Raw genomic sequence first — 53,596 nt, 5'->3', positions numbered from 1 at the left:
TATAGAAAATTACTAATTTAATAACTTTTTATAAAGCTCATTTTTAAGATTTCGATATGCCTCTAAATGTTTCACATATTTTGAACAAAAAGTATCATGTAGATTAACATAATAAATGTCACATTCTAAATTATCACATTCATTGTAGTTTTCAATTGAGCCTCTATATGTGTACAATTCATTGATGATAATTGTATTTTGTTCGGATTTCTCTAACAATTCATCTTTTAACGTTTCATCATTTAGTTTCTTTGAAGCTATTTGAGCTAGCCAATCACTTTCGTCCGTAACATAAGTTAAATGAGAAATCCATACATCAAGCTCTTGTGTTCGCTTGGCAAGAATGATTTCTTCATCCGTATTATGATTAAAAAAAGGTTTTGATTCCATTATAATTGATATTGTTTGTTCGATTTATTTTGTACTACACTAATAATACGTAGCTTTTTGATTCCTCCAGGAAACTCCCAGTCTATTACATCATTTTGGGCATAACCCATAACAGCAGATCCCATTGGAGTTAAAACTGAAACCTTATTGTTTTGATGATTTTTATCATTGGGCATAACCAGTTCAAAAGTGTTTTCCCAACCATCATCCGTTGCTACAGTTATTACAGAGTTGAATCTAATAACATCATGAGGAACAAGTTCTTCATCATCTATTAAAGCTTTCTGCAATTCAGCTTCAAGTCTTTTGACAGAGTATTTACGTGTATCTTCTTTTAAATTTTTAGATAAATTTAAAAGACTCTTTAAAGCAACATACTCTTTTTTTTCAAATATCAAGCTCCCGTATTTCATTTTACATAAATATTTATTTATGGGAAAATTCCACGTTGAATATAAGCTCTTTCAATTCGTTCGATAGCTATAAAGTAAGCAGCCGAACGCATATCTATTTGCTTTTCTTCCGATGTTTTTAAAACTCTTTTAAAAACTTCTTTGATCTTTTTATCTATTTTAGCCATAATTTCGTCTAACTCCCAAAGCTCGCCATTACGGTTTTGTAACCACTCAAAGTAACTACCAATAACACCACCAGAATTACATAAGATATCTGGAATAATATTGATACCTCTCTCTAGTAGTATTTTTTCAGCTTCTACTGTTGTTGGGCCGTTAGCTCCTTCAGCAATTAAAAATGCTTTAATTTTAGAAGCATTTTCTTCAGTAATTTGGTTTCCTAAAGCAGCCGGAATACAGATATCACAATCTAATGCGAAAAAGTCCTCTTTCTCAACTACAGCAGATCCTGCGAATCCGACAACTGAACCATGATTGTTTTTTGCGTATTCGAATAAGTCTGCAACACCTAAACCATCCGCATTGCTAATTGTTCCAAATGCGTCTTGAACACCAACCATTTTAGCTCCTTCTAATTCTAAAAAGTGTGCAGCCCAATAGCCAACATTTCCAAAACCTTGAACAATAAACTTTTTATCTGACAAGTGTATTTCTTTACTTTCAGCCCAATATTTAATGGTTAAATAAACACCAAATCCTGTTGCTCTATCACGACCTTCTAATCCACCAGAACCAACTGGCTTACCTGTCACTACGTGCTGATTTTTAGAACGTTCCGATGGTGCTTTTGTAGACATATAAGTATCTGCAATCCAAGCCATCGTTTGTGCCGTTGTATTGACATCTGGCGCAGGAATATCATGTTCTGGCCCAATGTTATCACCTAAAGCATAAGTAAAACGTCTTGTAATGCGCTCCAATTCAGAATTAGAATATTTTGTAGGATCCATTTGAATACCTCCTTTAGCACCACCATAAGGTAAACCTGCTAATGATGTTTTCCAAGTCATCCACATTGCTAAAGCTTTCACCGAATCAATGTCAATAGTAGGATGGTAACGTAAACCACCTTTGTAAGGACCTAATGCATTATTATGTTGCACTCGGTAACCCTTAAAAATTTCAACTTCTCCGTTGTCCATTCGGACTGGAAAGTGAATAATTAACTCATTATTCGTTACAGCTAATATTTTTTTAATGTTTGGATTTAAGCCAACCATATCTGCTGCAGCGTCGAATTGCTTCATAACATTCTGTAACATCCCCTGTTTAGGCTGCTTTTTCTTTTTTGCTTCTTTTGTTACTGTCATATTTTTTTTGTTTAAATAAGTTCAAAGACACGTTTTTTCGATTTAAAATCGCTTTTCCGTACTTTTCGTTGGGACTCCGTGTTTGCATGGTTTTGCGCAACAATTTCATATTCGCTACACGACCATATAAAATTTTTATCTGCGGTTAAAATACAGGTGTCTATAAACTTGCAATCTTGACACAAACTATTTTCCAAAAATTGACTCATAGATTATTTTCAATTTCATCTATCTATTTAAGCGCAACCTCTATGCCAAGTTAGATAACACAAGTTAAACCGTTGTTAATCACCTCAAATTACGCTATTTGATATTTATTATTTATTAGGATAAGTTTTACATTTGTGGTGTAATTACACAACTGCGTAATAATTACCCACAATAATAAGTTTTACTTTATTTTTTCTCCTAATGTTTTTCTATCAATTTCTAATATTTTTGCTGCTTTAGATTTGTTGTTATTTGTTGCCTTTAATACTTTTAAAATATAGTTTTTTTCCATTTTCTTTAATGGTAAAAGCGATTGATTTTCCTTCGGAAATGTAATGTTGTATTTTAATTGCTCTGGTAAATCAGCTATCGTGACTTGCTTATCGCACATTATTACCGCACGTTGAATAACGTTTTCTAACTCTCTAATATTTCCAGGCCAATCATAGCGTTCTAATACATTAAGAGCTTCATTTGAAATTGTTATTAACCTATCCTTAAATTCTACACCATATTTTAGTAAAAATTTATTAGTTAATAAACCAATATCTTCTTTTCGCTCTTTTAATGCTGGCACCGATACCTCAACAACCGTTAGGCGATAATATAAATCCTCACGAAAACGGCCCTTTGCAATTAAATCTTTTAGGTTCACATTAGTTGCTGCAATAACCCGTAAATCAATAGATTCTACTTTTTGCGATCCGACCCGCATAACCTCCTTTTCTTGAAGTACACGTAATAATCGTGATTGTGTGGCTAAAGAAGCATTACCAATTTCATCTAAAAAAATAGTCCCTTTGTTTGCTGCCTGAAAAAATCCTTCCCGATTATCGTCAGCACCCGTAAAAGCACCTTTAGTATAACCAAATAACTCTGCTTCCAAGAGCGACTCTGGTATGCCGCCACAGTTTACAGCAATAAAAGGTGCCGTAGCATATTTCCCCATATAATGGATGGATCGTGCTACAAGCTCCTTCCCTGTTCCACTTTCGCCAGAAATAAAAACTGTAGCCCTATTGTTTTTAACCCGATCTATAACATCAGTTACTTTTTTTATAGCCTCAGATTGGCCTATTAGTTCCCCATAGGAATCGTCATCTCTTATTTCACTCACCTTTTCCGCTACCCTTTTGGGTCTGCGTTTCAATGATTTTATCACAGCCGTTTTAAGTTCCTCTTTAGTAAAGGGCTTGGTGACATACTCCACAGCTCCCGACTTCATAGCTTCTAAAGCTCCATCAACTGAAGGATAACCTGTTACAACTAATTTTGGAATGGATGGGAAATGTTCAGAAACATATTTCACCAGTTCCAGACCATCAACTCCTGGCATTTTTAAATCGGTTATTAGCAAATCAATCGTTTGATCTTTTAGAATAGAAATAGCCTCTTTAACAGAAACAGCTTTAAATGTATGATAATTTAAACTTTGCAAATGCCGTTGCAACAGTTCTAAAATATGAACATCATCATCAACCAGCAATATATTTTCACGATTAAATACCATAACTTATTTTTTTGGAAAGCGAATAGTAAAAATAGTTCCTTTTGGTGTGTTGGGACTATGTATTATGCTTCCTTTATGACTTTTAACAATACCATGAACAACACTTAAACCCAATCCAGAACCTTCACCAACCGGTTTTGTTGTAAAAAAAGGATTAAAAATATTTTCACCTTTTTCTGGACCAATTCCAGAGCCTTCATCACTAATTTCTATAATAATCTGCGTTTCAGTTTGACTAACTGTAACTTTAATTTCACCTTTTTCTGGTGAAAAATAGATAGCATTAATAACCAAATTAAAAATAACTTGCGTTAGTTGAATAGAATCTACTCGAAATGGTATATACTCATCAGCAATATGAACTTTACACGAAATATGTTTTTTGGAGAAATTTGGTTTTAGTAAACTAATGGCATCTTTTACAATATGAGTAATATTAGTTAATTCCATTTGCTGTGGCATATCACAGGAGAAAAACATTAATTTTTTTACAACTTCGCGTGAGTAAATGGCACTATTCATTATTTTATCTAAATCATTTAAAACGGTTTCATCTGTATCAAATTGTTCTTTTAACAGTTCCGAATACCCCAAAATATTTGCCAACGGCGTATTGAGTTCATGCGCAATACCAGCTGTAATTTCTCCCAAAATAGATAGTCGATCTGCCCGTTCAACTTGTCTACGAGAAATAGCTTCTTTTTCAATAATTTGCTTGCGTTCAAGTAAGTTACCAATTTCTGAAGCGACTTTATGTAGTAACTGTATTTCTTCATCTAAAAAACTCGTAGTCGTAAATTCACCTTGAGGATATCCCACTTTTATCGATCCTATAGGAATATTAAAGGCCTTAATTGCCGAAATAATAAAGACTTTATCTACTGGTTTCTGACCAACTACAAATAATGCATCTTCCACTTTTATTTCAACCGATGCCTCATCCGAATACAAAATAGCACCTTGCAAACTTCTAGCTATGGCCTTTAGTGTCGGATACAGATCTTCCAAATTACTATTAGCTATATAGGAGCTAACGGTATATAAACAGGTGAGTTCTTTTATACGTTCATTTAACTTTTCTTCAGCTGATATTAATAGCGACATATGCGAGATTTTGTCTAACAAAAATACATTAATTTAATAGCAAAACCCCCTAACTTATATCGTTTTAGCGACCATTGATTAATAAATCGACTTAAAAATAGATTATTAATAAAGAATTAACAATCTCTTATAAATTCAAATAGCCTCTACTCTCTTCATTTGGAGTAATTTTGCAGGATGCAAAAAAATACAGCAACAGCAGAAAAAGTCAATATAGAATTTATTGCATTAATGGCGTCTTTAATGGCAATTGTTGCGCTCTCCATTGATGCTTTACTTCCAGCTTTGCCCGACATTGCTAAAGATTTAGGTGTAACAGATGTTTCCAAAAACCAACTACTGATTACCATGATTTTTTTAGGTCTGGGGTTCGGGCAACTAATTTTTGGGCCGCTTTCTGATAGTTTTGGTCGGAAACCTATTATCTATGTGGGTTTTGTACTATTTGTATTGGCAAGTATTTTGTGTGTTTCTACAAGTAGTTTTGAACTTATGATTGTTGGAAGAATCCTTCAAGGTGTAGGTTTAGCAGCACCGCGAACTATTAGCATTGCTATGGTTAGAGATTCCTATAGTGGTGACTATATGGCCAAAGTAATGTCTTTTGTTGTGATGATTTTCATATTGGTTCCGGTCATTGCACCTACTTTAGGTCAGTTTTTGATAACGTTTTACGATTGGCATTCTATTTTTTATGTCAATTTAATCTTTGGTTTAGGGGTCATGTTTTGGTTTTGGAAAAAGCAACCAGAAACCCATTTAAAAGAAAATCGAACAAAATTAACGCCTCAACTTTTTATTGCAGGCGTCAAAGAGTTTTACACACATAAAGATGCCGTTGCTTACACCATTATTTCCGGTTTAATAACGGGTTCATTTATGGTGTATTTAAGTACATCGCAGCAAATCTTTGAATACCAATATAATTTAGCAGATTTATTTCCTTACATCTTTGCTAGTTTGGCAGTTTCTGTTGGTTTTGCTACTTTTTTAAACAGTGCTTTAGTTTTGCGTTTTGGAATGAAGAAAATTGCGTTTACAGCAGCAATTTGCTTTAGTATTGTTTCGGTTTTATATGTGATACTATTTTCCTCTGGTATTAATCCAGATTTATCCGTTTTGGTTATATTTTTCGTTTTACAATTTACAGCCATCGGTTTTCTGTTTGGAAACTTACGCTCGTTAGCCATGGAGCCCGTAGGGCATATTGCTGGTGTTGGCGCCGCGGTAAATGGTTTTTTTAGCACAATAATGGCGGTTCCTATAGCAAGCTTTATTGGTAGTTTTGTAATGGAAAGCGTATTGCCATTATTTATTGGTTTTTCAATATGTGGTATAATATCTGTGATATTATTCCTTTCTGTTCGAAATTACACTAAAACTCAATCGCCTCAATAATGGACACTGCAGATGAAATAATATACTCTACGCCAATTGCTATTACAATAAATCCGATAACACGGGAAAGCGCATTAATCCCTGAAGCGCCTAAAAATTTCACAATAACATGTGATGATTTTAAAATCATATAAATAGCCACTGTTGTTACCAATAAAGATAACAGTATTATGCCTATTTGAAGTGTAGACTGATATTCCTGATTAAAGGTTATAAGTAACGAAATAGTCCCTGGACCAGCCAACATCGGTATAGCCAAAGGCGTTAATGAAATAGCATCACGTGTACGAATATCTTTTTCAATTTTATCACGTTTCATTCCTTTATGCTCTTTAAATTTCCCCGTTAACAATGCAAATCCTGAAGAAGCAATAATTAGACCTCCTGCTATTTTTAAAGCATTTAAACTAATGCCGAAAAATGATAAAATATATTTACCTGCAAAAAAGGAAAGTAATAAAATAATCCACACGTTAAAAGATGTCCAAAAAGCTATTACACCGCGTTCTTTCTTCGTGCTTTCTTGTGTTAAACCTACAAATACTGGAACGGTTCCAAGTGGGTTCATAATGGAGAATAGTGCTCCGAAACTGACTAAAAATAAATCCATAGTTTTTTACTACAAATTCACTACTTTTTTGCAAGTTCAAGGTTACGTAAATCTTAAATAAAGATATAATAAATGTAAAGCTTTACCCTATTTTTTTCTTCGTGATTGTTTTTTAGGTTGCTTCTCATTTATACGCACATAGACCAACTTAAAACGACCGTTTCCACTTTCACGTTTATCAATTTCGAAATCATCAATCGAATTAATTAAAGGTGTCAGTTTGGCGAACCCGTAGTTACGAGAATCGAAGTTTGGTTGTTTCTTTTGTAACAATCCACCAACATCACCCAAAAAAGCCCAACCATCATCATCAGCAATATCTTCAATGGTTTGCGATATAAACTGAATATCCTTTGGCGTAATTTTATCGTAATTATCGTCTTTAGTCGATTTCTTTTTATCTTCAGAATCCAAATCAGCATCTGCTGAAGCTTGTTTTAGAATTTCAATATAAATAAATTTATCACAGGCTACAATAAATGGTTTGGGCGTTTTCTTTTCACCAATACCATACACTTGCATACCTGCTTCACGAAGCCTTGTAGCTAACCTTGTAAAATCACTATCACTAGAAACGAGACAGAAACCGTTTACTTTTTCACTATACAAAATATCCATAGCATCAATAATCATGGCGCTATCCGTGGCATTTTTACCTGTTGTGTAACCGTATTGCTGAATGGGTGTAATGGCATTTTCTAAAAGCAGATTTTTCCATTTAGATAAATGAGGTTTAGTCCAATCGCCATAGATACGTTTAATTGTTGGATTACCATATTTGGCTATTTCTTCCATCATTTCTTTTACATGAGCCGACGGTATATTGTCGCCATCAATTAGAACTGCTAATTTAATTTCCATTGCCTGTTTTTAGTTTTTGGGTAATTTGTAAAGTTAACGAAATGTCTGTGATAATTGGTTTAAATGGCTGATTTTATAAAGTACCATCCCTAAAGACGAACCAAACATACAATTTATAGAGCCTCATCAATAATATCTTGCACACATTCTGGATTTAGCAGCGTACTGATATCCCCTAAATTAGAGGTGTCTCTTTCGGCGATTTTTCGAAGAATACGACGCATAATTTTACCAGATCGCGTTTTAGGAAGACCTTGCGTAAACTGTATTTTATCCAGTTTAGCAATCGGCCCAATACGTTCCGTTATTAGTTGGTTAATTTCCTTTCTTACGTTATCATGAATCCGACCTTCACCGGCATCTTTAAGCGTAACATAACCATATAAAGCAGTTCCTTTAATCTCATGAGGAAAACCTACAATAGCCGACTCCGCAACAGCTGGATGTTCATTAATAGCATCTTCAATTGGAGCGGTTCCTAAATTATGTCCAGAAACAATAATAACATCATCCACACGGCCTGTTATTCGGTAGTAACCAACTTCATCACGCAAAGCACCATCACCTGTGAAATACATATTTTTAACCGTTGAGAAATATGTTTCTTTATAGCGTTTATGATCTCTCCAAATTGTCCTAGCCATACTTGGCCAAGGAAATTTAATACACAAACGCCCTTCTACTTGATTACCTTTTAATTCCTCACCTGCTTCATTAACAATTGCTGGCTGAACGCCAATAAAAGGTAATGTGGCATAAGTGGGTTTGGTTGGTGTAACATACGGAATAGGCGTAATCATGATGGCGCCAGTTTCGGTTTGCCACCAGGTATCAATAATGGGGCTTTTATTTTTACCAATATTATCATTATACCAATGCCAAGCCTCCTCGTTTATAGGTTCACCTACGGAACCTAATACTTTAATTGATGATAAATCAAATTTTTCTACTAGCTCGGAACCTTGTTTTGCCAAGGCACGGATGGCTGTTGGCGCTGTATAAAACTGATTTACTTTATGTTTATCAATTATATCCCAAAAACGTCCAAAATCGGGATAACTCGGTATACCTTCAAATAAAACGGTTGTCGCTCCATTTGCAAGCGGTCCATAAACAATATAGCTATGTCCGGTAATCCAACCAATATCGGCCGTACACCAATAAACATCATTTTCACGATATTGAAAAGCATTTTTAAAAGAATAGGCTGTATAAACCATATATCCAGCTGTAGTATGCACCATGCCTTTGGGTTTTCCTGTAGAGCCTGAAGTGTAGAGAATAAACAAAGGGTCTTCAGCATCCATAATTTCGGCTGGACATTGCGTTGAAGCTTCATCTAACAAAGGTTGCAACCATTTATCGCGACCTTTTTTCATTTTAATATCCGAATTAATTCGTTTTACCATTAAAACGGATTCTACACCTGGGCAACTCTCTAAAGCTTCATCAACAATACCTTTTAAATCGATAGTTTTCGCACCACGGTATGAACCATCTGCAGCAATTACCATTTTGCAATCGGAATCATTAATTCTAGTTGATAATGCTGTTGAAGAAAAACCAGCAAAAACTACTGAATGAATGGCACCAATTCTAGCACAGGCCAGAATAGAAATCGCCAATTCAGGTATCATAGGCACATAAATACAAACACGATCTCCTTTTTTAATTCCGTGATCTTTTAACACATTTGCCATTTGATTTACCCGCTCATGTAACTCATTATAGCTAATATGTTCGGCAGGTTCATCTGGATTATTTGGCTCGAATAAAATTGCTGTTTTATTTCCGCGCGTAACAAGATGTCTATCGATACAATTTTCTGTAATATTTAATTTGGCACCTTCAAACCATTTAATTTCGGGTTTAGAAAAGTCCCAACTTAAAACTTTATCCCATTTTTTTCGCCATACAAAATGCTCTTCAGCCACCTCTTCCCAGAAATTCTCTGGTTCACGAATAGATTTTCTATAAATCTGATAGTATTCTTCTAAATGCTTGATGTGATAATTACTCATATATACAGTTTATTATGCTACTAAATTTAACAATTCTAATTGGGAATTAAAAAATCCTTTGTTAAAACACATCTATATCCTACTATTAAAAATAATAGGACGAATTATTTCTCTTATGGAAACGTGCGTCTTTTGTAAGCTTTAATTTCCTTAATAACTTTAGGCGCCAGCATAAGCGTGGTAAACATGGTTGGAAATGCCATAAGCGCAAAAAAACCATCAATTAAATTAATCATCATACTTAAAGACGTTGTCGCGCCCAAAAGAATACTCACGATATAAACATAATTATAATAATGTTTTTTGTCGGCGCCAATTAAAAATGACAAACATTTACTACCGTAATACGAATAAGAAAACAAGGACGAAATACTAAAAACTGCAATACAAATCAACAGTAAATATTTCCCAAAACCCGGCATAGCACTACCAAATGCAGACGCTGTTAAGCTCACGCCGTTAGCGTCTGTAGTTTGCCAAACACCGGTTACCAAAATAGCTAAAGCAGTTAAGGTACAAACTATTAAAGTATCGATAGCTGGGCCAAGCATGGCAACCAAACCCTCACGAACAGGCTCCGATGTTTTGGCTGCCCCATGAGCCATGGGTGCTGTACCAATTCCGGCTTCATTGGAAAATGCGCCCCGACGAATACCTAATAACATTAAACCTCCCACGACACCACCTAAAAAGGTATCGCCTTTATAAAAACTGGCACTAAATGCATCGGTAAAAATGAGACTCAAATATCTGGGTACCACTTCGTAATTTGATATAAGAATTATAGAAACAGAAACAAAATATAACAACACCATACCTGGAACCAATTTAGAAGCGGTTTTACTAATGCGGTTTAAACCACCTAAAATAACCACAGATGTGATTCCCACTAAAACAATACCGATAGTTAAATTTGAAGTAAAACTAATTTCAACACCATTGGGTACTAATAAAATATCATTAATAGCTTGGGTTAATTGATTTACATTAAAAACTGGCAGAGCACCAACCAATCCGGCAATACTAAAAAAAACGGCTAATGGTTTCCATGATTTACCTAAACCTTCCGTAATAAAATACATGGGACCTCCTTGCAATTCACCAGCACTATCTTTACCACGATACATAATTGCTAATGTAGATGTGAAAAATTTAGTGGACATTCCAATAACGGCACTTACCCACATCCAGAAAACAGCTCCTGGACCACCAATTGAAATAGCTACGGCCACACCTGCAATATTACCCATGCCAATGGTAGAGGACAATGCTGTGGTTAAAGCCTGAAAATGTGTAATTTCTCCAGGATCCTCTGGATTATCATATTTCCCAGTAAGTACGTGAATAGCATGTAAAAAGAACCGAAAAGGCAAAAAACGCGATAAAATAAGCAGGTAAAATCCACCGCCAATCAGTAAAATAAGCAAGGGTAAACCCCAAGCAAGAGAGGCAAAATCGGAAATAAATTTATTGAGTTGTTCCATAAATAATCTAGTCGATATAAATATAACAAAGTAATTTCAACTTATCAGGAAATCTTTAAAAGTTTAAACTATTCAATCTAATTGTTTTTTCGCATTTTATAAATTAAGAGTTAACTTTGATATTCAACAATAGAATTAATTCTGAAAAAACTTATAAAACACAAAAGCCTTGCGCAAGTACCCGACATATTTCGGCATCCATATTTTGAGTAATTCTCAAAAACAAAAAATTCTACTAAATGAAAAAACATCTTGCTTTATTTATACTATATCTTTGTTTCTTAAGTAGCTTTTCACAAACCGGTTATCCCGAACCTAAAAAAACAAAATCACGCCTTTTCTATATTCAACATAGCAACAATCACAATACCTATGTGTATGATGCGAATATAAAGAACGGAACTATTAACGCTTTAGAACCAATTAATGAATATCGCATAGTTTACACGGAAAATGCCGAAAAAGAGCCTTTGAGTAACTTACAGAAAAGACTGGCCTATGGCATGGAATTAGTCGATTCACAAACAAATTTATGGAAGTTTCATCTAGCCGCTACAGAGGATTTGTTCTTTTATCTGAACTACACTAAAATTAAAGGAGCTAGAATTTATGTCACCGTTAATAAACATAAAATGTATTTGGACAAGATGTTTGTTCAGCTTAAAGATGGATTTTTAGGAACCTCCGTAAAACCTGAATTCGTTATTTTTTATGGCACCGATTTTAATTCTGGGATACGGGTAACTGAAAAGGTTTTGATGAATTAATTTCTAATTTTAAAAAATAACCATAAAAAAACCTCACTAAAATCAGTAAGGTTCTTTATTATTTAATGGCCTGAAATCACTATTTACTCAAATAGTTTTCTACATTATTTTTAATTCTATTCTGAATATCCGACAAATCGCCTTTTACAAAAGCTTCTCCAGTAATATTTTCATATAACTCTATATAACGTTCGCTAACCGATTGGATATATTCCTCACTCATATATGGAACCGTTTGCCCCTGTAGACCTTGGAAATCGTTTGCAATTAACCATTGGCGAACAAATTCTTTAGATAGCTGCTTTTGTATTTCACCATTATCTTGACGTGCTTGATAGCCATCGGCATAAAAATATCGCGAGGAATCAGGGGTATGGATTTCATCAATCAACACAATTTTTCCATCCTTTGTTTTTCCAAATTCATACTTAGTATCCACTAAAATTAATCCCCGTGACGCTGCTATTTCAGAACCGCGTTGGAATAGTTTACGCGTATAATCTTCTAAAACTAGATAATCTTCTTCCGTAACAATACTCTTTATTAAAATATCTTCTCGTGAAATATCTTCATCATGATCTCCTATTTCTGCTTTTGTAGCCGGCGTGATAATAGGATTTGGGAATTTGTCATTCTCTTTCATTCCTTCTGGCATGGAAACTCCACAAATTAGTCGCTTTCCAGCTTTGTATTCTCTTGCTGCATGACCCGATAAATAGCCGCGAATTACCATTTCAACTTTATAAGGCTGGCACAAATGACCAACAGCTACGTTTGGATCTGGTGTAGCAATAAGCCAATTTGGAACCAAATCTTCTGTCGCTTTCATCATTTTAGCAGCAATCTGATTCAGAATTTGACCTTTGTATGGAATACCTTTTGGCATAACTACATCAAAAGCGCTTAATCTATCGGTGGCAACCATTACCAGTTGCTCATCATTAATGTTATAAACTTCGCGAACTTTTCCTTTATACAAGCTTTTTTGCTTTGGAAAATTAAAATTGGTATCAGTAATTGTGTTCATGAGCAGTAGTCTGTTGTTTGTTTTGCAAATGTAATTTGTTTGTCAAACAATTCTAAATAAAAAAAGGAGAAATAAAAATTTCTCCTTTTTTGCTGTAATTTATGTGGTGATTTAGTTGAATCTGATGTTGTAAGTAACACCAACCCCTACATTTTGTATGTCCATATCGGTTTCTAAAAACGTGTTTTGGTAATACGCATAGATGTTCCAATCTCTGTTGTGATAACCTATTTGTGGATTAACATATAATCCACCATCGTTATTTTCAACATTGGTAACAAATCCATACCCAATATCAGTTCCTAAAAACAGACCGCTTGGAGTAAAGTAATAACGGAAGAAACCAGCAGCTGGAATAACGCCAAAATCATCAAAACCATCTTTTCCAAAATAGTTCGTATAACCAGAAGCTATACCAATTGCTATATTAGGATTAAACAAATACTGCCCTCTAATATCTGCCCCTAAGGCAAATGACGAAGCATTATTTGCATCACCGACAGGAACACCTCCGGTGATCCCTACTTTTAGCCATGAATTATCTGGTGAAATTTCATCGCGTTCTCTGATCTGATCGCGTTCTTGTGAGAAAATAGGACTGAATCCTATTAATGCTGCTAATAAAAATATTTTTTTCATCTTCTTTTGTTTTATAGTTATACTACAAAGATCCGTAAGATGAGATTCAAAAAGTTACAGGATTTCCTACAAAATTTATACAATTACAGTAAAAAACCAACAACAAGTTGAGTATCAGTGGAAATGATGAAAACATAAAAGCCATTAGTAGGGTTCACTCGCGAGTGACGCCTACGCCAGTGACCCCTACGGGTCTAATTTTAATCAATATTCTCAATACTTTTATATGCTTCAATAACCTTTTTAACCAGTTTATGGCGAATGACATCTTTTTCATCTAAATATATCATGCCAACACCTTCTACATTTTTTAAAACGAGTAAGGCTTCCTTTAAACCGGATACCGTACGTCTGGGTAAATCAATTTGTCCGGGATCGCCAGTCAATAAAAACTTAGCATCTTTACCCATTCGTGTTAAAAACATTTTCATTTGGGCATGAGTTGTATTCTGACCTTCATCTAAAATAACAAACGCATGATCCAAAGTTCTACCGCGCATAAAAGCTAAAGGCGCAATTTGAATGGTGCCATTTTCAATATAGTGTGCTAGTTTTTCGGGAGCAATCATATCGCGCAAGGCATCATAAAGCGGTTGCATATAGGGATCTAACTTTTCCTTTAAGTCGCCCGGAAGAAACCCTAAATTCTCACCAGCTTCCACAGCTGGACGAGTTAAAATAATACGTTTAACTTCTTTGTTTTTTAACGCACGAACAGCTAAAGCTACACCTGTGTAGGTCTTTCCTGTTCCAGCCGGACCAATTGCAAAAACCATATCATTTTTACGCATACTTTCTACCAGCTTGCGTTGGTTTGCAGTTTGCGCTTTAATTAGTCGGCCATTAACACCATGTACAATTACTTCGCCACTTTTATCACTTGTAGTATAATCTTCTTTCCTATCACTAGTTAAAACACGTTCCATGATGTTTTCATCAAGTTTATTATACTTCATATAATGTTCTAAAAGCATATTTAGTCGCCTATCAAATTCTTCCAGCATATCTTCATCACCATAGGCTTTGATTTTATTACCTCGGGCAACAATTTTTAATTTAGGGAAATATTTTTTAAGGAGTTCTATATTAACATTTTGAGCACCAAAAAAGTCCTTTGGTGATACCTCTTCAAGTTCGATTACGATTTCATTCAAAAGCTAGGAGATTTAATTAAGTTTATCTATTAAGTTTTATTAGTTTTGTGCTTAAACAAAAATACGCAATTTTAATTCGTGTTGTGTAAAAAATCATCAACAATTCTAAATGGCAATAATTACATTAACAACTGACTTTGGAGTGAGAGATCACTTTGCTGGTGCGACCAAAGGCGCTATATATAGCGAATTACCAGATGTAACCGTTGTTGATGTCTCGCATTCTATTTCTCCTTTTAGTATTCCCGAAGCCGCATATATTATTTTAAATGCTTACAGTAGTTTTCCCAAAGGCTCTATTCATATCATTGGGGTGGATTCCGAGTTACATGAGGAAAATAAACACATTGCAGTAAAGTTAGATGGTCACTTTTTCATTTGTGCTAATAATGGAATAATGAGTATGATTTGTGCTGAAATAGCACCAGAAAAAATTGTTGAAATAAACATTCACGATAAAATAGAAACAAGTTTCCCCGTTTTAGATGTGTTTGTAAAAGTTGCCTGCCATATAGCTCGTGGTGGTACATTAGAAGTTGTTGGAAAAGTTATTGATGCCATCAAGCCCATACAGAATCTTACACCTTTTGTTAATGATGAACAATCCTATATAATTGGACATGTTATTTACATTGATAATTACGGAAATGTGATTACTAATATAAAACGCACTTTTTTTGAAAAGATACAACGTGGTCGTGCCTTCAAAATTTCAGCAAGAAATAAGACTTTTGATATCATTTTTAATAAATATAGTGATATTTTGTATCACGATATAGTTCCTGAAAAGCGCAATATAGAAGGCCGCGGAATGGTAATTTTTAACTCTGCTGGTTATATTGAAATTGCCGTATATAAAAGTAATCCAGAAACAGTAGGAAGCGCATCATCTCTTTTAGGCTTGGGTCTAATGGATACTATAACTGTTAATTTTATAAAAGAATAATTATGCTTGTACGCATTGTAAAATTAGGTTTTGAAGACCAACATATTAAGACGTTTTTAGAGAATTTTGAAACCAATAAAAAAGCCATTCGGAACTTTGAAGGTTGTGAGTTTTTAGAATTATATCGAGATAAAAATAACATCAACATATTTTTCACCTATAGTTACTGGAAAACAGAGTCAGATTTAGAAAATTACCGTCATTCCGATTTATTTAAAGAAATTTGGTCGGTTACCAAGCCCCTCTTTAATATGAAACCTGAAGCCTGGAGTGTGGATAAATTAGAATCGTTAGAATAGAAAAAATAGCTAGCAGTACGGGATACGCGCGAGTGTCCTGAAAGTTGGCAAGGGCCACTTGCGAGTGTCCATGAAAAAACAAAAAAATATGCTTGCAATCCTCAAGAAAGAAATAAACGCCTTTTTCGCTTCGTCAATTGGCTATTTAGTGATTGCCATTTTCCTTGTGTTAAATGGACTATTTCTTTGGCTCTTTAAAGGAGAATTCAATATTTTGGACAATGGCTTTGCCGATATGTCTAGCTTTTTTTTACTAGCACCTTGGATTCTTTTATTCCTGATTCCAGCGGTTACCATGCGGAGTTTTTCAGATGAAAGAAAACAAGGCACTTTAGAGTTACTGCTTACCAAACCCGTAAGTTTATTTAAAATTGTATTAGGAAAGTATTTAGGTGCTTTTATACTTATTCTATTAGCATTACTACCTACTCTACTCTATGTTTATACGGTTTACAAATTAGGAAATCCTACTGGTAACATCGATTTTGCAAGCACATTAGGTTCCTATTTAGGTTTGCTTTTTTTAGCCGCAGCATATACGGCTATTGGCATTTTTGCTTCTAGTTTAACCGACAATCAAATTGTTGCTTTTATTACCGCTATATTTTTATGTTTTTTCTTTTATATTGGTATGGAAGGTATTGCCGATTTCACATCGAGCAATTTTATCGATCAACTAGGCATGAGTGCCCATTATAAAAGCATTAGTCGAGGCGTCATTGATACACGCGATTTACTTTATTTTATTAGTGTTATTCTAGTTTTTCTAATTTTTACTGTTCGATATATTAGCACGAAACCATTTCATAAAAAGGAGTTAGGAAAATTTTTAGTTATGCCAATAGCATTGTTGTTATTGAATATTCTTACACACGGATTTTATCAACGTTTCGATTTAACCCAAGATAAACGTTACACTTTAAGTGAAGCATCTAGTGGAATTGTAGCATTGGTTAAATCTCCCATTATTGTTGATGTGTTTTTAGATGGTACCAATTTACCTTCAGAATTTAGACGGCTGCAAACAGAAACACGTCAATTGCTAGAAGAATTTAAAGCGGAAAACAGCCAGATTCATTTCAATTTTGTCAATCCTTTGGAAGACTCTGCTTCACGAGAACAAAACATTCAGCAATTAAATGAACGTGGCTTAAAACCTATGCAAGTAACAGTTCAGGAAGCTGGAAAATCGAGTCAGGAAGTTATTTTCCCTTGGGCTTTGGCGAGCTATAATAATGAAACCGTTAAAATTCCATTAATAAAAAACAAAATTGGAGCGAGTGTGCAAGAGCTTGCCAGTAATTCCATTCAGCATTTAGAATATGCATTTGCGGATGGGTTTAGTAAATTGGTGAACCCGAAGCGACGAAAAATAGCCATTTTAAAAGGTAATAATCAGTTGAATGATGGTCAGATTTTCGACTTTGTAAAAACCATAAAAGACTATTACTATATCGCAGCTTTCACTTTAGATAGTGTTCAAAATAATCCACAGAAAACTTTAGAAGATATAAAATCCTACGATTTAGTTATTTCAGCAAAACCAACCGAAGCCTTCAATGAAGCCGAAAAATTGGTGCTGGATCAATTTACCATGTCTGGTGGAAAAAGCTTATGGCTATTGGATAGAGTCGCTATTGAACAAGATAGCTTGTACAATGCATCTGGAAAAAATATTGCCGTAGCCCGCGATTTAAATATGACTGATTTCTTCTTTAAATACGGAGTTAGAGTCAATCCTGTATTGATTAACGACCTCTACTCGGCTCCTATTACTTTAGCGACTGGTGATGGTAGCGAAGCGCAATTTCAACAACTAACTTGGTATTACTCGCCTTTGGTAAATGCTACCTCAAAACACCCGATTGTTAATAATCTGAATTTAATAAAATTCGATTTTGCTAATCAAATCGACACGCTAAAAAACAACGTTAAGAAAACTGTTTTACTGCAAAGTTCATTACTAACTCGAGTTGATGGTACACCACGCGAAATTAGTTTAGAGATGACCAATGAAGAACCAAATCCGAAACAATATGTTAGTGGTCCGCAAAATTTAGCGGTATTATTAGAGGGTGAATTTACATCGGTTTACAATAATCGTGTAAAACCTTTTGAGGTTTCAAACTTTATAAATACGAGTAAACCCACTAAGATGATTGTCATTGCGGACGGTGATGTTATTAAAAATGATATAGGCAGAAATGGTCCATTAGAATTAGGTTTCGACCGTTGGACAGGTCAAAGTTATGGTAACAAAGATTTTCTTCTAAACGCCGTGAATTACCTATTAGACGATAATGGACTTTTAAACATTCGATCTAAAGATATTTCAATAGCTTTTTTAGACTATAAGAAAGTTTCGGAAGAAAAGACAAAGTGGCAAGTGATCAATATTGTCTTACCATTATTCTTTTTAACAGTTTTTGGGTTTTTATTTAACTTTTTCAGGAAGCGCAAATACGCAAAATAAACGCTGTTTTAACTTGAATGCGATTCATTACAAACAGATCGGGATTCCCTGATGATTTTTGATTGAATTAAATATCTTAATCATTTTATTTAGGAGATTCCTGCTTTCGCAGGAATTTAGATAGCAGTTGATCAATATTGTCTTACCATTATTCTTTTTAGCAGTTTTTGGGTTTTTATTTAACTTTTTCAGGAAGCGCAAATACGCAAAATAAACGCTGTTAACTTAAATGCCATTCTTCATCAATAGATCAGAGCTCCCTGGTGTTTTTTTGAAGTAGTTTGATCGAATTAAATATCTTGTTCATTTTGATTAGTGGACTTCTACTTTAGCAGGAATTTAGCGATTAGACGATAATAGACTTATAAACATTCGATCCAAAGATATTTATATAGCTTTTTTAGACTAAAAAAAAGCACTTACAGAATAAACGAAATAACAGGTAATAAATATCGTTCTACCAGTAGTGTTCTAGGTGATTTCTGGTTTTTGTTTAACTTCTTTAGGAAGCGGAAATACGCTAAAGAGCGCCTTAATTTATTAATGATATTCCCTTTTTCAATGGAATGATTTGTTAATAAGTTTGTTTCCTATATTAATCGGATTAGGATATATTTGTATGATTAACTTTTACGAACGCACAAACGCATTTTACATAGATGAAATTTATAGTATCAAGTACCTATTTACTGAAGCAATTACAAGTTCTTGGTGGTGTTATAAACAGTTCGAACACCTTACCTATTTTAGATAACTTCTTATTTGAATTAAACGAAACTGAACTTATTATATCTGCTAGCGATTTAGAAACAACGATGTCTTCTAAACTTCAAGTGGAAAGTGACAATAATGGTAGCGTTGCAGTTCCTGCAAGACTGTTATTAGATACTTTAAAGACGTTCCCAGAGCAACCTTTGACTTTTGTTGTTGAAGAAAATAACACCATTGAAATCAGCTCTAATCACGGTAAATATGCTTTAGCATATGCTGATGGTGCTGAATTCCCAAAACCAGTAACCTTGGAAGACGCATCGGCAACGACTTTAAATGGTGATATTTTAGCAACCGCTATTAACAAAACTATTTTCGCTGCTGGTAATGATGATTTACGTCCTGTAATGAGTGGTGTGTTTTTTCAGTTCTCTACGGAAGGTTTAACTTTTGTAGCAACCGACGCTCATAAACTTGTTAAATATTCTCGAGCTGATGTACAAGCATCTGAAGTAACAGAGTTTATTATGCCTAAAAAACCTTTAAACTTATTGAAAGGTATTTTGGCGTCTAGTGATGATGATGTTAAGATTGAATACAACGACTCTAACGCAAAATTCACTTTTGAAAATGTAGAGCTTATTTGTCGTTTAATTGATGGGAAATATCCGAATTACGAAGCCGTAATTCCTAAAGAGAATCCAAATAAATTAGTTATTAACCGTAATCAGTTTTTAAACTCGGTTCGTCGTGTGAGTATTTTCTCAAATAAAACAACACACCAAATTCGTTTAAAGATTGCTGGTGCTGAATTAAATATTTCTGCTGAAGATATTGATTACTCAAACAAAGCAGAAGAACGTTTAACATGTGATTACCAAGGTGATGATATGCAAATTGGTTTTAACTCGCGTTTCTTAACGGAAATGTTAAACAATCTAACAAGTGATGACGTGCAACTAGAAATGAGCTTACCAAACCGTGCAGGTATTTTAACGCCTGTTGATGGATTGGATGAAGGCGAACACGTAACTATGTTGGTTATGCCTGTAATGCTAAATAGTTAAAATAATTCCTTCGGAAGAAGGAATCTCTTATACTAAAAAACGCTCACCTTTATTGGATGAGCGTTTTTTTATATTGAAAATACAGATCGGCTTTCATGTTGTTTACTTCAAAAACGTAATCGACAGCGGATAATTAGTCGCTTCACCATTACTCGCTTTAATAGCATTCATAATAGGAAAAACTAAAGCTATAATACCAATCACTATGAGCATAAGAACTCCTAAACCAATTAATAAAATAGCTGGAATACTTAAAATAGCATAAATAAATATGCTAATTTGAAAGTTGATTATTTTCTTACCTTCTTCATCCATTGTTATGACTTTATCTTTTTGCATCACCCAAATAATAAGTGGTACAACTAATCCACCAAAACCGGTTACATAAGTTAATAATTGACTTAAATGTGTTAAAACCAATAGTTGTTTATCTTCTCTCATTATCATTATTTAAAATATTTTAATTGATGTATTCATAAGACGCCTATTTGGCGAATTTGTTACAAATAAAAACCTTCAATTAATACTTACGAATTTAAAAATATTTCTATATCCTTAAAATCACTTCCAATAAAATTACAGTTTCACCGTGCGTAATCGTAGAGCATTTGCAATAACGGAAACCGAACTAAAACTCATAGCTAAAGCCGCAATCATAGGCGACAATAACAATCCGAAGATTGGAAATAGCACACCTGCTGCAATTGGAACGCCTAACGTATTATAAATCAATGCAAAAAACAGATTCTGTTTAATGTTTTTCATAACCGCATCACTTAAATGTCGCGCTTTTACAATGCCTTGCAAGTCGCCTTTAACCAAGGTAATCATGGCGCTTTCAATAGCCACATCGGTTCCTGTTCCCATGGCAATTCCTACATCACTTTTCGCTAAAGCTGGCGCATCGTTAATACCATCTCCCGCCATTGCGACTATTCTACCATTATTTTGTAACGTTTCCACTTCTTTCAACTTGTCTTCCGGCAACATACTAGCTTTAAAATCGGCTAAATTAAGTTCGGTTGCAACTGCTTGCGCTGTATCATAATTATCGCCAGTTAGCATAATCACATCAATACCTTTGTCTTGAAGTTCCTTAATTGCTTTGGCACTTGTTGGTTTTATTTTATCGCCAATTACCACATAACCAACAACGATATTGTCTATAGATAAAAATGAAACTGTTTTACCTTGTTTCTGAAATGTTTGTGCTTCGTCATGCATTTCTGAAGTTATTTCAGCTCCAGCATGTTCCATCATTTTAGGGTTTCCTAAAGCGACTTTTTTATTTTCAATTTTAGCTTCGACACCTTTTCCTGTAACCGCATTAAAGTCCTCCGCTTTTATAATTTCTGTATTCTGCTCTTTACCGTATTGAACAGTAGCTTCTGCTAACGGATGTTCACTGTTTTTATTTATAGATGAAATATATTGTAGAATTTTTTCATCACTATAATCAGTACTAAAACTTCCAACTTTTTCTACTGTAGGTTTTCCTTCGGTTATGGTTCCTGTTTTATCAATAATTAAAACATCTACTTTATCCATTTTCTCGAGTGCTTCTGCATTTTTAATCAATACACCATTTTGAGCACCACGACCAACACCAACCATAATGGACATAGGCGTTGCTAATCCTAATGCGCAAGGACATGCAATAATTAGTACTGCAATGGCATTAACCAAAGCATACACATAAGCTGGGTCTGGTCCCCACATAGACCAAACAACAAAGGTTATAACCGCTATAATTACCACAATCGGCACAAAATAACCAGATACAGTATCGGCTAATTTCTGAATTGGCGCGCGACTTCGACTAGCGTCATTAACCATTTGTATAATTTGTGATAATAAGGTGTCGCTCCCCACCTTTTCAGCTTTCATTAAAAAAGATTGATTCCCATTTATGGTTCCGCTGCTTACAGTATCACCTACCGCTTTACTAACAGGAATTGGTTCTCCTGAAATCATAGATTCATCAATTGTACTTTCGCCTTCAGTTAAAGAACCATCTACAGGAATTTTATCACCAGGTTTTACTTTTAGGATATCATTAACTTCAATTTTATCAATACTAACCTCAACTTCTTCACCATCCACTACTTTTATAGCCTTGTTTGGAGCCAATTTTAATAACTCTTTAATAGCTGAATTGGTTTTACCATGTGCTCGTGCTTCCAGAACTTGTCCCATTAACACTAATGTCAGAATTACAGTTGCTGCTTCAAAATATACATGTACAGCACCCGAATCAGTTTTAAATTGAGCAGGAAAAAAATCTGGAAAAAACAGTCCAAAAAGACTAAATAACCACGCCACACCGGATCCGATACCGACTAATGTAAACATATTAAGATTCCAGGTTTTGATACTTTTAAACGCACGCTCAAAAAACATCCAAGTGGCATAAAACACGACTGGAATGGAAAGTATAAACTGAATCCAATTCCAATATTTTTGTTCCAAAACCTGATATAATGGGTTATTTGGAATCATTTCGCTCATCGCGATTATAAATATAGGCAGCGTAAAGCCTACAGCAATCCAAAATTTCTTGAGAAGCTTTTTATAGGTTTTCTCTTCTGCTGATAAATCGGGTTCCATAGGCACCAAATCCATCCCACAAATTGAACAAGCGCCTGCTTCATTCTCAACAATTTCGGGGTGCATTGGACAAGTCCATTGATCAGCTGCTTGAGCTGATAAGTTTTGCTCTTCCACCAAATCCATACCACAAACAGGACAGTCGCCTGGTTTGCTATAGGTTTTATCACCTTCACAATGCATCGGGCAATAAAATGTTCCTGTGCCTTGACCTTTTGGTTTATTTTCTTTTTTTAGTGCGGAAGGATCCGGTTTTTCTCCGAGTTTATAAATACTGTATGAGCCGCCATCATTTTTTAACGCTGCTTGAAATTTTTCGATTGGAATATGGGATACCATTTCAATTGTGGCTTCTTCGTTTTCCAAATTAACATCAGCAGTGGTTACGTCTTCAACTTTTGAAAGTATGTCTTCAACATGAGCGCGACATCCGCCGCAAGTCATGCCATGTACATGATAAGTATGTTTCATTATATTTTGTTACTAAATTGCTATTAATAGTAGGTTCTAGATTGCAACCCAATGTTATAATATAGGAAAATAAATTTAGAATAAAGGTATAAAAATGTATGTCAACTATAAAAGTTTAAGCAACTAAATGAATACGAGAAGAATTGATAGTTTACACTCTTTTTAAACACAAAAGAAGCTGCGAAACATAGTTTCTCGAAATATATATAAGTTTAAATTTAATTTTACCGTTCTAAAAAGGTCTATCCATGAATTAAAGTATCTTTGCCTATTAGATACCATATTTTGAAAAAACACCTGAAAAATATGGAGCTATTTTTAAAAGGCTCCAACTTTTATAAAGGGCTTAAAATTACGTTTGCAGTTTTAACGCCCTTAGTTATCCTATACCTTTTAGGCTTTACAGCGTTAGCACCACCCATTATAATGGGCGCTTTTTTAAATGCAGCTAGTGATATTCCAGGGAGTTTAAAACGAAAAGTTAATGCTATTTTAATTAGTATTGTCTTAACCATGCTTATAACAGCTATCATTTTCTTTTTAAAGCCCTACTTTCCGTTTCTACTGCTTGCCATTGCCATCATAACGTTTTTAGTCTCGCTGCTCTCTGTTTATGGTTTCAGAGCATCATTAGTGTCTTTCTCTGGCTTACTATCCATGGTAATTGCTTTTGCTATTGAAAAAGAAACAGCTCTAGAAATCTTTACGCATATTGGCTTTATGGGTGTTGGTGGACTTTGGTACTTATTAGTTTCTTTCTTATTTCAAAAATTAGCTCCGAAAAAAGAGAAAAATCAATTGCTTTCAGATACGTTACTTCTTATTGGTGATTATTTAAAACTACGCGCCAGACTATTAACGAAAAATAAAAAGCGCGAAGAACTTATGCAGCAAGCATTTTTGTTGCAAACACAGATTAATGAAAAGCATGAAACCTTAAGAGAAATGCTTTTTACCGGTAGAAAACGCTCGGGACGCTCTCATTATGATGAAAAACAATTACTTATTTTCATTTCTACAGTCAATATATTTGAACTCATTGAAGCCAAACACATTAATTATGATGAAGTAGACAAGTTATTTGGCCACAACAAACAATATTTAAAAGCTGCTAAAAAGCTTAATAAGGTCATGGGAAACCATCTGATTACGTTGTCAGAATTATTAATTCAAAATGATAAGCTTCCCAATAAAAATGCCTTAACAAAAGCCTTAAAGAAAGCGGACGAAACTATTTCAACTTATGTTGAAGATGTAAAACTTCCAAAAGCGCGTGAAGGCGCACTTGTATTAAAAAACCTTTACGACTACCAAAAACAACTACTCGAGGAGATTAGATCTATTAGACGTGTGATGACCAATGTTTACGATTCTTCAAAAGTGTCTTTAAAACGCCAGGATGGTAGTCAGTTTTTAACATTACAAGAATATCGCCTGAATGTTATTATCCAAAATTTCAGTTTCAACTCTACCTTATTTAGACATTCGCTACGTTTTACGGTTGCCATGGTTTTCGGATTTGCTTTGGGTACGGCTCTTGATATTCATAATACTTATTGGATTCTTTTAAGTATAATCGTGATTATGAGACCTAATTATGGTTTAACCAAAGAGCGCTCTAAAGATCGTGTTATAGGAACTTTAATTGGAGCAGCTATTGCGATTGGCATTGTGCTTATAACGCAAAACGTTATTGTTTATGGTGTTTTATCCATCATATCCCTAACACTGGCTTTTGCCTTAATTCAGCAGAACTATAAATCGGGAGCAGCATTAATTACCATCAACATCATTTTTGTTTATTCATTAATGCATCCTGATGCTTTTCAAGTTATTCAGTACCGTGTTATAGATACCGTTATTGGCGCCGTTATTGCTGTGGTAGCTAATTATACCATATGGCCAAGTTGGGAAACTAATAATTTAAAAGAAGTATTACTTACTGCTTTAAAGAAGAATAAAAATTATCTATTAGCAACGCAGGAATTATATCATGATAAAAATGAAAATCAATTAACTTATAAAATCGCTAGAAAAGAAGTGTTTTTAGCTGTAAGTAATTTAAATGCAGCATTTCAACGTCTTACCCAAGATCCGAAATCGAAACAAAAAGAATTCCAATTAATTTACAATTTGGTTACTTTAAACCAAACCATGGTTTCGGCAATTGCCGCTATTGGAAGTTTTATTATTAATCATAAAACGACACCAGTTTCAAAAGAATTTGATGCTATAGTTTTGAAAATATCGAATACGCTACAAATGTCCTGCGATTTATTAGAAGGCATTACGCCACTTAAAAACACAGATCCAGAGGCCATTGAAGATGCGCAAGAAAAACTATTAAAAACGTATCATGAGCTATCGCTAACCAGAGATGAAAACATTCAAAAAGGCTATACTAAAATAAGTAAAAAAACGCTTCACCATTTACAGGAGGCCTATTTAATATCCAACCAACTTATTTGGTTGAAATCGCTTTCTGAAAGTTTAGAGAAAGGTACGATGCGCTATGGCGAAATATTAAATGACACCAAAAACTAAATAAACCTTACTTCACAAATAAAAAGAGATTTAGAAACTAGGGTATTATCTTTCTAAAATAAAAATGGCGAATTAATACATTCAAAATTCCTGTTTTTATTAAACCATGTTTACTTTTAAAACAGAAGAGTATTTTATACTGAAAGTTTATCTGACTTATCTGTTTTGGCAAGAGACACCAAAATCCCTACCAAAAGCGCCATACCAATAAATCCTAATGAAATCCATTCTGGGAATTTAAAGTAATGTACAATTAGCATTTTAATACCCACAAAAGATAAAATAGCAATTAAACTGTATTCCAAATAACTGAATCGTTCCAGCATATTTGCTAAAAAGAAATACATAGAACGAAGGCCTAAAATGGCGAAAATATTAGAACTAAATACTAAAAATGGATCGGAGGTAATAGACAAAATAGCTGGTACGCTGTCTATTGCAAATACAACATCCATAACTTCAATAACAACTAAAGCGACAAATAAAGGCGTTGCTGCAGTTATATGTTTCCGTTTTACAAAGAAATGCTCACTATCGATTTCTGTTGTAACCGGCATAATTTTTTTAAGCCATCTAAACACAAAAGAATCCTTGGGATGAAAGTGATGATCATCTTTCTTGAACAACATTTTAAGCGCTGTAAACACTAAGAAAGCACCAAAAATATATGTCATCCATGAAAATTTATTAATCAGCATAACGCCTAAAAAAATCATGAGTCCTCTAAAAACAACAGCACCCAAAATTCCCCAAAACAACACACGATGCTGATACATAGGTGGAATTTTAAAAGCAGCAAAAATAATAGCAATAACAAATATATTATCAATACTTAATGATAGTTCAATTAAATATCCTGTAATGTATTTAATCATGGCGTCATGCGGCAATAATCCATCGGGATTATCAATATGTACACCGCCGCTATATAACCAGTAAACAACACCGGAAAAAGCAAAAGATAGCGACACCCAAACCAAGGTCCAAACACCAGCTTCTTTAGAACTTATAACATGTGGGTTTTTATTAAAAACGCCCAAATCCAAAGCTAAAAAAACAATAATTCCGATAATAAATAGTATCCAAACAGTCATTGCAGTTTTATATAAATTGTTACAAATATACTTTTAAAGTTATCGATTATATTTTATAAAAATAAAGAATAATTCAGTATTATTTTTTAAGGTTTATAACATATAAATTTCGAAGAAACTCACTAATAGAAAGTCGCAAGAATTGAAATAACTATTATATTGTTTCCAGATGGAAAGCTGAAATGAATTTGTAGATTTGTAACAATGACGATTTTAATTATAGAGGATGATTTGCGCGTTGCTGAACTTTTACAAAGAGGTCTGACAGAGCATGGATTTACAGCAACGTTAGCTTATGATGGTGTTTCTGGGAAAAAACTGGCCTTACAAAATGAGTATGACCTCATCATAACCGATATCATTTTACCAAAAATGGATGGAATTGATTTGTGTAAATTAATCAGACAAGCCAAGCCTAATATGCAAATAATTATGCTAACAGCACTCGGCACCACCGATGATAAAGTTGAAGGTTTTGATGCTGGTGCCGATGACTATTTGGTAAAACCCTTTGAAATGCGCGAACTTTTAGCACGTATTAGAGCTTTACTAAATCGACGTTCTGACAGTAATAACAATTCGAGTTTTATTCTCAATTACGCTGATTTGGAAATGAACTTACACAGCAAAATGGTAAAACGCAACAATCAGGACATCAGCCTAACTCCTAAAGAATTTAAACTTTTGGAATATTTGCTTCAAAATAAGGAGCGTGTGTTATCGCGGATTGAAATTGCTGAAAAAGTTTGGGACACACACTTTGACACCGGAACGAACTTTATTGATGTCTATATAAACTATTTACGAAAAAAGATTGATAAAGAGTTTGACAACAAACTTATTCATACAAAATCAGGAATGGGATTTGTATTGAAACGCGAAGACCGTTAAATTCAACACCTAAATTTTTTAGTTAATATCTTGAAAACACGAACACGGCTTGCCATATTATTTACACTAATTACCGCCACTATTCTTTTAATATTTGCGGCTATAATTTACTATTCCACACAAGAAAGTCGCGAACGTGAATTTTATACGCTTCTTAAAACTGAAGCTATTACCAAAGCCAACTTATTTTTTAATGCGAAGGTAAATCTGGAGACCTTGTAAGATATTTATCGCAACAACAGGCAGATTTTAAATGAAGTAGAAGTCGCTATTTATGATAATCAATTTAACTTATTGTACCATGATGCTGTAGATATTGATTTGGTAAAAGAAACTAAACCAATGATTGACGAGATCTATAAAATAGGTGAAATTCAATTTTATCAAGAAGGCTGGCAAGTCATCGGTTTGCGATATGACTTTGAAGGCAAAAACTATATTGTAACAGCAACCTCTTTTGATGAATAGCGAAATAATGTTTCAGTTATTGATCAAGAAAGCGGGAAACAACCAAATTAAATTCCAAAGTATTTACACATTAGTTCTAAATTAAAAAATGTTGAAAGCACGCCAGAAACAATCATTGCACTTATAAATAGTGTGGTAAGAATAAAAATTTTATTTTTTGAATGATAATTAACATAGTTCAATACCACTTGAAAAAGTAAGGCCATTACTTGGGCTACTAAAATACGCTTAACACAATTTATATAGGGTTCTATATAATATAAAAAATAAGTGGCTACTATTAAAATTATATAAAGTCCAGTGATTCCGAACAAAACAGTCTTTGGGAATCTATATCTTTGAGAATTTACCATGACATCGTTTTTATTATAAAGATAATCAATACGAAAATAAGCGCACAAAAGATTTATTACTTTATCTATTTGTAAAAATCACCAAATACTAACTTAAACCCGCTGAATTCTAAACCTCCATAAGAGATTTAAAAATAGAATGGTATTTTAGCTTTAATGATAAAAGCCATTACGCTCTTAATATGTTATTTTTCAATTGGCATAATGTGCCTATCTGGGCAGATTATAGTCGATGCTATTGAAGAAAAGCTCGTGTTAATAGATAATAAAGATGTTAAAGTAATTACAAGTGATGCAGAAACATCGTTTAACACTGTAAGACGAGAAACAAATTGGCGATTTTATGATGCTTCTTATAATGCATCAACAGAAACCGCTATTTGGCTCAAGTTTGAAATTGAAAATCAAACGAAGGATACACTTATAAATTATTTGCATAGTACAGATCATTATACGCTATTATATAAGCAGAACAATAATGGTTTTACAAAATCAAAAAACGGTTCTTTTGTGCCATTTCATGAGCGCGCTAATCAATCGAACGCTTTTTTTACAAAATTAGAAGTTTTACCTTTTCAAAAATCACTGATTTATGTAAAATTAAGTCTCAATAATTTAATCGCATTTTATAATAGTCCAACCATTTATTCAGAAAAAGGATATTGGAAATATGTTAATGAGGAGTCAAAAAATCAAGCAAACTCTATAGGTTTTATTTACTTCTATATTATTTCGCTATTTACTATCTTCATATTTGCACTTGTATTTTGGCTACGACTACGCAAAAAACTTTATCTCTATTACTTGGGTTATTTGTTTTTTCAACTTATTTACGGTTTTTTAGTATTACGAAGTACATTAGCTCCTGTAGGTAATTTCTTTAATTATATTCCAGAGCTAGCTTTTAAATTATTTGAGCCGGTACAATTTATTTTTATCGGGTTTTATGTGTTTTTCATTTTACAGCTTTTACAAATAAACCAGTACGACAAGTTACTTGCAAAAGCCCTTAAATATTTAGGGTTATTCTGTTTTATCTATGCGGTATCCTATTTTGTCACTAACTATTTTATAACGGATACGCAATCCATAGGCACGTTGTTTTTGATTATTCGTTCTATAATTCTTCCCATTAATCTCGTTTTAATTATATGGATTATTTATAAGGTTAAACATCCCTTGTTCAACTATTTTATAATTGGACAGACCTTCTTCTTTATTGGCGCTATTTTAGCTACTTATGTAGGGTATTCGGGTGTAAGATATATTCCTGGACATTTATTTAATTTTAAAGAATCGGCCAATGTAATTTTTCAGATTGGGTTGTTGGCAGAGGTCTATTGCTTTTCTCTTGCTTTAGGAAGAAATGTTTTTATACTTCAAAAAGATAAAGAAAAAGCGAATAGAAAACTGATTGATCAGTTGCAAAAAAATCAGCATTTACAGGAAACTATGAATCGCGAGCTAGACGGAAAAGTACAAAAAAAGACGGATGAACTTATTCAGCTATATTCTGAAATAGAACGCGAACGGGAACAAAAAATAAAAGATGATTTCACCAATAGAATAAAGGAAACAGAAATGGTGGCTTTACGCTCTCAAATGAATCCTCATTTCATTTTCAATAGTATGAGTGCCATTAAAAGTTTAATAATGACTGCTCGGAATGACGATGCCATAAACTATCTAGACGATTTTTCAAGTTTACTTCGTGGCATATTACAAAATAGTAATCACAAAAAAATTACAGTAGAAGAAGAATTAGAGATTTTAGAATTGTATCTTTCTTTAGAACAAAACCGAATGGGTCCCAATTTCAATTATAATATTCAAGTGGATTCAAATGAAGCGCTCTCGCAGTACGAAATTCCACCCCTATTATTACAACCAATAGTTGAAAACGCCATTTGGCATGGACTTCACCCAAGTCTTAAAACGGATAAAAAACTAATAATTATTTTTGATACTACAGAAAATCTAAAAATAATTATTGAAGATAATGGTATAGGAAGAAAAGAAAGTGCCAAAAAGAAAAAGCTCCATGAATCTATGGGTACCACAATTGTTCAGGATCGTCTAACATTATACAATCATTTAAATGACCATAATATTCGGTTTAAAATCACCGATTTAGAAGAGGATGAAACTGCATTAGGAACGCGAATTACACTAATTTATGACCATTAAGCCATGACGAAAATTATAATTATAGACGACGAAAGCCATTGCATAAATGTTCTGGATAGTTTAATCAAAAAAGTCCATGCTGACTATACAGTTATTGGGGTTTTTACAAACCCATTAGATGGATTAGAGTTTATTCAGAAAAACCCACCAGATTTATTATTCCTCGATATAGAAATGCCCAACCTCAACGGTTTTGCTTTATTAGATAATTTACTTCCTATAGATTTCGATGTCATATTTACAACTGCTTACGACCAATATGCTATTAAAGCCTTTCAATATAGTGCCATTAATTACTTATTAAAACCAATAACTGAAAAAAATATTGTTAAAACACTTTCGAATTGGGAAAAACGCCGAAAAAAACAAGCAATAAACAGTGGGCCTTGTTACAGAATCACTTAAAGGGAAACAATGAGGAGTGTTCTCAAATAGCGCTGCCTACAGGTGTCGGTTATCAAATTGTAGAAATTAAAAATATTGTTAGATGTCAATCTGATAGTAATTACACATTTATTTACTGTAAGGATGATAATAGAGTTTTAATCAGTCGGACTTTAAAAGAAATTGAAGAGTTATTAAAAAACCATGGGTTTGTTAGGGTGCACCAATCGCACCTGATAAACCCGAAATTTGTAAAAGGTATTTTAAAACAAGATGGCGGTAGCTTAATTATGCATGATGATACTGAAATTCCAGTGTCCAGACAAAAATCCAAACAAATTAACGAGATTCTGGATACCATGCTTCGTTTTAAATAAATTTTTCTACTACAGTATCAATTTCAAACTCTTCAAATGATTACCAAATTCTAAACCATAGCAGTCAAATACTAAATGAGAGTTGAAATATTTTTGATTTTTAAATATATTTATTGTATTAAAATATTAAAAATCAAGTAATTATGAGAAATATATATTTATTTTCATTAGTAACAATCATTTTACTAGCCTTTACCGCTCCTGTAAATGCACAACGTGGCTTAATTAAACGTAAGATAAAGAATAAAGTACATCAGGACATGAAGGACCAGCACGCCGAACCACAAAGAGAAAAAGGGCGTCAAGCACTGGAAGATATTACGTACGAAAACGATACCCGCTACCCTATTCCAGAAAACCCGGTGAAAGCGACGTTGGTTATGGAAACACGTAATTATAAAAATAATGGAAAGTTAAAAGAAACTATGACCGCAAAAATGGTTTTTGGTGATATGGGCGAATGTATGATTATGAACGAAGGCGATAAAAATGAAACCCGCATGCTTTTTGATTATAAAGGTGCCGCAACTTATATGATTAATCCCGAGCAAAAAACCGCGACAAAAATGCCTATGATAAATTTTCAGAAAATGGCTGAAAGAATGGCAAGAAATCAAGTGGATGTAGAGGATGATAATGGCGAGTGGAAACGAACGGATGAACAAAAAGAAATTAATGGGTATAATTGTCGAAAATATATTTATACCAATGAAAAGGAAAAAATGAAGATGCATGCTTGGGTTTCTCCAGATATCAGCATCGACTTAAGCGGAAACCATCTTTTTGGTGGACAAATTAAGGACTTTTCTAATATATCAACAACTGCGTCTGCTAAAGAGGTTGATGAAAACTTCCCACGAGGTATGATGGTGCGTAGTATTTACTTTGAAAAAAATAACGATACACCAAGCATGCAAATGGATATTACAACCTTCAATAAAACATCAGATCCGAAATATTTCGACTTAAGTGATTATCAAATAAATGATATTTTAGGTAAACTGTAAACATACAGAACAACTCCTGCATTTTATAGAGTACTTGACACAAAATATTGAATATTATTTCAATCATATCTCATATGCTTTAAAGCACGCCAAAAATCAGTTTCAAATTATGTTAGAATAATTACAAAATATTTTAAGTGAAAAGTAATTATCAAGTTTTAACTAATTTTAAAAAAGACTTCATTAAAACGAAGTCTTTTTATATGAGTTTTTCTAGAATATTCTTTTTAGAATTTAAAAATTTAACCTAAAGTTCATGTTAACTATTTTCTTTTTTGAACATTAATTTATGGTTGTTTGGTTTTCACTAAATACTAACTCATATATATTATATACGCTTTAGTATCCGCCAAACTCTGATGGGTACTTATGTAGGAAAATACATAATTTATTTTTGTTAGTGCTATAATTAATAAAAAACAAAACTTGAAAAATAAATTTCAAACCATAAAGACTTGTTCTGCTTTTGTGACTTGCAACTAAAGATATTATGATTTTTATAAACAGCTGTAGTTAATCAGCTTGGCTACTCTAATATTATTTAGAACACATAAGCTGCCCAAGAGGAAGAGCTGTTTTAAGAGAATATATATTAATACCCATTAGTTATTAAAACAGCATTTAATAATCCTTAATTGAACTCTGTTTTTTAAAGTCTTAATAAAATTCGATGAAAAATTTATCTTAAAATGAAATTGGTGTTATGAAAAGTTTAAAAACAAAAAATATAGTTTTATTAATCACTGTATGCACCATGACATTAGGTTGTGTAACACTACAACAACCACTTCCAGGCAGTCTATGGGGCGATTGGGCCTTTGTAAAAACTGGTACGATAACCACAAATGGAAACGAACGTCTTTTCAACTATAGGCACGTTTGTAATAAAGAGAGTGATAGATTGAGCTTTAGATCTGATAAAAAAATGTCCTTGCGCTGGTATGATAATACGTGTATGATAAATTACTATTTCATAGGCCGATACCATGTCGAGAATAATATTTTAATAGTTGACTTGGAAGACAATAAATCATATCAAGATAATCCATTTCCGCCCATTTCGAAATATAGAATCTCTCAAATTAACCAAACTACTTTAAAGCTTGAAGAAATCACTGATTCTAATAGAACTAGAAGAATTAGAACAAATACTGTCCAGGAACCGTTGGTTTTTATATTTATGAGGATCGATTAAGTTTAAGGAAAACAAATAAAAATTTAAAACTATGAAAAAATTAATATTCTTACTCGTCACTATCATAGGCACAATAGCCTGCGGGAATTCTGAAAAAAAGAATAGCACTTCAGGTAAAAGTGCAGCATTGTCTCCTTGTGAAATATTGACTGAGGCCGAAATAAAAAACGCATTATCAATTCCTGCAGAAACGGAAACGACCATGAATGAAAAAAACACGACCTATCCTAGCTGTTATTATAAATGGAAGTCAATTACTTGGGAGTATGAAGTTATGCCAGGCCATATGGCTGACTATTCTGCAGAGTTAAGTATTGTAATGGTAGACCATGTTAATAAAGAAAAGTATGAGACTTCGATTTCGTTTTATAAAGATGGCCAAGCAGAAAACGGGATAGGCGATATGGCAACATGGGGTGAGAAAAAAACGCAACTTACCTTTTTGCACAATGGAACCTTATTTCACGTGCATTGTAGAACTTCCAACGATGCTACTTCCAACAAGGTCAAAACTATAAAAATAGCGAAACTGATTATTAATAAACTATAGCCATAAGTCGCTATTAAAAACAATTTTAAAATGAAAACATTTCAACTAAAATTCAAAACGCTACTGGTTTTATTTATGGTTAGTTTGGTCTTTGCCAGCTGCCGTGATAACAAAGAAAGCGAGGCTACAAAACTTGAAGCAAATCCAGAACAAGTTAACAAGCAACCAAAATTAAAAGCTGATCCAAAAACAGCTAAATCAATACAGAATAAGGATGATGCCGTGTCTAGTCCTAATTCGGAAGATGGTAACAATACGGCAATCACTTTAGATTGCAATTATTTTAAGGAAAATACTAATACAATCTTGAAAGATAATCCAAAAGCATCTATAGATTATATCATTACCTGTGTCACAAGAATTGATGGTAAGTTGACAATTGAACCGGGCGTAGTTATAGCTTTTAAACAAGATGCAGGAATGGAATTTAAAGATGGCTCCTCCTTTAAAATGAAAGGTACCGCTGAAAAACCAATTATTCTAACAGGAAAAGAACAAACAAAAGGATTTTGGCGCGGCATTCATTCCGAGAGCTCGAATGCTAATAACAAAATGAGTTATGTGACAATCGATTTCGCTGGCGGAAAACCACCAAGCGGAGGCGCAAAAGCTGCTCTAGGAATTTATAGAGAAAATAGCATTTTAACGCTAGATCATTGTACGTTTTCAAATAGCAAAAATTATGGAATGGTAGTCAATAATAAAGTAGAGAAAGACGCCTATAACATTGTTATGAAGAACTGCATATTCACCAAAAACAATATCCCATTTAAAACCAATGTCACCCGTTTACGATTGTTTAATAATGCTAATAGTTTTTCTGGAAATGAGAAAGATTATATCGAGTTGAATGGAGGAACTCTTTATGGAAATGCTACTTGGGCCGGATTAGATGTCCCCTATTTTCTTCAAGGTAATTTTAAAAATGAAGAAGGCGTCCTTACTATGGAGCCTGGCACAGAAATTATAATGCCCGCACGAAGCTGGTTTCATATATCTGGAAAAGCGTCATTGGTCATGGTAGGTACTGAAGAAAATCCTATTATAATTCGTGGCGAACACGATGTTCCTGGGTTTTGGGAGCAACTAACTATCGACTCTAGTAGCCCTTTAAACGAAATTGCCCACGTAAATTTTAAAAATGCAGGAAGAACAACAGGTAAACCTAATGGTGCTGTAAAACTTCAGCGTTCAAAATTCCTAAACATACACGATGTGGTCTTTACAGATTGCTTTGAGTATGGCATTAGCCTTAATTACGGTTCAGATCCGTTTTATTTAAAACACAGCAATTTAACATTGAATAATACCCCAAAACTGTTCTCTGATTGGGGAGGAAAGGAGCTTACCGATCCTGATAACCCATAGAAATTGTTTGTTTAAAATCGAAAAGCATATTTATTATTCATCACGACAATTCAAAGATTATTAAATTTTTAAAAAGTATGTGTTAACCATTCCTTTTTTTAAGCATTAAACTATTGGAACAGGTTTTAAATTATGATAAAGCTTTATAAGTATAACTAATTTTTTAAAAAATAATATTACAAAATAATTAGTTCACTGAATTCTAAATCATATGAATCAAATACTCATTCGTATAACCTAAACTCTGATTAGTACTTGTGTAGGAAAACACATAGGTTACTTTTACAAGAGCTATTATTAATTAAAAAATAAAAATAACATGAAAAATTTACAATTGAATTTCAAACCTTTAATGCTTTTACTATTAGTTGGTTTTATCTTTGGTAGTTGCAGCAGTGAAGACGACTCGATTACAGAAGAGCCACCTCAAGGCAATAATCCCGCCATAGTTTTGGACTGTGATTACTTTAGTCAATCAGGTAACATTCATCTCGAAAACGTCCCAGGCGCTCCTGTGGATTATATAATAAGCTGTGATGCTAAAATCAAAGGTGACTTGCTTATAGATGCAGGAGTAATCATAGAATTTGAGAGAAACGCAGGTTTAATATTTACGGATGATGCAAATTATAAAATAGAGATGAATGGAACATCTGCAAAACCAATTATTTTAACAGGAGTAGAAAAAGATAAAGGTTATTGGAGAGGTTTATTAATGACCAGTGACAACCCTTCTAACATCATGAAACATGTAACAGTTGAATTTGCTGGTCAAGTACGCCCAGGTGGTTGGGGCTATAAAGGAGCCGTTATTGGCTCTTGGGGAGCTATCATGACTTTCGATAGCTGTACAATTCAAGATGGACAAGAAATAGGATTGCATTGGGTACATTACGCAGCCGATTTATATATTAATAATTCTGTTTTCACAAGAAATGATGTGCCAATTGTAACAGATGCAAGTCATATTAATTCAATTGACGAAACTAGTACATATCAAGGTAACGTAAATGATTATGTTAGAATTGGAGGCAACGATGTTGATAAAGACATCACATTCCATAATATTGACATACCATTTTATTGTGATGGATTTAAGCCAAATAACGCTGCCAAACGTACATTTACATTTAAACCAGGAGTTACGCTATTAATGGTTGCAGGAAGTCAAATCCGTTTCAATAACGCTTTTTCTTATCAACATGAAACCATTATGGTTGGTACAGCTGAAGATAGAATAACTATTAAAGGAAAAGAAGATGTTCCTGGTTACTGGAAAGGATTAGTTATTGAATCTGATAGTCCACTTAATGAAATTGCTTTCTTAGATATTTCAGATGCAGGTCAAACGGTTGGTGATCCAAATGGAGCTATTAAATTAGAGTCCTCTGCTTTTTTGAAAATCCGCGATGTTAACTTTATCAATTGTTTTGAGTATGCAATGAGCCTTAATTATTATTATCCGTTTCATTTAGAATACAGTAACTTAACTTTAGACAATACGCCTTTGATGTTTTCTGATTGGAATGGCGCAGAAGTTACAACTCCGTAATAATCAAAATTATAAATAAAACGGTTTATGTCTCACCTCGTGGTTAGTCTAATAGAATTTATAAACCGTTCCTAAACAAAAGCACCTTTATGTACTTTCGGGAAACACACGTGTTAAAAAACACAAAGGTGTTATTTTTAGGATTAACAAACAAAATATTATAAAAATGAAAATATTTAAAAACAAATTTAATTTTTTACTTTTCTCATTGCTTCTAGGCTTTGTACTTAATAGTTGTAGTTCTGATGATGACGGTTCAATAGCAAACCAAGCACCAAATAACTTTAATGTCGTGGATGTGGCTAATGATGCCGATTTACAACTTCAATTATCTTGGGAAACAGCAACAGACCCAGAAGGCGATGCAATTAGCTACCAAGTTTATTTGGATACTCAAAATCCACCCCAAATGGCAATTGCTAATAACTTGAATGCAACTACTTATAGCATACAAACGGATTTACAACCAGAAACCACATATTACTGGATGGTTATAGCAAAAGATGCAAATGGAAATACAACCCAAAGTAATATCGATACGTTTACAACCAGAGAGCTCACTACTGGAGAGACCTTAATAGGAAAGTGGTATTTTGAAAGTCAGGCTGGATCACCGCCGTTGTCAGAATGTAAAAAAAATGCCTTTATCAATTTTACAGATGACTTCTTCTTTCAATTAAGTAACTATGACGAAGACATTAACGGCGATTGTACACTATTGAATAGTCTAAATGGTACCTACCAAGTAATTGATAGATTTCAGTTTGAAATATCAGTAAATGGCAACACTGAAGTTTGGAATATTCAGACTATTTCATCAACTGAACTTGTAGTAAATTATAATGGAATCATAATAACATTTATTAAAGAAGAATAAAATTTTAGGCCGTTTCAACTATAAATTTGGGATGGCCTATTTTAATTCAACAATTAATATTAAAATAAATATGAAACGTTTACAAAATAATTTTAAGCCTTTGCTGTTTTTAGTATTAGCTGGATTCGCTTTTACAAGTTGTAGCAGCGATGATGATAATTCGCCTACAATCCCTGAACCAACATCCTATCAGGTTTCCATAAACGCGTCCCCAAGTAATGGCGGAACCGTATCCCCACAAAGCGGTGAATTTGAAAAAGATCAAGTAATAAACATAACCGCAACACCATTGCAAGGCTGGGAATTTAAAGAATGGCAGGGAGATGTTACAGGTATCGATAACCCTATTCAACTTGCGGTAAATGCAACTAAAAATATAACAGCCGTCTTTGAAAGAGACTTATTTTATTTAGCAGATAACGGGGTAACCATCATGGCACCAAACGCACCTGTGGGAGGTACTGGGGTAATAAATGGCATTACATACACAAAACGCACTGTGGACCAAATAACACCCGAAAATGCTGAAACAACCTGCACCAGTGGCATCACAGATATGAGTAACTTATTTAATGCCGCCAATACCTTTAATGGAGATATCAGTCATTGGGATGTGAGTACCGTAACTAATATGAATAATATGTTTCAAAGCACCGATGTCTTCAATGCAGACTTGAGCAATTGGGATGTAAGCAGCGTAACGAATATGGGCACTTTATTTAATAATGCACTGGTTTTTAATTCAGACCTCAGTAATTGGGACGTCTCTAGCGTAACGGTCATGAATGGTATATTTGCTGCAGCTGCGGCTTTTAACGCAGACTTAAGTAATTGGGACGTGAGTAATGTTACAACTATGAGATCTATGTTTAATGGAGCCAGCTCATTTAATTCAGACCTGAATAGTTGGGATATGAGCAGCGTAACAAATACCGGATGGATGTTTTTTAATGCTAGTTCCTTTAATGGCGATATTACTGATTGGAATGTGAGCAACGTCACAGCTATGGATTTTATGTTTCATGAGGCTAGTAACTTCAATAGAGATATTAGTAATTGGAATGTAGGTAATGTTACGAATATGTTACGCATGTTTGCTGATGCGACTTCCTTTAACCAAAATATCAGCGGTTGGTGTGTGACAAATCTAACATCCGAACCCAACGATTTTGCCTCGGGCAGCCCTTTAAGCAGTAGCAATAAACCAATATGGGGTACATGTCCATAAAACACATATCAGTATCCACTACCCATGGCATAGCTACACGTTGTTTAATACATGGAAACGGATAAATTAAGTTCAAAAAAAAAGCGCTTTAAATTAATTAAACAATAAACATGAAAATACTTCAAATCAATTTCAAACCCCTATTTTTTTTACTAACTCTAGGTTTCGCGTTAACCAGCTGCAGCAGTGATAATGATAATGCGCCGACAAGTCCGGAAATCACATCCTTTCAGGTTACTATTACCGCGTCACCAAATGATGGCGGAACCGTGTTACCACTTAGTGGCGAATTTGATAAAGACCAACAAATAGACCTAACTGCCACACCATCTGAAGGTTGGCATTTTAAAGAATGGCAAGGCGATATTACTGGTACCAACAATCCTATACAACTTACAGTAGATGCTGCTAAAAATATAACAGCTGTGTTTGAAAGAGACTTATTTTATCTAGCAGATAACGGTGTAACTATTATGGCGCCTTTAGCAAATGTGGGAGATACCGGTGTGGTAAATGGTATTACATACACCAAACGTACGGTAGACCAAATTACTCCCCAAAATGCTGAATCAACGTGTACAACTGGCATTACTGATATGACACAACTATTTAAAGACGAAGATACGTTTAACGGAGATATCAGTCATTGGGATGTGGAAAGCGTAACTAATATGGAGGGCATGTTTAGAGGAGCCAGCGTATTTAGCTCTGACATTAACCTATGGGATGTGAGTAGCGTAACGAACATGAGATCTATGTTTAGCAATGCTAGAATGTTTAATGGAAATCTTAGCCATTGGAATGTAAGCAACGTATTAGATATGAGTTATATGTTTAGGGATGCTAGTTACTTTAACGGAGATATATCCAGCTGGAATGTGAGTAGTGTAACGAACATGGCGCAAATGTTTTATACGTCTTATATTGGCGGTAATAGTATATTTAATCAAGACCTTAATAATTGGGATGTGAGTAATGTAACGGATATGAGTTACATGTTTTGGTTTGCCAAGGAGTTTAACGGAGACGTTAGCACATGGAACGTAAGTAGCGTAACAAATGCGCATTACATGTTTTCTAGTGCTTATGCCTTTAATGCAAACCTTAGCAACTGGGACGTAAGTAGTGTAACGGATATGGAAGGTATGCTTTCCGATGCAAGTGTATTTAACCAAGACCTCACGGGCTGGTGTGTAGATAATTTTTCCATCGAGCCTAATAATTTTGCTTCAGGAAGTAATTTAACCAATGACAATAAACCTTTATGGGGCATGTGTCCATAAAAAACAACAGCGTTATACAATAAACAGGATTAGAGCAAAAAATTAATATGTATCACCTAAATAACTAGGAAAACAATTAAAAACAATTTTAAAATCTTACTATTTACACTATTCGCTGGGTTTGCCTTAAACAGCTGTAATAGCGATGATGACGCCATAGCAGTTAGCAAAAATCAATTAGACTTTAATTTAATAGACGTATCGGATTGTTCGCAAAACGTAGAATTACAACCAACTTTTTCATGGAGTGCAGCCACAAGTCCAGATGGAAGCACTGTAAGCTATGATTTATACGTTGGCACAAATAATCCTCCAACGAAAAAAGTTGCTTCAGATATAAGTAACACGATTTTTGATTTATCGGATGATTTGTACTTTAATACGATTTATAATTGGAAAGTGGTGGCTAAAAACAGTCAAGGTGGTACTAAAAGTCTAGTGGCCTCTTTTAAAACACGTGCGCAAACAAACCAAGATTTAATAGTAGGGAAATGGTTTTTTGAAAGTAGATTAGGTGAACCAGAAATGTCTGACTTCGAGAAAACAAGTTTCATGCTGTTTTCAAGTAATTCAGGGTTTGAAATACATACTTATCTTGAAGATACAAATGATGAAAGCATTACTTCTCAACACCATAATTATACCTATACAATTTTAGGAAACAATCAAATTGAATTAACCAGTGGTTCAAATGCACAAATTTGGCTAATTCAATCCTTAACCCAAACTGAACTTATTATTCTGGCAGATGGTACGACACTAACATTACTAAAATAATAGTTATAATGCTATACCAGAAATTTAAAACCATTTCAATAATTAATTTGGAATGGCTTTAAATCTTTGAAACTCTGTTGCAGCATTTATCCTTTTAAAAGAACAATTATTTTATCGCCATTATTTTTCAAACTAAAAATAAATCAACTCATTATGAAAACTATTTCCAAATTACCCAAAGCCACTTACCTACTACTCTTTCTTTTTTTAATAAGTGTAGCAACCTCGTGTAAAAAAGAAGAAAAAAACAAAGGCAGTTATTTTGGCTCTAGTCAGCGAGAAGATATCTCAAAGTTAATTACTAAAGAAGATATTCGCAGCATATTCGAGTTGGATAATGACCATGAAATAGAACACAAAGAAAAGAAAAGCGCTATTTCCTCTTTTGATTGGGAAATGCCAAGTGATAAAAAACTGTTTTATTCAGTAAAGCTAAACTTTGCACGCGGTGATAGACGTAGCAGTAGTGTTATTGATAAAATTTGGGAAGGTCAAAGTAAATCCGTCTACCAGGAAAAAGGCCTTCAGGAAGTGTCTGATGTTGGAGATAAGGCGTCTTGGAGCACTATGGCAGGCGGACAATTGCGTGTTACTGCAGATGGGTACTTGTTTTTTGTATCCTTTTTTGTAAACCCAAAAAAAGACAACCCATTGAGTAAAGATGAAATGATTGACAAGGCCTCGGCGTTAGCAAAGCAAGTTATTAAAAGAATGTAACAGCTTTATTTTGAAATTATTGATTTGTTTTCATAACTGTCTTCAAAAATAAAAAGTTTTTAGAGTCGATTCTACTTAAAGTAATTAGCTGTATTAAAATCATAACAATCAATACGGCAATGTTATAAATTGATGTCGCGTTAAATGAAAACACTCAGAGTAAAAAAGCCTTTTATTAAGCTAAACTCCGCATTTGAGTTAATTTTTTACTGTAAATAGTCAAACTTTTTAAAGCAAAAACAAGTCCTTTATAAAAACATAAAAGATATAATATATGGACACCAATAGATTATCCAAAAGCATAGAAGAAATCCTAAACCATCAAGTCACTAAAGAGGCAGAAGCGGCACAGATATATTTATCTTATGGCTGTTGGGCGGACAGTGAAGGTTTTGGTGGAATTGCCAATTTTTTATTTCGTCATTGTCAAGAAGAGCGCGACCATATGATGAAAGTTATGCAATACATCATGGAACGTGGCGGAACTGTAAAAATTCTAGCTATAAAAGCGCCACCAGCCAACCCTAAAAGCCTTCAGGATTGTTTCGAGAAAGTCTTTAAACATGAAGTAGATAATACAAATGCCATTTATGACATTGTTAATTTAGCTCATGAAGAAAAAGATTGGGCAACCTATAATTTCGCACAGTGGTTTGTTAAAGAACAGATTGAAGAGGAGAAATTAGTCATGGAACTATTGGATAAATTAAAAATTGCCGGTGGCCCTAAAGCTTCTAACGAATCTTTATTAAATTTGGATACGTTTTTAGGTAAAGAACCAGACTCGGCACCATTAGCTAGAGATGCAAGTATGGAGAATCCGGAATAAAAGAATATCATTTTTAATAATTGAAAAAAGCAGGCCTTATTTGGGCTTGCTTTTTATTTTTTAAAGCGTTTTTGAAATAGCTTCTTTAAATTGAGCGTTTTACTAAAAATAAATAGGAGTAGAATTAAATTTATTAGAAAAATAATTTCAAAATTAACGTGACAAATTGTGTAACGCTCTAAAAAAAGAAGGGTCCAACCTCAAAAGGAAATCCAACCCTATTATTCTTATATATCATCTTTTACAAAAGTATTTCATCCCTTTTTATTTTGTGTATCTAAATTACGCTGAATTTGATGCATTGGTCGAGACCATTTGGGTTTTTCTCCCAAGGCGTAATATTGCGCATCCTCCTCTTCTACCGTTTTGCGTTGAGCATGCTTTTCAAAAGGTTGCTGCGGAATCAATCCTAATTCTTCAAACATTTTCATGTCTTCATTCACGTCAGGATTGGGTGTCGTGAGTAATTTATCACCAGCAAATATAGAATTGGCACCAGCAAAAAAGCATAGGGCTTGTCCTTCGCGGCTCATATTGGTTCGTCCTGCAGATAGGCGCACTTGAGTCTGCGGTAATAATATTCTTGCTGTTGCTATCATACGTACCATTTCCCAAATGGATACGGGCGCCATCTCTCCTATTGGTGTTCCCACAACAGGAACAAGAGCATTAATGGGTACCGATTCAGGCTGTGGCGTCATAGATGTTAGGGTAATTAACATATCGGCACGATTTTCTATGCTCTCACCCATACCAATAATGCCGCCACTGCAAACTGTTATATTCGTTTTACGTACATTTTTAATAGTTTGAAGACGGTCTTTATAACCTCTGGTAGATATTATTTCCTCATAATAATCTTCAGAGGAATCAATATTATGATTGTAGGCATATAGTCCAGCTTCTGAAAGTCGGTGGGCTTGATTTTCTGTTATCATGCCCAACGTGCAACACACTTCAATATCCATTTTATTTAGTGAACGTACCATTTCCAAAACTTGATCAAATTCTGGTCCGTCTTTTACGTTTCGCCATGCGGCTCCCATACAAATTCTTGAACTACCGGTAGCTTTTGCCTGTAATCCTTGAGCAATGACTTGATCAACACCCATTAAAGCCTGTGCTTTAACGTCTGTATGATAGCGCGCCGCCTGCGGACAATACCCACAGTCCTCGGGACAACCGCCTGTTTTTATGGAGACTAAAGTTGACACTTGCACTTTATTAGGATCGTGATGCTGCCTATGAATAGTAGCCGCTTCATATAGTAACTCCATTAACGGTTTTTTATATAACGCGACGACTTCATCTCGTGTCCATTTTTTTAATTTGTCCATTATTCTGCTGTTTTAATAACTATTATTCTAATAATGTTATTTTAGAATGAAGTGCAAATATTTGAATAAAAACAGTAGTTTTGGCAGTCCGAAATGTAAACAATGAATAGTCCGGTTATAATTCCTTTTCATTCCTTTGTAAAAATAGATCGCCGTAAAAAAGAGGCCATCTACATGCAAATCGTTTATCAATTCATAAATGCAGTCAAAGTGAACCTACTGGAAGACAGTGATCGCCTTCCTGGCAGCAGAATAATAGCCGAAGAGCTTCAGGTTCACAGAAAAACAGTAGTAGCTGCCTTGGAAGAGCTTAAAGAACAAGGCTGGGTAAAAACACGTCCCAACATTGGAACTTTTGTAAGAAATCCTGAACTTTCCCCAGCTCAAATCCAAAAAAACAAAGTTTTTCAACATCCTCCAGAAGAAGCCGCCTTTAATTTTAGGAAAGATTTTATTCTAGATACGCCTTTAGAAGAAAACCTAGGGAAATTTTATTTCACTGATGGCACACCAGATTATCGGATTATTAAATCGGAGGAACTCGTACGTTTTTACACGTCAGTATTGAAAAGAAAAAAACAGTCTGGAATATTCTTAAATGCCACTGATGGGAGTTTGTTTTTCAGGGATCAATTAAGCTATTATCTAAATTTAACTAGAGGGTTTCATCTTTCAAGAGATTTTTTGTTACCAGTAGCAGGCCTAGAAAAAGTACATTCCATCTTATCGCGTTTACTAATAAATACGGGTGACCTTGTTTTGGTAGAAGAACTTAGTTACTTTTTACCCAATATGATTTATAGTCAAGCAGGTGCTAAAATGAAAACTATTCCCTTAGATGCCGACGGAATGGATATCGATTTTATTGAAAAGAATTTTAAACCTGGTGAAATACGACTCGTTTATATCAATACCAAATGCCAATACCCTACAACGGTTGGTCTTTCTGAAAAACGAAAAACTCAATTATTAGATTTAGCAGAGGCCTACGATTTTATTGTAATTGAAGATGATACTGATTTCGAATTTTCATTGGTAAAAAACAAAAAAGAATCACTGTTTAGAAAAAACGGTGGAAATCGCGTCATCTATGTTGGTAGTTTTGGACGATTTTTGAGCCCTAGTTTTCAAATGAATTTTATAACTGCACCAAAAGATCTCTTACGAGAAGGTGCAAAATACTTGAATGTTTATGGCAAACCAGATTCCATGATGGAAAAAGCTTTGGGAGAACTTATTCACCAAGGAGACATTCATCGATATCAAAGAAAATCCAAAAAAATAATTTCGGAGCGGAAAGAAATATTTACAGGATTACTAAATGCACACTTTAAAAACCGAATTACTTTTACCACGCCTTCTTCGGGTTTGGCTTTCTGGATTCGGTTTAGTGACTCCTTTTCATTGACGCTTTTACAGAAAAAAGCCAGAGAAAAAGGCCTATTTATTCCCAGTATTTGTCTTTACCAAAATAGAACGATAATAGGTTTAAGGTTAGGTTTTACACATCTTAATCCGCAGGAAATGGAAGAGGCCGTGAAATTACTTGAGGAGGCATATAGGGAAGTGATTGCATAAATATGAGTTATTAGAAGCTGGAAAGTATCTACTAATAATTAAAAACCCTTTCTATGAATATCTAATCAAAAAGATGTTTCGCACCTGCTTTCATCACCTTTACAAGGTTTTTAGATTTTTAAAAGCCTTCAACCTTCACTTTAATGACATCAATACTTTTTAAGTCTCATAGATTAAACTAAAAGAAAACAGAAATATAAGCAGCTTTATAAAATCATTTTTCTCCAAAAACCACTGCACAATCGGGCTTTACGCGCTAGTCCTTATACATGCCAAAACTAAAATTAAAAGTTAAATACAATTGAGGTTTACCCAAATTTTATGAACTTGTAATTATATTCAAATTAACTTTAAAATGCGTTTATATAACTTTAGTATTACGGGAAACTAGACGCTATTATCGCTTAAAAAATTAGCATTAATTTATAAAATCACATCAAAATGAATAGTAATAGAAAATACGGTATTGGAGGTAGTAAGCCAGAACAAGAACTTTTAAAATTAAGCGAACCAACAAAAAAACCTAGTCCTATTGATGGAAAAGAGTTTCAAAGTAGAATAGATAAGGCCTGTGAATCTCTAAAGAAAAAGGGACTAGACGCATTATATATTAATGCAGGCACCAATTTACAGTATTTTACTAATACGCTATGGAATCCGTCAGAACGCTTGGTTGGCGCTATTTTATTTGCCGATGGAACGCTGAAATATGTGGTTCCAGAGTTTGAAATAGGCACATTCAATGATTTTATTGGAATAGATGGAGAACTTATTCCTTGGGCGGAGCACGAATGGCCTGTAGAGAAAATAGCAGAAGTAGTTCCAGAAGGGACACATCTTGCTGTTGATGATTCTACAGCTTTTACGATGATTTCTCGTTTTCAAGAAAACAAAAAGTTTACAATTAGCAGTGCTGAAGAGCTTATCAGAGATATTAGACTACTTAAAAGTGAAGCGGAAATAGCGCACATTCAATACCCGATGAACTTAACTATGCAAGTGCACCAAGCAGTTGCTAGAATTTTAAAACCAGGCATCACTACAGCTGAAGTAGAAAGTTTTATTCATAAAGCTCATCAGAAATTAGGTATAGCAAGTGGCTCTTATTTTTGTATTGTTTTATTTGGTAAAGATTCCAGTTTTCCGCACGGTGTAAAAACGCCAAAACCATTGGAAGAAAATGACATCGTTTTAGTAGATACGGGTTGTAAATTTAAGGGATACCTTTCCGATATCACCAGAACTTACATTTATGGTGACGCCACCGATAAGGAAAAGAAAATTTGGGTAAACGAAAAATCTGCGCAATTAGCTGCTTTTCACGCAGCACAACTCGGTAAGCCTTGTGGACATATTGACGACCAGGTTCGAGTACAACTAGAAAAAGATGGTTTAGGACCTGATTATGATTTACCAGGATTACCACATAGAACGGGTCACGGCATTGGGCTTGAAATCCATGAACATCCGTTTATATTAAGAGGAAACGACCTTAAATTACAAGTAGGTATGGCGTTTAGCATTGAACCAATGATTGTGGTTCCTGATGAATTTGGCGTGCGCTTGGAAGACCATATTTATATGACAGAAGCAGGCCCTAAATGGTTTACAGAGCCAGCACATAGTATTGAAAATCCATTTGGAGTTTAAACTCTGATAACCTTTCAATAATAATTACAAACGAGATATACCACTAACTATCAATAAATTAAAACCCTGTCAACCTATTCCTGCGGCAGGGTTGACTTTTATATATTTAGTTTTTTAGTGAAACTCAATTTAGAAAAGTAGCAAAGCGATACATTTAAAATTAATAATGACATTCCAAACAAAACCACATAAAACAAAACCACTTCCATCGTAGAATTACCTTTAGAGTATTATATTTGATATACGCTTCATCAGAAGTAAAACATGAAGTAAATTGTATAGGTTTAGAATAAAAAATACAAAAAGAGTAAATCCTATTTAAAAAATATCGATTATGAAATTTATTGGCAGTCAGTTAGCCTTTTACATGAGCGACACAGACTTTAAAAGAAATTACAAGGTCTTACTAAAATATCTGGCTCTTTTAGGAATTGTCATCGTTATATATTCAATTCTTTTCCATTTTATAATGGGATTTGAAGGTCAAAACCATTCTTGGGTTACTGGCTTTTATTGGACACTTACGGTAATGAGTACATTAGGGTTTGGAGATATTACATTTGCCTCGGATCTTGGCCGCCTGTTTAGTATTGTTGTTTTACTTTCCGGTATTTTCATGTTAATGATTGTTTTACCCTTTGCCTTTATTAGGCACTTTTACATTCCACTTTTAGAATCTAAAGAAAAAAATAAAGTGCCACGCCAAGTACCTGCTAAAACTAAAAATCATATTATAATTTGTTCCTATGATATTATTGCTCGAGAACTCACCGAGCGCCTTAAACAAGAAAACACGCCCTATTATGTTATAGAAAATGATTTAGAAAAAGCACTAAAAAACTATGATAATAATGTTTCCGTACTTTTTGGCGAGTTGGATGAAGCACAAACCTTTATAAATGCCAATATTAAGGATGCCAAATTGATTTTAGTGAATAGAAATGATATTGTAAACACCAAAATTATTCTTACCATTAGAGAAATTGCTCCCACAATACCTATTGTGGCTATTGCCACAGATATAGAATCTGTAGATGTACAGCAATTAAATGGTGCCAACCATGTGCTGCCCATTAAAAAATGGCTGGGCGAACAATTAGCCAATAGGGTAAACACGCAGCATGCCGAATCTCATGCCATCGGACAATATGAAGATTTATTAATTGCTGAATTACCCATTCATAATACGCCATTAGTATCTAAAATTATTGGAGATATAGGCTTACGACAAAAATTTGGAGTAAGTATTGTAGGTATTTGGGAACGTGGCCGCCTTCAACCCATTAAGGGCGATGAAATATTAACTCATGATAGTGTTTTGGTGATTATAGGAAATAAAGAACAATTAAATAACATTGATATTATTTTCCATGATTACCATATAAATCCCAATCCAGTGCTGCTAATTGGAGCAGGCAAAGTAGGCTTGGCAGCTGCAGAAGCATTATATAAAGATGGTGTTTCAGTAAATGTTGTGGACAAAGATCCAGAGGTATGTAAAAAAGCTAGCCCTTTTTGTAATCAGGTATTCATAGGCGATGCGGCAGATTATCAACTACTAAAAAAAGCAGGGATTTTAGAAGCACCTTCGGTATTACTGTCTACCCATGACGACACTATAAATATTTATCTGGCATCCTACTGTCGCCAGTTAAACAAAGACATTAGGATAGTGAGCCGAATATCGGAAACACGCAATGTGGATATCATGCAAAAAGCAGGAGCAGATTTTGTTTTAAGTTACGCAACATTAGGCTCGGAGGCTGTTTTATCTATTTCCAAAGGCCAGGAATTAACCGTTCTTGGTGAAGGTTTCACTTTGTTTATTATCCCGATACCAAAATCATTAGAAGGTAAAACGCTTGCAGAGTCTGGAATAGGCGCTAAAACTGGATTATCGGTAATTGCTATTAAAGAAAACTCTGAAGTCGTAACCTTATTAGCGGCAAATTCGATTCTCCCACATGGCGCTGAAATAGTGATGCTTGGAAATATAGATATGAAACATAAATTTAATAAAATATATGTTAATGATGCTTGATAGACATTTTAGAGTTTTTAAAACTTTATAAAAACTAATTGATTATTTATAGAAATAACTATGTTAAGCATTATAGTTTTAGATATGATGAAAACGACAAGAATAAGTTGATTTTATTAACACTTCCTACCCGTAGTTCACTCTAAATGAAAAAACTTTAAGTCGAAAAAAATAAAATAACATCTATACTATTACACTTTAAAAATGGTATACCTTATAAAGAAGTAATGGAATTATCAAAACACAGGCATTGCCAAAGAATAGTCATAACAGGTTTAAATTTATTAAGAGTTACTTTTTAGCTTGGGTTACGTCACGAAATGTCGGTACATTCTCCGTGATTTTGCCAGCATCTTTCTTATTAATTTTGAAGGTGACATCTTTTGTGGTGGTAAATAAAAGTACTGTTGAAAAAGATGTTTTAAGATGTGATTTTAAAAAGTTAAAAGCATCTTCTAGGGAAAGCTCCTTCTCCTCATCTTCCGTTTCTTTAGAAGCATAGCGCAATTTCACTAAAACCTTAAAATCCTCTTTTGAGTAAATTGGCCGGACAAAAATATTTTTTAAATTAGGTTTACCAATGGTTTTTGCCATAGTTAATTTAGCAAAGCGTCCCTCATGGATACTTTCCTTAACTTGATCCCAAAAAAGGACAAAAACATCTTGATACGGCATAAACAAAAATTTGAGAATTACACTTTATAGAGTACAAAAATAATATTTATAAATTAAAATGAATAAGGTATATACGATAAAAGTTGTTTATGCTCAAAGCATAGATGATATTCCAAGTGTTCATAGAATAGATTTGGAAGATTACTAAAAAAACCAATTTTTAATACGCCAATAAAAGGATTCCCTATGTATTTAGAATTAAAGAGTCCATTCGTTTTTTACTTATATCAAAAATAATAAAATCTATAATAGCGTTAAACGGTTTAAAGGGTTTTATATTTGAAGAGGTAGAAACTATTCCAGCAAATAATGAATTATAAAATAAACACAAAAATGTTAAATAGAAAGCAACCAGTTTTTTTTGGAAGCAATTAGCAATCGACATATAAAATAACAAATCCAAGTTAGAAAAATGTTTTTAACAAAAGAACAATATTATAAAAGAAGATGGTTTTTAGCAATTTTGTTCTTGCTATCGGGGTTTTGTTTACTATACCTCAGTTATGGTTTGTTTTATTATAATAAAGATAAAAGTGAATTAACTACAAAAAACACCCTGCCTACAGTAATTAAAATAGAAAAAACTAAAATTGGAGATACACCATTAGATTTTTTAACAATTATAAATAATAATGAGAAATTTTCGGCTAGCATTAATGATTCTATATTAAAACAGTTATCTATTCTTTATAATTTACCAGATTTAAATAGTTTCAGTTTTGGTAACGAATTGGTTTTTGAAAAAGGAAATAAATCTTATAAATATAGCTATTCCGATGATAGATTGTACGAGTTGGAAATAAATGGAATTAAAATTATAACCTATCAAAAAAAGAAACCCTATATGGCGTATTTAATTTTAATAATCGCGTTAGCTTGGATAAGTTTTCAAGTGTCTGTTTTATATAGATTAAAAACTAAAGGAATAAAAGTTTATGATGATTATAAATCATAGTTAGAAATTGAATAGCCGCCAGCTCCTAAAATCCGGAAGACTTTACAGAACAATATTGTTCCTAAAGATTTTGACACGAAGATTGCTTCCGCCACGGCACACTGGACAGAAGTTATGTTGCTGACACGACCTTAGATTTGGGTGAAGGCACCGTAGCCCATCTTAAAATCAACATAATGGTCAGTCATCAATTGTTGACCTATGCCTCTGATATGTTAGCGGTGACCACGGTACCTGAGAAGTATTGGAACCCCAAACAGGAACACTATCCAAAATATACGCCCTACATGGCAGCTGCTTTTAATGTTACGATGGGTGATTTTGGATCGGTGCTCAACACGCAACAGGCGCAAATGCAGTTCGCTTTTAAAACCGGTATCTGGAATGGGGTAATAGGTGAGGTCAAAGGGTTGCCTGACGCAGGTATTCTGGCAACAGAATATTTCCTGAACCCCGAAAAAGCACGAGCGTTTGACGAGGGTCTTAGTCAACTAACTTTTGCTTCAGCATGGGTAAGTTTCAAGGAAGTTCATGGTTATTAGGAGAATAAAGAGACCTATAATTTCAAACTCTCACATCAATTCGGGAAGGATATCGTATTTGTAGCTTCGTTTTTTGTTGGCGTAGGAGAAGTTTCCTCATTGGCAAAGATGGGCAAATTTAGTAAAATCGCCTCCTTGACCAAGATTTCTGAAGGCATCACGAATGGGGTTATCAAAGGTTTAAAGAAAATGCCTAAACATCTTTCAGGGGCTTTGAAAAAACTTCCAAACAACATTGTTAAAGAAGTCCAGAGAGCGGGTACAAAAAGCTATCTTATCCTAAAGCTAAATACCACAAGACTGGCAAAAATATCTGATGATGCTTTGTTTTCAGAAATGAAATTACTTCAAGAAGGAGCTGTTATAAAATTAACGGACGGTAGCGATGCCATATTTGAGAATATTAGGTATATTGATGATCTTGGAGAAAAAACGGGCACAATTACTATTGTGAAAAATGGGGATGAGCTTGGGTTTAGAATTTTGGGTAAGGGGGGGACTAGATTTATTGCTAAGTCTGGAACTGAATTAAAAACTTTCTTAAATGGTATAACTGAATTGCCTACTGGAGTTCCTTATTCAGGAAAAACTTATCGTTATATAGGGAGTCAATATGCTGATGAAACAGTAACAATTATTCATAGTGGAATCACAGATGCAGGAAACAGGTTGAGAAAAGGTTTGTATCTGAGCGAAACTAAGCCTGGCAACATAATTGAAGTTGGAGCAAACGGAGGTACTAATGGTAAAAACCTTTTTGAGATTACTGATTTTCAAGTTAATAATCTGCTAGATATTACTGATCCAAATACAATTGAAATATTAGGGACAACATTTGAGCAAATGAAAAAAATACATCCTAACGATTTGATTCAATATGAATTTACGCAAGAGATTGCAATTTGGGCAAAAAACAATGGATATTCTGGAGTTAAGTTTTATGGAGCTCACGGATCTACAGACTATGTGAACTTGCTTATTTTTGAGCAATCCACAGTAAATACCGCAATTAAAGGTAGTATTAATTCAGAACCCTGGTAAGAATGATGAATATTCAAGAGCAATATGAAAACTTAGAATTTGAGGAATTTATTAGGTTAAATTATTCTAGGATTAGTGATGACTGGAAAAAGTATATGGAGTTTGTAAAAATCGCATTTAATGCTGATACAAAAGACAAGCAAGATAGTTTCATAAAGAAAATGTATTTGAAACAGTTTTGTTTTACTAAAATGAAAGAAGAATACCATAGGATAATACGCCTTGATTTGCCAATGGAAGATGATATACTTAAATTTATAGCTTACCTATATGGAATAAAATATTTTGAAAGAATAGGAAATCCTACATTGAAGTATTGGCTGAATTCAAAAAAAATTAATCAACCTTTTTCTTCTTTCACGGGAGACAATGGCTATAAAGGTAATAGTTTATTAGAATTAACCAAATTTGAATTAGGACAAAACGTTATACGGAATTGGTTATTGTCAACTCTTAAATGGTAATCAGACAGTTCCATTTAAAGCATTAGAAAGCGTGTCTTTTAGACGTTTTTTAGTAATAGCCATATCAATAATATTAAAGATAGAAGCCTCCCCGCTCCGCAAAGTCTCCCGACTTTGAGGAACATTAATTAACGAAACATAAGATAAAATAATACAA

The 53,596-nt window shown here is 33.9% G+C and carries 48 protein-coding genes; 31 read left to right on the top strand and 17 right to left on the bottom strand.

Annotation, left to right across the window (positions count from 1 at the left end; all coding sequences use genetic code 11):
• Nucleotides 1-12: 12 nt before the first annotated feature.
• From BZARG_RS13670 to BZARG_RS13645, 5 genes are all read right to left on the bottom strand, one after another.
• Nucleotides 13-390, bottom strand: coding sequence for a hypothetical protein (locus BZARG_RS13670; protein ID WP_008639383.1), 378 nt, complete (start codon nucleotides 388-390; stop codon nucleotides 13-15).
• Entirely contained in the window at nucleotides 390-803 is a 414-nt protein-coding gene (locus BZARG_RS13665) for a GreA/GreB family elongation factor (protein ID WP_008639349.1), read from the bottom strand. The genes BZARG_RS13670 and BZARG_RS13665 overlap by 1 nt, the downstream gene beginning before the upstream one ends.
• Before the next feature lie 17 nt (nucleotides 804-820).
• Nucleotides 821-2,116 (bottom strand): Glu/Leu/Phe/Val family dehydrogenase, encoded by a 1,296-nt coding sequence (locus BZARG_RS13660; protein WP_008639381.1) that lies wholly within the window; start codon nucleotides 2,114-2,116, stop codon nucleotides 821-823.
• Between the two features lie 391 nt (nucleotides 2,117-2,507).
• Nucleotides 2,508-3,836 carry a sigma-54-dependent transcriptional regulator gene (locus BZARG_RS13650; protein ID WP_008639395.1) on the bottom strand — a complete coding sequence of 443 codons (1,329 nt, stop codon included), beginning with the start codon at nucleotides 3,834-3,836 and terminating at the stop codon, nucleotides 2,508-2,510.
• 3 nt (nucleotides 3,837-3,839) lie between these two features.
• Nucleotides 3,840-4,940, bottom strand: a complete 1,101-nt coding sequence (locus BZARG_RS13645; RefSeq protein WP_008639352.1) for a sensor histidine kinase — start codon at nucleotides 4,938-4,940, stop codon at nucleotides 3,840-3,842.
• Between the two features lie 177 nt (nucleotides 4,941-5,117).
• On the opposite strand from BZARG_RS13645, the gene BZARG_RS13640 reads away from it, so the two are divergent.
• Complete coding sequence (locus tag BZARG_RS13640; protein WP_008639389.1) at nucleotides 5,118-6,338, top strand: multidrug effflux MFS transporter; 1,221 nt, start codon at nucleotides 5,118-5,120, stop codon at nucleotides 6,336-6,338.
• Here the strand turns inward: BZARG_RS13640 and BZARG_RS13635 are convergent.
• The 4 genes from BZARG_RS13635 to BZARG_RS13620 all read right to left on the bottom strand — a co-directional run bounded on the left by BZARG_RS13635 (nucleotide 6,316) and on the right by BZARG_RS13620 (nucleotide 11,314).
• Nucleotides 6,316-6,948 (bottom strand): MarC family protein, encoded by a 633-nt coding sequence (locus BZARG_RS13635; protein ID WP_008639317.1) that lies wholly within the window; start codon nucleotides 6,946-6,948, stop codon nucleotides 6,316-6,318. The genes BZARG_RS13640 and BZARG_RS13635 overlap by 23 nt on opposite strands.
• A gap of 87 nt (nucleotides 6,949-7,035) precedes the next feature.
• Nucleotides 7,036-7,809 (bottom strand): NYN domain-containing protein, encoded by a 774-nt coding sequence (locus BZARG_RS13630; protein WP_008639348.1) that lies wholly within the window; start codon nucleotides 7,807-7,809, stop codon nucleotides 7,036-7,038.
• Nucleotides 7,810-7,922: 113 nt separating this feature from the next.
• Nucleotides 7,923-9,830: an acetate--CoA ligase gene (gene acs / locus BZARG_RS13625; RefSeq protein WP_008639350.1), complete on the bottom strand. Its 1,908-nt coding sequence runs from the start codon at nucleotides 9,828-9,830 to the stop codon at nucleotides 7,923-7,925.
• Nucleotides 9,831-9,943: 113 nt separating this feature from the next.
• Complete coding sequence (locus tag BZARG_RS13620) at nucleotides 9,944-11,314, bottom strand: alanine/glycine:cation symporter family protein (protein ID WP_008639327.1); 1,371 nt, start codon at nucleotides 11,312-11,314, stop codon at nucleotides 9,944-9,946.
• A gap of 239 nt (nucleotides 11,315-11,553) precedes the next feature.
• Here BZARG_RS13620 and BZARG_RS13615 point away from each other — a divergent pair, with 239 nt between their 5' ends.
• Nucleotides 11,554-12,081: a DUF4833 domain-containing protein gene (locus BZARG_RS13615; RefSeq protein WP_008639370.1), complete on the top strand. Its 528-nt coding sequence runs from the start codon at nucleotides 11,554-11,556 to the stop codon at nucleotides 12,079-12,081.
• 79 nt (nucleotides 12,082-12,160) lie between these two features.
• Here the strand turns inward: BZARG_RS13615 and BZARG_RS13610 are convergent, their stop codons facing one another.
• From BZARG_RS13610 to BZARG_RS13600, 3 genes are all read right to left on the bottom strand, one after another.
• Nucleotides 12,161-13,108 carry a phosphoribosylaminoimidazolesuccinocarboxamide synthase gene (locus tag BZARG_RS13610; protein WP_008639339.1) on the bottom strand — a complete coding sequence of 316 codons (948 nt, stop codon included), beginning with the start codon at nucleotides 13,106-13,108 and terminating at the stop codon, nucleotides 12,161-12,163.
• A 111-nt stretch (nucleotides 13,109-13,219) separates the two neighbouring features.
• Entirely contained in the window at nucleotides 13,220-13,747 is a 528-nt protein-coding gene (locus BZARG_RS13605) for a hypothetical protein (protein WP_008639379.1), read from the bottom strand.
• Nucleotides 13,748-13,947: 200 nt separating this feature from the next.
• Nucleotides 13,948-14,901 (bottom strand): PhoH family protein, encoded by a 954-nt coding sequence (locus tag BZARG_RS13600; RefSeq protein WP_008639385.1) that lies wholly within the window; start codon nucleotides 14,899-14,901, stop codon nucleotides 13,948-13,950.
• Between the two features lie 109 nt (nucleotides 14,902-15,010).
• On the opposite strand from BZARG_RS13600, the gene BZARG_RS13595 reads away from it, so the two are divergent.
• The 4 genes from BZARG_RS13595 (at nucleotide 15,011) to dnaN (ending at nucleotide 20,397) form a co-directional block, all read left to right on the top strand.
• A complete protein-coding gene (locus tag BZARG_RS13595; RefSeq protein ID WP_040288850.1) occupies nucleotides 15,011-15,847 on the top strand; it encodes an SAM hydrolase/SAM-dependent halogenase family protein in 837 nt (278 codons plus the stop codon).
• Nucleotides 15,848-15,849: 2 nt separating this feature from the next.
• Nucleotides 15,850-16,146, top strand: a complete 297-nt coding sequence (locus BZARG_RS13590; RefSeq protein ID WP_008639346.1) for a putative quinol monooxygenase — start codon at nucleotides 15,850-15,852, stop codon at nucleotides 16,144-16,146.
• An 88-nt stretch (nucleotides 16,147-16,234) separates the two neighbouring features.
• Nucleotides 16,235-18,619 carry a gliding motility-associated ABC transporter substrate-binding protein GldG gene (gene gldG / locus BZARG_RS13585; protein ID WP_008639366.1) on the top strand — a complete coding sequence of 795 codons (2,385 nt, stop codon included), beginning with the start codon at nucleotides 16,235-16,237 and terminating at the stop codon, nucleotides 18,617-18,619.
• 659 nt (nucleotides 18,620-19,278) lie between these two features.
• Nucleotides 19,279-20,397 (top strand): DNA polymerase III subunit beta, encoded by a 1,119-nt coding sequence (gene dnaN / locus BZARG_RS13580; protein ID WP_008639347.1) that lies wholly within the window; start codon nucleotides 19,279-19,281, stop codon nucleotides 20,395-20,397.
• 102 nt (nucleotides 20,398-20,499) lie between these two features.
• On the opposite strand, the gene BZARG_RS13575 is transcribed toward dnaN, so the two are convergent.
• Nucleotides 20,500-20,838 carry a DUF4870 domain-containing protein gene (locus tag BZARG_RS13575; protein WP_008639331.1) on the bottom strand — a complete coding sequence of 113 codons (339 nt, stop codon included), beginning with the start codon at nucleotides 20,836-20,838 and terminating at the stop codon, nucleotides 20,500-20,502.
• Between the two features lie 135 nt (nucleotides 20,839-20,973).
• Nucleotides 20,974-23,475: a heavy metal translocating P-type ATPase gene (locus tag BZARG_RS13570; protein ID WP_008639365.1), complete on the bottom strand. Its 2,502-nt coding sequence runs from the start codon at nucleotides 23,473-23,475 to the stop codon at nucleotides 20,974-20,976.
• Nucleotides 23,476-23,781: 306 nt separating this feature from the next.
• Between BZARG_RS13570 and BZARG_RS13565 the strand changes: the two genes are divergently transcribed.
• Nucleotides 23,782-26,019 (top strand): FUSC family protein, encoded by a 2,238-nt coding sequence (locus BZARG_RS13565; protein ID WP_008639401.1) that lies wholly within the window; start codon nucleotides 23,782-23,784, stop codon nucleotides 26,017-26,019.
• Nucleotides 26,020-26,153: 134 nt separating this feature from the next.
• Here BZARG_RS13565 and BZARG_RS13560 read toward each other — a convergent pair whose 3' ends face one another.
• Nucleotides 26,154-27,113 carry a TerC family protein gene (locus BZARG_RS13560; RefSeq protein WP_008639361.1) on the bottom strand — a complete coding sequence of 320 codons (960 nt, stop codon included), beginning with the start codon at nucleotides 27,111-27,113 and terminating at the stop codon, nucleotides 26,154-26,156.
• 204 nt (nucleotides 27,114-27,317) lie between these two features.
• Between BZARG_RS13560 and BZARG_RS13555 the strand changes: the two genes are divergently transcribed.
• The 17 genes from BZARG_RS13555 (at nucleotide 27,318) to BZARG_RS13480 (ending at nucleotide 43,156) form a co-directional block, all read left to right on the top strand.
• The gene (locus BZARG_RS13555; protein ID WP_008639374.1) at nucleotides 27,318-28,004 is read left to right on the top strand and encodes a response regulator transcription factor; all 687 of its coding nucleotides are present in this window, start codon (nucleotides 27,318-27,320) and stop codon (nucleotides 28,002-28,004) included.
• Between the two features lie 30 nt (nucleotides 28,005-28,034).
• Nucleotides 28,035-28,226, top strand: a complete 192-nt coding sequence (locus tag BZARG_RS15900; protein WP_008639340.1) for a hypothetical protein — start codon at nucleotides 28,035-28,037, stop codon at nucleotides 28,224-28,226.
• Nucleotides 28,227-28,346: 120 nt separating this feature from the next.
• The gene (locus BZARG_RS16145) at nucleotides 28,347-28,472 is read left to right on the top strand and encodes a hypothetical protein (protein ID WP_262483640.1); all 126 of its coding nucleotides are present in this window, start codon (nucleotides 28,347-28,349) and stop codon (nucleotides 28,470-28,472) included.
• Between the two features lie 557 nt (nucleotides 28,473-29,029).
• Nucleotides 29,030-31,012: a histidine kinase gene (locus tag BZARG_RS13540; RefSeq protein ID WP_008639363.1), complete on the top strand. Its 1,983-nt coding sequence runs from the start codon at nucleotides 29,030-29,032 to the stop codon at nucleotides 31,010-31,012.
• A 3-nt stretch (nucleotides 31,013-31,015) separates the two neighbouring features.
• On the top strand, nucleotides 31,016-31,417 hold the full coding sequence (locus BZARG_RS16085; protein WP_008639386.1) for a LytR/AlgR family response regulator transcription factor: 402 nt from the start codon (nucleotides 31,016-31,018) through the stop codon (nucleotides 31,415-31,417).
• Nucleotides 31,399-31,773, top strand: coding sequence for a LytR/AlgR family response regulator transcription factor (locus BZARG_RS16080; RefSeq protein WP_008639387.1), 375 nt, complete (start codon nucleotides 31,399-31,401; stop codon nucleotides 31,771-31,773). The genes BZARG_RS16085 and BZARG_RS16080 overlap by 19 nt, the downstream gene beginning before the upstream one ends.
• 143 nt (nucleotides 31,774-31,916) lie before the next feature.
• Entirely contained in the window at nucleotides 31,917-32,780 is an 864-nt protein-coding gene (locus BZARG_RS13530) for a DUF4412 domain-containing protein (protein ID WP_008639345.1), read from the top strand.
• Nucleotides 32,781-33,483: 703 nt separating this feature from the next.
• Nucleotides 33,484-33,975, top strand: a complete 492-nt coding sequence (locus BZARG_RS13525; protein ID WP_008639372.1) for a lipocalin family protein — start codon at nucleotides 33,484-33,486, stop codon at nucleotides 33,973-33,975.
• 31 nt (nucleotides 33,976-34,006) lie between these two features.
• Nucleotides 34,007-34,525, top strand: a complete 519-nt coding sequence (locus BZARG_RS13520; RefSeq protein ID WP_008639393.1) for a hypothetical protein — start codon at nucleotides 34,007-34,009, stop codon at nucleotides 34,523-34,525.
• A 30-nt stretch (nucleotides 34,526-34,555) separates the two neighbouring features.
• Nucleotides 34,556-35,893 carry a hypothetical protein gene (locus tag BZARG_RS13515; RefSeq protein WP_008639388.1) on the top strand — a complete coding sequence of 446 codons (1,338 nt, stop codon included), beginning with the start codon at nucleotides 34,556-34,558 and terminating at the stop codon, nucleotides 35,891-35,893.
• Between the two features lie 319 nt (nucleotides 35,894-36,212).
• On the top strand, nucleotides 36,213-37,445 hold the full coding sequence (locus BZARG_RS13510) for a hypothetical protein (protein WP_123766980.1): 1,233 nt from the start codon (nucleotides 36,213-36,215) through the stop codon (nucleotides 37,443-37,445).
• A gap of 166 nt (nucleotides 37,446-37,611) precedes the next feature.
• Nucleotides 37,612-38,322: a lipocalin family protein gene (locus tag BZARG_RS13505; RefSeq protein ID WP_008639397.1), complete on the top strand. Its 711-nt coding sequence runs from the start codon at nucleotides 37,612-37,614 to the stop codon at nucleotides 38,320-38,322.
• 70 nt (nucleotides 38,323-38,392) lie between these two features.
• A complete protein-coding gene (locus tag BZARG_RS15365) occupies nucleotides 38,393-39,550 on the top strand; it encodes a BspA family leucine-rich repeat surface protein (protein ID WP_123766978.1) in 1,158 nt (385 codons plus the stop codon).
• A 110-nt stretch (nucleotides 39,551-39,660) separates the two neighbouring features.
• On the top strand, nucleotides 39,661-40,833 hold the full coding sequence (locus BZARG_RS15360; protein ID WP_008639368.1) for a BspA family leucine-rich repeat surface protein: 1,173 nt from the start codon (nucleotides 39,661-39,663) through the stop codon (nucleotides 40,831-40,833).
• 369 nt (nucleotides 40,834-41,202) lie between these two features.
• Nucleotides 41,203-41,610: a lipocalin family protein gene (locus tag BZARG_RS13490; RefSeq protein WP_123766976.1), complete on the top strand. Its 408-nt coding sequence runs from the start codon at nucleotides 41,203-41,205 to the stop codon at nucleotides 41,608-41,610.
• A gap of 153 nt (nucleotides 41,611-41,763) precedes the next feature.
• Nucleotides 41,764-42,327 carry a hypothetical protein gene (locus BZARG_RS13485; protein ID WP_008639337.1) on the top strand — a complete coding sequence of 188 codons (564 nt, stop codon included), beginning with the start codon at nucleotides 41,764-41,766 and terminating at the stop codon, nucleotides 42,325-42,327.
• 274 nt (nucleotides 42,328-42,601) lie between these two features.
• The gene (locus BZARG_RS13480) at nucleotides 42,602-43,156 is read left to right on the top strand and encodes a ferritin (protein ID WP_008639399.1); all 555 of its coding nucleotides are present in this window, start codon (nucleotides 42,602-42,604) and stop codon (nucleotides 43,154-43,156) included.
• 254 nt (nucleotides 43,157-43,410) lie between these two features.
• Here the strand turns inward: BZARG_RS13480 and bioB are convergent, their stop codons facing one another.
• Complete coding sequence (bioB, locus tag BZARG_RS13475) at nucleotides 43,411-44,493, bottom strand: biotin synthase BioB (RefSeq protein WP_008639344.1); 1,083 nt, start codon at nucleotides 44,491-44,493, stop codon at nucleotides 43,411-43,413.
• A 102-nt stretch (nucleotides 44,494-44,595) separates the two neighbouring features.
• Between bioB and BZARG_RS13470 the strand changes: the two genes are divergently transcribed.
• The 3 genes from BZARG_RS13470 to BZARG_RS13460 all read left to right on the top strand — a co-directional run bounded on the left by BZARG_RS13470 (nucleotide 44,596) and on the right by BZARG_RS13460 (nucleotide 49,762).
• Nucleotides 44,596-46,071, top strand: a complete 1,476-nt coding sequence (locus tag BZARG_RS13470; RefSeq protein WP_040288841.1) for an aminotransferase-like domain-containing protein — start codon at nucleotides 44,596-44,598, stop codon at nucleotides 46,069-46,071.
• Between the two features lie 441 nt (nucleotides 46,072-46,512).
• Nucleotides 46,513-47,721 (top strand): M24 family metallopeptidase, encoded by a 1,209-nt coding sequence (locus BZARG_RS13465; protein ID WP_008639325.1) that lies wholly within the window; start codon nucleotides 46,513-46,515, stop codon nucleotides 47,719-47,721.
• A 334-nt stretch (nucleotides 47,722-48,055) separates the two neighbouring features.
• A complete protein-coding gene (locus BZARG_RS13460; protein ID WP_008639382.1) occupies nucleotides 48,056-49,762 on the top strand; it encodes a potassium channel family protein in 1,707 nt (568 codons plus the stop codon).
• Between the two features lie 291 nt (nucleotides 49,763-50,053).
• Here BZARG_RS13460 and BZARG_RS13455 read toward each other — a convergent pair whose 3' ends face one another.
• Nucleotides 50,054-50,437, bottom strand: coding sequence for a hypothetical protein (locus tag BZARG_RS13455; RefSeq protein WP_008639357.1), 384 nt, complete (start codon nucleotides 50,435-50,437; stop codon nucleotides 50,054-50,056).
• Between the two features lie 412 nt (nucleotides 50,438-50,849).
• Here BZARG_RS13455 and BZARG_RS13445 point away from each other — a divergent pair, with 412 nt between their 5' ends.
• From BZARG_RS13445 to BZARG_RS13430, 4 genes are all read left to right on the top strand, one after another.
• Complete coding sequence (locus BZARG_RS13445) at nucleotides 50,850-51,392, top strand: hypothetical protein (protein WP_040288836.1); 543 nt, start codon at nucleotides 50,850-50,852, stop codon at nucleotides 51,390-51,392.
• Between the two features lie 176 nt (nucleotides 51,393-51,568).
• Nucleotides 51,569-51,934 carry a hypothetical protein gene (locus tag BZARG_RS13440; RefSeq protein ID WP_040288834.1) on the top strand — a complete coding sequence of 122 codons (366 nt, stop codon included), beginning with the start codon at nucleotides 51,569-51,571 and terminating at the stop codon, nucleotides 51,932-51,934.
• 135 nt (nucleotides 51,935-52,069) lie between these two features.
• Nucleotides 52,070-52,975, top strand: coding sequence for a hypothetical protein (locus BZARG_RS13435; protein ID WP_008639323.1), 906 nt, complete (start codon nucleotides 52,070-52,072; stop codon nucleotides 52,973-52,975).
• Nucleotides 52,976-52,977: 2 nt separating this feature from the next.
• Nucleotides 52,978-53,439, top strand: a complete 462-nt coding sequence (locus BZARG_RS13430) for a hypothetical protein (protein WP_040288830.1) — start codon at nucleotides 52,978-52,980, stop codon at nucleotides 53,437-53,439.
• The last annotated feature ends 157 nt before the right edge of the window (nucleotides 53,440-53,596 follow it).

The sequence above is a fragment of the Bizionia argentinensis JUB59 genome (genome assembly GCF_000224335.1).
In the GTDB taxonomy this organism is placed as follows: Bacteria; Bacteroidota; Bacteroidia; order Flavobacteriales; family Flavobacteriaceae; genus Algorimicrobium; species Algorimicrobium argentinense.
The sequence above is the reverse complement of the archived record's forward strand: the minus strand, read 5'-3'. Positions and strand labels throughout refer to the sequence as shown.

Excerpts from the sequence above, each read along its gene's own strand:
- BZARG_RS13465 (WP_008639325.1), top strand. The coding sequence starts at position 46,513 with ATGAATAGTAATAGAAAATACGGTATTGGAGGTAGTAAGCCAGAACAA.
- BZARG_RS13470 (WP_040288841.1), top strand. The coding sequence starts at position 44,596 with ATGAATAGTCCGGTTATAATTCCTTTTCATTCCTTTGTAAAAATAGAT.
- BZARG_RS13455 (WP_008639357.1), bottom strand. The coding sequence starts at position 50,437 with ATGCCGTATCAAGATGTTTTTGTCCTTTTTTGGGATCAAGTTAAGGAA.
- BZARG_RS13635 (WP_008639317.1), bottom strand. The coding sequence starts at position 6,948 with ATGGATTTATTTTTAGTCAGTTTCGGAGCACTATTCTCCATTATGAAC.
- BZARG_RS13670 (WP_008639383.1), bottom strand. The coding sequence starts at position 390 with ATGGAATCAAAACCTTTTTTTAATCATAATACGGATGAAGAAATCATT.
- BZARG_RS15365 (WP_123766978.1), top strand. The coding sequence starts at position 38,393 with ATGAAACGTTTACAAAATAATTTTAAGCCTTTGCTGTTTTTAGTATTA.
- BZARG_RS16145 (WP_262483640.1), top strand. The coding sequence starts at position 28,347 with ATGATTGACGAGATCTATAAAATAGGTGAAATTCAATTTTATCAAGAA.
- acs (WP_008639350.1), bottom strand. The coding sequence starts at position 9,830 with ATGAGTAATTATCACATCAAGCATTTAGAAGAATACTATCAGATTTAT.
- BZARG_RS13445 (WP_040288836.1), top strand. The coding sequence starts at position 50,850 with ATGTTTTTAACAAAAGAACAATATTATAAAAGAAGATGGTTTTTAGCA.
- BZARG_RS13480 (WP_008639399.1), top strand. The coding sequence starts at position 42,602 with ATGGACACCAATAGATTATCCAAAAGCATAGAAGAAATCCTAAACCAT.
- BZARG_RS13610 (WP_008639339.1), bottom strand. The coding sequence starts at position 13,108 with ATGAACACAATTACTGATACCAATTTTAATTTTCCAAAGCAAAAAAGC.
- BZARG_RS13440 (WP_040288834.1), top strand. The coding sequence starts at position 51,569 with ATGGTCAGTCATCAATTGTTGACCTATGCCTCTGATATGTTAGCGGTG.
- BZARG_RS13640 (WP_008639389.1), top strand. The coding sequence starts at position 5,118 with ATGCAAAAAAATACAGCAACAGCAGAAAAAGTCAATATAGAATTTATT.
- gldG (WP_008639366.1), top strand. The coding sequence starts at position 16,235 with ATGCTTGCAATCCTCAAGAAAGAAATAAACGCCTTTTTCGCTTCGTCA.
- BZARG_RS13645 (WP_008639352.1), bottom strand. The coding sequence starts at position 4,940 with ATGTCGCTATTAATATCAGCTGAAGAAAAGTTAAATGAACGTATAAAA.
- BZARG_RS13430 (WP_040288830.1), top strand. The coding sequence starts at position 52,978 with ATGATGAATATTCAAGAGCAATATGAAAACTTAGAATTTGAGGAATTT.
- BZARG_RS13620 (WP_008639327.1), bottom strand. The coding sequence starts at position 11,314 with ATGGAACAACTCAATAAATTTATTTCCGATTTTGCCTCTCTTGCTTGG.
- BZARG_RS13460 (WP_008639382.1), top strand. The coding sequence starts at position 48,056 with ATGAAATTTATTGGCAGTCAGTTAGCCTTTTACATGAGCGACACAGAC.
- BZARG_RS16085 (WP_008639386.1), top strand. The coding sequence starts at position 31,016 with ATGACGAAAATTATAATTATAGACGACGAAAGCCATTGCATAAATGTT.
- dnaN (WP_008639347.1), top strand. The coding sequence starts at position 19,279 with ATGAAATTTATAGTATCAAGTACCTATTTACTGAAGCAATTACAAGTT.
- BZARG_RS13525 (WP_008639372.1), top strand. The coding sequence starts at position 33,484 with ATGAAAAGTTTAAAAACAAAAAATATAGTTTTATTAATCACTGTATGC.
- BZARG_RS13630 (WP_008639348.1), bottom strand. The coding sequence starts at position 7,809 with ATGGAAATTAAATTAGCAGTTCTAATTGATGGCGACAATATACCGTCG.
- BZARG_RS13650 (WP_008639395.1), bottom strand. The coding sequence starts at position 3,836 with ATGGTATTTAATCGTGAAAATATATTGCTGGTTGATGATGATGTTCAT.
- BZARG_RS13605 (WP_008639379.1), bottom strand. The coding sequence starts at position 13,747 with ATGAAAAAAATATTTTTATTAGCAGCATTAATAGGATTCAGTCCTATT.
- BZARG_RS13510 (WP_123766980.1), top strand. The coding sequence starts at position 36,213 with ATGAAAAATTTACAATTGAATTTCAAACCTTTAATGCTTTTACTATTA.
- bioB (WP_008639344.1), bottom strand. The coding sequence starts at position 44,493 with ATGGACAAATTAAAAAAATGGACACGAGATGAAGTCGTCGCGTTATAT.
- BZARG_RS13485 (WP_008639337.1), top strand. The coding sequence starts at position 41,764 with ATGAAAACTATTTCCAAATTACCCAAAGCCACTTACCTACTACTCTTT.
- BZARG_RS13530 (WP_008639345.1), top strand. The coding sequence starts at position 31,917 with ATGAGAAATATATATTTATTTTCATTAGTAACAATCATTTTACTAGCC.
- BZARG_RS13520 (WP_008639393.1), top strand. The coding sequence starts at position 34,007 with ATGAAAAAATTAATATTCTTACTCGTCACTATCATAGGCACAATAGCC.
- BZARG_RS13565 (WP_008639401.1), top strand. The coding sequence starts at position 23,782 with ATGGAGCTATTTTTAAAAGGCTCCAACTTTTATAAAGGGCTTAAAATT.
- BZARG_RS13555 (WP_008639374.1), top strand. The coding sequence starts at position 27,318 with ATGACGATTTTAATTATAGAGGATGATTTGCGCGTTGCTGAACTTTTA.
- BZARG_RS15360 (WP_008639368.1), top strand. The coding sequence starts at position 39,661 with ATGAAAATACTTCAAATCAATTTCAAACCCCTATTTTTTTTACTAACT.
- BZARG_RS13515 (WP_008639388.1), top strand. The coding sequence starts at position 34,556 with ATGAAAACATTTCAACTAAAATTCAAAACGCTACTGGTTTTATTTATG.
- BZARG_RS13595 (WP_040288850.1), top strand. The coding sequence starts at position 15,011 with ATGGCAATAATTACATTAACAACTGACTTTGGAGTGAGAGATCACTTT.
- BZARG_RS13560 (WP_008639361.1), bottom strand. The coding sequence starts at position 27,113 with ATGACTGTTTGGATACTATTTATTATCGGAATTATTGTTTTTTTAGCT.
- BZARG_RS13505 (WP_008639397.1), top strand. The coding sequence starts at position 37,612 with ATGAAAATATTTAAAAACAAATTTAATTTTTTACTTTTCTCATTGCTT.
- BZARG_RS13570 (WP_008639365.1), bottom strand. The coding sequence starts at position 23,475 with ATGAAACATACTTATCATGTACATGGCATGACTTGCGGCGGATGTCGC.
- BZARG_RS13590 (WP_008639346.1), top strand. The coding sequence starts at position 15,850 with ATGCTTGTACGCATTGTAAAATTAGGTTTTGAAGACCAACATATTAAG.
- BZARG_RS13660 (WP_008639381.1), bottom strand. The coding sequence starts at position 2,116 with ATGACAGTAACAAAAGAAGCAAAAAAGAAAAAGCAGCCTAAACAGGGG.
- BZARG_RS13540 (WP_008639363.1), top strand. The coding sequence starts at position 29,030 with ATGTGCCTATCTGGGCAGATTATAGTCGATGCTATTGAAGAAAAGCTC.
- BZARG_RS13615 (WP_008639370.1), top strand. The coding sequence starts at position 11,554 with ATGAAAAAACATCTTGCTTTATTTATACTATATCTTTGTTTCTTAAGT.
- BZARG_RS13575 (WP_008639331.1), bottom strand. The coding sequence starts at position 20,838 with ATGAGAGAAGATAAACAACTATTGGTTTTAACACATTTAAGTCAATTA.
- BZARG_RS13665 (WP_008639349.1), bottom strand. The coding sequence starts at position 803 with ATGAAATACGGGAGCTTGATATTTGAAAAAAAAGAGTATGTTGCTTTA.